Below are 56804 nucleotides of genomic sequence, written 5' to 3'. Positions count from 1 at the left end.
AGGCCGGCCGCTCATGCTCCGTTGCGGGCTGCCCAGCTTCGGAGCCGCAGTCCGTTCAGCCTGATGAAGCCTTCGGCGTCGTGGTGGTCGTAGGCGATAGCGCTTTCCTCGAAGGTGACGAGGTCGGCGGAATAGAGCGAGCGAGAAGAGTTGCGGGAGATGACCGAAGCGATGATGGAATGTTACCTGACGACGGGAGAGTGCGACGCCGTGCTGCGGATCGTCACCGCCGATCTCCATAGCTATTGGCGTTTCCAGGCCGACCACCTGACGCGCATTCCGAGCATGCTCAGCGTCAAGACCGACGTGCCGATGGAGACGCTGAAGCGGAGCTATGAGCTGCCGGTTCGGTAGGCGTCTTGTTCATGCGGTGGCCAGCCCCGTCCTTCGAGGCCCCTGCGGGGCGCCTCAGGATGAGGCTGGAGAAAAAGGCCCTGGAAATAGGGAACTTCTGGATGCCACTGGCGAAAAGGCGCGCAGTTTATGGACGTACAACGATCAGCCCTCATCCTGAGGTGCGGAGGCCACGGGCCGGAGCCTCGAAGGACGAGGGCGGGTGGCTGGACGCGCCCATCCACGAGGAACTGACGGTTAGATCAGCTTTTGCCCCGCGTCCGGATGGATCGTCTGGTCATGAAGTCATTCTCCATTAGTTAGATATAGGGGCCAGCGACATCGGCGGCGGTCGCGATGCGGCCCGCCGGCAGGTGGCCGGCCATGTGACCTTGCGGCGGGATGGGTGCTGGGTTCTTCGAACAGGCGCTTAAATCCTCGTCGCGGTATTTCCTGTTCTATCCGCCACGGGCGATCAAGCAGCGCAAGATTAGGGCATTTCGGAATTGGATTTTGGCCGAGATTGGCCATTTCCGCCCAGGTATGACGACCTGTCTACGGGGAAACACGCAAATCTACTTAAATTGACCCAAGTCATTAACAGGTTGTAGTACGCCCTCCATTATTCAGAGTGCGTTGTGTTTTGCGCGAGTTGTCGATGAGCAAGACTGCCGAGAGAACGCTGCGAGTTAGGCCGCCGCAAAGGCGCCCTCAGCATTCCATTACATTGATACTAGCTATTGCGGGATTTGTGGCTTCTTGTTCAAATACAGATGAAAGCGCAATCGTAGATAAGTTCGTGGCCAGCGAGCTTCATTTCATCGGTACTTTCTGCGAAGGTCCTTATTTTGCTGTGCGCGATAGCAATTAAATTTTCTTTGATGGCACAGAGTACAAGACGCTTTTTAGAAACGTTATCATAACGGCTGCTGGACCGGATCGGCTCTCCATGTCCGCCAATATCGGCTCAGCCAACTTGATAGTAACGTACCTGCTCAAACACGATGGTACCGTCGCGATCATTGAAAGCGTAAGAAGAGAGCCGGAACTAACTCCAGAGCAATGGGCCACTGTGAGCGGCATTGAGTTCAGAGAAGCTATTGAAAGAATGAAGAAAATTGACCCGTTGGTCCTGTGCTCGGCAACAACATGAAGAAGATGAGATGAAACGAAAGGCCGCTGGCCGGCCGGCGTTTTAACCACATCCGCCGCGTCAACGCGTATCGCAAAAGGTTCTTTCGCAACGCTGCGGAAGCCAGAGCGCGGGCGCCGATTTGGTCGCGGAGCTTTGGGGTAACCCTGGCAACTATCACAACGCGCGGGACGCTAATATCCGGAGCTGACATTGGAATTCCTGACGGCGAAAGAGGTCTTTCCCGTCCGCAGCCGCGGCTTCTTCAAGCGTGCATACGCGGCACGCGCCTGGGGGATCTCAATCGGCGCACGTTCATCCAAGACAGATTCCTCATCGACTGGGCGGCTTGGCTGCAAAGCACCCACTTCAGGGATTGCCTGCGACGTTCAGAACATGATTTCGAATAGCGGCCGCACTTTCCTTCGGTGAGGCGAAAGTGACATCCAGGACGAGGGTATTTTGATGTTGAGGATCGAGAACGCCGGCTCGTCGGCTGCGCTCTCTCGATGCTTCCACATCTATCGATTTTAAGTGGACGCGGCGTGCGGGTGTGGAAATCCGGCGTGCCAACTCATCCTCGTCGCAGAGCAATCGGATGGGAACCAGCAAGGCCTGGCGCTGTTGGGCCGCGGCAGCAATTTGCTGAAAAGTGCGCATGCTTCGCGGATCGCCTTCAATCCCGGCATGTGTGAAGATGAAATTGGCCGAGGGCGCGCTATAGGCCACGATCGCATCCAAGACCACTTGCCGAACTCTGCCGGTATATTCCCATATTCCCTCCGGGAGGGCAGACGTCCCGTCGTCATCCAGCAGGCGCAATATCGGATTGTTGAACCAGTGATTGTCGATAATCTTTGCGGGGATAAGCGGACTTAATTCTTTGGCGATCGCGAGCTTCCCGACGCCTGGAAAACCGATCAGCAGAATGAAAATATTCATACGGAGCATCCTCCTCGCTCTTGTCCGACATAGTTTGTGCTGCGCAATAGGATTTCTCGCAATCCTTGCAGCTTACGCTCATTCAACCTGGATATGGATATGGTCGTCGTGGCGAGCGGCGCGGCAGCCTTGGAAGCGGACATGGTTGTCGGTAATGCCAAGCGCGTTCTTGAGATGCGGCTCGATGAAGATCTTCTGCAGGCCGAAACGCGCCATGCCTTCGCTCGTCAACCAGGCGACCGCGGCCGAGGTGCGCTGCTCGTCGATTCGATAGGCCGGAAACAGTGGCTGCAGCGCGTCGAAATTCCAGCGGGTGGTCAGCCAGTCGTTGCGCCCTTTGCACGGCAGTTCGTCGCCCGGAGCCGGCTCTTCGAAGGCGAAATAACCGATCGGGGAGCGGGTGACGCCATTCAGGAAAGCGCCGTCCGCATCCTTGTAATAATAAGCGAAGTCGAGCTTTTTTCCGTCGGCATGCGACAGATGCGGCAGCAGCGGAAAGCCATTCACGAAGGGGAAATTCGCATCCAGCGCGACGGTAACGGTACCGGGAAATTCCTCGTTCATGTGGGCAGCAAGCGCTTTTGCCAGATCGCGCAGGTCAGGCGTGACGTAGTTGCGGTTCAGCAGGCAATAGATTGGGGAGCGGACCACCAGCCTGTCTGTGGCGCTTGATATGCAGGAGAGGGGTACCCGCCCAAGCATCGGGGCTGTGAGGCCCGCGGCAAATGTTGCGCCGGCATAACAAAGCAGGAAGATGGCGAGCTTGGCCAGAAAGCGCCGGATGCCCCAGACGCGCGACGCGACCAGCGCGATGAGATAGGCGACACCGCCGATCTGCGTGAGCAGCGTCAGAAGGAGAACGATCAGGACGTGGAGAGCAAAACGGAACACGGGGAGAGGCCTTGCGGGACGTTGTAATGCCATAGGCGAGGGGATGTTGATCCGCAAGATGGTTGCAAGCCGCCGATCGACCCGACCTCTGCTTTTGAGGGCTCCGAATTGACAGGGGCAATTATCTGACTTAAGTCAGATAATATGACTTGCGATCCTGTCTCCCGTGTCCGTCGCTTCAACCGTGCCGTCACCTCGGAAGTCGGCGCTCTCGACAGTTCGTTCCTCGGGCGTGGGCGTCCGCTCGGGGCCGCCCGCGTGCTCAATTCGATCGGCCGGGGACAATCGGAGGTTGCGGTGATCCGCGATTATCTCGGTCTCGATTCGGGCTTGATGAGCCGTCTGCTGCGCAGTCTGGAAGAGGAAGATCTCATCGAGACGGTGCCGAATGCTGAGGACGCACGTCGCCGCATCGCCAGATTGACCGAAACCGGCCGGTCCGAGTTCCAGGCTTATGAAGCGCTTTCCAATGCGCAGGCGGAGGCATTTCTGGCACGCCATCGCCGCCCGGAAGAACTCCTGCGCGCCATGGACATCGTTGCTTCCTCGCTGAGGCGCGACCAGATCGTGATCGAGGAGACGGACCCTCGGCACGAGGATGCCAACTATTGCCTGGGCGAATATTACGGCGAACTCGCACGCCGTTTTGAGAAGGGCTTCGATGTATCGCTGTCCCGCGATCCCGACGCCAAGGATATGATCCGTCCACGCGGTGCGTTCCTGGTGGCCTTGTCCGATGGGCTGCCGATCGGCTGCGTCGGGTTGAAGGGTAGTGGTGGCGAGGTCGCGGAGATCAAGAGGCTGTGGGTCGCCCCATCCGCGCGTGGTCTCGGGCTCGCAACACGCCTCATGCTCGCGGCCGAGACCATCGCCCGCGAACTGTCCGTGAAGCTCCTGCGCCTGGACACGAACAGTGCGCTTTCCGAGGCGCAGCAGCTTTATCGGGGAAGCGGCTGGCATGAGATCGATCGGTTCAATGACGACCCATATCCCGATACCTTCTTTGAAAAGCGCCTTTAAGTCCTCTCAAAGCTACCGCCGTCGGGTCCTACTGATGGTCCAACTGCTTCGACAGCTCGGCAAAAAGCCTGTCGTGATCCGTGTTCATCTGGACGAGATCGACGGCAATGGTGATGGCGCGACGCCCTTCGATGCTGTCGATGTCGAGCTTCCTCTCGCAGCACCATTGCCGAACGGCATCGGTGACGATCGTGATTTCATCATCGTTGAGTGAGATGAGCGACAGGAGCATTGTCGTGCCCTCCGTGAAGCGGCAAGAGCACCTATGGTCTCTCAAGCGGTCGTGCCGATGCCGATGGGCCGATGGCGCTCACTCTACGCTCATTCCCCAGCAACACCACCGCTATTCTCCTGACACGGTTTGGTGCCGGCCCGGTGTTCCCGGGAATGGCCTAGCCCGATCGGAAGTGCCGACCGCGATCATCGCCATTGCCGCCGCAGGCATCCTGCAGCACGCGCTGGGGTGAAGGGATACCGATCCCGATCGGCGGCTGGTTTATTTTGTCAGCACGATATGCGTAGCGTGTTCGCTCGCCACATGCTCGGCGACGCGGAAGCCGAGAGCGGGCAGATCGATGCCGGTGAACATCGCTTCTCCTTTGCCGAGCACGACGGGCGAGACGGCGAAATGCAATTCGTCGATCAGGTCGGCCTGCAGATATTGGCGGACGGTGCTGACCCCGCCGCCGATCTTCACATCCTTGCCGCCGGCCGCGGCCTTGGCCTTTTCAAGCCCATCCTCGATGCCGCCGGTGATGAAGTGAAAGGTCGTGCCGCCCTCCATGACAAGGGGTTCGCGCGGATAGTGCGTCAGGATGAAGGTCGGCGCGTGATAGGGTGGGTTTGGCCCCCACCAGCCCTTCCAGGTTTCATCAGGCCAGTCTCCGCGAATAGGCCCGAACATGTTGCGGCCGAGAATGAAGGCGCCGAAATTGGCCATGCCACGGGCGGCATAGTCCTCGTCAATTCCTTGCGAGCCATCGTCCTTTCCCTGCATCGCGCGAAACGTGCGGGTATGGAAAAACCATTGAAACATCTCAGTTCCGCGCTTGCCAAGCGGATCCTGCATGCTTTGCTCCGGCCCGGCGCCGAAACCATCCACGGAAAGGGAAAATGCTGCGACGCGCACCTTAGACATGTTTTCCTCCGTCTGATTGCAAATTGAAACTGGTTGTTTTGTTGCATGGGTGATCCTATTATGCAACCAGTTTTTTGGGAGATGCTTGGTGGATATCGAACTGCGCTCAGGCTGCCCGATCAACCTGACGATGGAAGTGCTGGGTGACCGGTGGACCCTGATCATCATCCGGGACATCATGTTTGGCAACCGCCGCCATTTCCGCGATCTTCTGACCCATTCGGAGGAGGGGATCGCCTCGAATATCCTGGCAGCCAGGCTGAAGCGCCTGCTCTCGCTCGGGTTCATCAGCAAGCGGGATGATCCGAGCCATAGCCAGAAAGCGATCTACAGCCTCGAGGAGCCGGCGATCCAGCTTGTTCCGGTCTTTGCCATGATCGGCGCCTGGGGGCGGCGCCATCTGCCGGTCCGCGAGGAGTTGAGCATCCGCGCGCAGCTTCTCGAAGAAGGCGGGCCGCCGCTCTGGGACGCATTCATGGAGGATCTCCGGCAAATCCATATCGTCGATCCGATCGGCGGAGCCAACGGCACGTGCACTTCGGCGGTGCTGGCCAAGCTGACGGCGGCGTTCCTCGAGGTTCGCGCGAAATCGTCGGCGCCGGCATCCTGATGTCGAGGGAAGTCAGCCATCAGCCGCCGGCGCCCTGGTATTTGCCAGTGGCGTAGCGCCAGTACGCCATCGCGATCAGCACCCAGATCGGGCCGGCCGCCAGAGCCGCTGGGCCGGCCCAGTCCCCAAGGATCGGTACGGGTTTGCCGAGCAGGGCGGCGACGGGAACCGAACTGGTCAGCGCCAGCGGAACGGCGGTGATGAGGGTGATCTGGATGCTGCCGGGAAAAATGTTGAGCGGGTAGCGCATCAGCTCCCAGAATCCGAAGAAGATCGAGAACAGATGGTTGGAGCGCACCCAGATCAGCGCGGTGGCGCCGATCATGGTGATGAGGGCTGCGGTGAGTAGCGTGGCGCTGAAAAGTGTGGCGACGAGGAACAGGGCTGAAGAGATCGACCAAGCGAAATCGACGGAGAAAACCGCCCAGCCGAGCAGCGGCACGGCAAGGATGATGTGGCCGGCATAGCCGATATTGAGGCCGGAAAAAATCAGATAGACCCAGGGGCTGAACGGCTTGACCAGCAGCGCATCGTAAGTGCCGAGCCGCACCAGTTCCTCAAGATCGCGCAGCTGCGTGAAGCTCATCGCAGCACCGAGGGAGTAAGCCAGCAGCTGGAAGCTGTAGAGCAGCGCGAGTTCCGGCCAGCTCCAGCCTCCTAACGTATCGAAGCGGGCAAGCAGGATGCCGATGGTAGCGAAGACGCTGCCATAGGAGAGAATCTGTGCAAGGCGATCGAGCCAGAAGGCGCCGCGATATTCCATCTGCGAGCGGATATACATGCGCACCAGCAGCGGGATAACGCGGAGGTGATGAAGCAGCATTGTCAGCCTCCCTGCACGGTGATGCGGGTCGAGGCTGAGCGCCATAGCCACAGGACACCGAAGAGGAACAATCCGGCCCAGCCGAGACCGAGGCCGAGATGAAACCAGGTGTCGGCAGCCGAAAGCCGGCCGAGATAGACGGCATTGGGATAATAGACCACCCAGGCAAAGGGCAGGTGGCGGGCGATCGTCGCCAGCGGCTCGGGGAAGAACCAGAAGGGCACCAGCAGGCCGGAGAACAGCTGCAGCAGGGCGCCGAGGATCCAGTCGAGCGAGAAGCTCGTCATCAGCCAGAAGGCGATGAGGCCACAGAACATCGACATCAGGGACAGCAGGATGAAGGAAAGCATCCAGAAGGCAATGAACTTGGCGCCGTCGAACAGGCTTGCCGGCGGCAGCATGCCGTAGAACATGGCTGTGACGGCGACGGTCGGGATAACCTGCGTCATCAGGCGGTAGCCGAAACTGCCGCATTCATTGGCGAAGAGGTAGAGCGGATAGAAGATGGGCTTCAGCAACCAGACGGCGACGTCCCCCGTCTTCAGCGACCGGCCGATCTCGCTGATGATCCTCTCGGGGCGGGTGGCACCCATCACCGCACCGCCGAGCAAGGCATAGGTCACCATCTGCTGCAGCGAGACACCGTCGACCACCGCTGCACCGACGCCGGCATAGGCTGCCTGCCAGATCGCGACGCGGGCGAAGACTTGCACGAGTTTGCCGAAGATGTTGGCCCAGACCTCGTTGCGGTAGGCGAGTTGGGCATGGAAAGCGCTGCGCGCGAAGGCGGAATAAGCGCTCATGATGCTCGCGCCCTGGCGTTGCGGCCCTGGTAGAAGGTGCGGATGACCTCTTCGATGTCGGGTTCGTGCAGCGCCACATCCTTGAGGCCGCGCTCGCTTCCCACCTCCGACAGGATTTTGACCAGCGATATGTCTTCGCGTTCGATCAGATAATTCTTGCGCAGACCCTCGTCGCTGATGAGCGTAGCCGTTTTCAGCGGCAGCGGCCCGGGATCGCTGGCAAATTCGAGTGTCAGCCGTCGGGCCGAGCCCAATGCCGCGCGCAGGCTTCTCAATTCGCCGTCGAAGATCAGCCTCGAGTGATCGACCATGATCAGCCGCGGGCAGATGGTTTCGATGTCCTGCAGGTCATGGGTGGTGAGGATGATGGTGACGCCGCGCTCGCGGTTGATCTCTGCAAGAAAGCGCCGCACCGCATCCTTGGCGACCACGTCCAGCCCGATGGTCGGTTCGTCCAGAAAAAGGATCTTGGGATCGTGCAGCAGCGACATCACGATCTCGGCGCGCATGCGCTGGCCGAGGCTGAGCTGGCGCACCGCACGGTCGAGAAAGGGCGTGAGGTCGAGCAACTCGCTGAAGCGCCGGAGATTGTCGGCATAGCGCGCAGGCGGGATATCATAGATGCGCTGGTGCAGGGTAAAACTGTCGACCAGCGGTAGGTCCCACCACAGCTGACTGCGCTGGCCGAAGACAACGCCGATCTCGCGCGCATTGTCCATTCGCTTGAGATGCGGTGTGCGGCCGAGCACCGTCAGCGTGCCGGCGCTCGGTACCAAAATGCCGGTCATCATCTTGATCATGGTGGATTTGCCGGCGCCGTTGGGGCCGAGATACCCCACAGCTTCGCCAGCCGCGACGTCGAAATCGATGTCGGAAACGGCCAGAACCTCGGTATATTCGCTCGTCACCAGCGTCTTTAGCGCGCCCAGAAAACCCGGAAATCTCTTGTGCTGCCGGAAGCGCTTGCTGACGCCCCGTGCCTCGATCAAAGCCGTCATCTGTATTTCCCGCCGATTCGGCAGCTGTCAGGATTGGAACCCAAGCTAACGCCGGGCTCGGCCAGTGCAAGCAAAAGTCGCTTTTGCCTGTCCCTCAATCGCGCAATTCGAAGCGCTCCAGCGCCGCCTGCCGATGCGAAAAGACGCGCGGCACCACAGCCTTTTGCGTTGACAGCCACGGCCAATCGATCGCTGTTAGGCTCATGAAGATTCTCGCAATATCCGGCAGCGCTCGGCGCGATTCCACCAATACGGCCATGCTGCGGGCTGTTAGCGCCGTTGCACCACGTGATATCGACATTGCGATCTTCGATGGCGTGGGATACCTGCCGGTGTTCTCGCCGGATCTCGAGGGGGAAGCTCTGCCGGCGGCGGTGCGGGATTTCATCGCAGCGATCGCTCGGAGTGACGGGGTGATCATCGCCAGCCCGGAATATGTGCGATCCATCCCCGGCGGTCTCAAGAATGCGATCGATTGGCTGGTGTCGGGAGAGCAGATCGTACACAAGCCCGTTGCATTGCTGCACGCATCGCATCGGGGAGATGACATGCTGGCAGGTCTACGCACGATCCTTGCGACCATCACCGACCGGTTCGCAGGCGATGTATTCCTCCGGCTCCCGCTGATTAAGCTGGAACCGGCCGAGGTGTTTCGGGCTGTCGAGACGGCGGAGAACCGTTTGAGGGTGCAGGCCTATCTTCAGGCATTCTCGGCCTATTGCAAGGCAGTCGGCCAAACCGCCTGAGGCCGCCCGGTCATCGGATCTCCATCAGCAGGCCGCTCTCGAACGCTGTTTTTTCCTGGAGCGTGTGCAGTATCACGAGCGGGGCTGCGAGCAGCGCGGCGAGGATGAAGGCGGAGAGTAAGAAGGCGATGGCCGGTGTTTCCACTGTCGCCACCCTTGGCACTGGTTTGGTGCTGCCCGTCGGCGTGCCGCGGCTGCCGGCCGGCCTCGGTGGGCTGGCCGTCGAGGCTGAGGCCGTCGACCGCGATGGTGTGCAGCTGGCGGCGGTCGTCTGGTCGCGCGGGGCAAACTCGCTGCAGAACACTCCCCGCGTTTCTGAAGTCGGCGACGCCTATGGCCTGGCGTCCCCGCATGCTGATCAAAGGCAAGGAACCGAAGGGACTGGATATCTCGCTGCCGTCCGGACAGCGGATGAAATCCTGGCTTGGCGGAAAACCGAAATACGCCGCCTGCGACGCCTTTGGCCGGTCACCGGGACTGATGGGAGCTGTGGCCGCCAAATACGGCGCGCCGCCGCAATGGACCGAAAAGAGGCCGAAACCGGCCGCGACTTATTGAAAGAGGCGCAATTAGCCCGCCCAAGGCGTTACCCGTGCGGCATCAAAAAAGCCCCGCATTTCATGCGAGGCTCGCTGTTGACGGGCGGATCGGTTTAGCGGCACTGGCGGCGCGGGCCGTAGTTCGGCTGGAAGGTGTTGTCGGAGGCGCGGTAGGACCGATAGCGGCTATAGCAATAGTCGGCATGCGAGCTGTAGCCGCGCGAAGAATAAGCGCGCGGCTGCGAGGCGATGATGCCGCCGATGAGCGCGCCGGCAGCGAGGCCGCCGATGATGGCGCCGCTATTGTCGTGGTGGCGATAATGACGGTTATAGCCACGGTCCCATCCATAGCGGTCGTCGCGGTAGGAGTTGCGATCACGATAGTAGCTGCGATCGCGATAGTGGTGGCGGTTTCGGTACCACCTGCGATCATTACCGAACTGCCCAGGGCAATTGGTGAAGTTATTGCAGCCGACGGTCACGATACGGGCATCGGCACTTTGAGGCGCCGGTTGCGCCGATTGCGCCGGGCTCGGCACGAAGGCCGGGCCTGCCGAAGCCGGCATTCCGGAGAAAGCCGTCGCTATCGACAGGACAATGATGGCAAATCTGTTCATTTCTCTCACCTTGGGTAACGGATGTATCGCGGGGTTAACGCAGGGAAAGGCTATAGGTTTCATTTTTGGATGGGCGATGTATGTGCGTATCTGCTAACGCACCGCGGTGATATGGAGCTTGGCCACCGGCGGTCGATGCGGTGGGGCGCGTCCTGCCGGAGACCGAAAAGAATGCTGGGTTCGAGCATATAGCGGGTGGCGCGCTCTCAGCTTCGCTTCCCGCCGACCAGCAATCGAAGCTGGTTCTCGTCATGCACGCCTTGCCGGTAAAGCTCGATGACAAGGGCGCCGAGACGGGCGGCTTCCTCGCCTGCTCGGTCAATCTGGAGCTCGCTACACAGCCCTTCATGGACACGCCTGCACACATCGAGGTCTTCGGATGCGAGCGGTTCGTCACGCGTGCTGAACAGCTTGTCTGACATCGCAATCTGCCCTTTTTGATGCCGTGAATCGCTATCGGTGAAAAAAAGATAATTTCGCGACCTCTGCTCTGCAAGATGGGCGAACGTCCGATGTTCAAAAACAATTTCGGGCGCGCGCGCGCGCCCGGAAGGATACGGAAGAGGGCGGCGCGGATGGGGCTAGACGGATGGGCGCGTCGGCGTGACAGGCAGTGCAAGCGCGAAGATCTACCGGGTTGCGGGATCCTTGCCGCTTTGCTGCGACAGACGCAGTTCTTTCAGCCTTTTGGTTTTCTCGCGGCGAGCCCGCTGCTCCGCTTCGATGGTTTCCTTGGCGGCTCGCTCGGTGTTTTCGAAGCGATCCTGCCGATAAGCCTTTGATGAGGGTTCACGTTCTCTTGTCATGGCCGCTAAACGCAAATCGGCGAAAACGGTTTCATGAGAAAATGCGTAACCGGCTACCAACCGATGGGTCTACCCCGACAGTGCCCGTTTGTTGCAGTCGGCGGATGATGATTGCGCCACGCCGGTGATGCCGGCTGCCGGGCGCCTGATGGCGCCCGGCGGATTGATCTGTCAGCCCTTGATGAAGGCGAGGATGTCGGGATTGATGATGTCGGCATGAGTGGTGCACATGCCGTGCGGAAATTTCTCGTAGACCTTCAGCGTGGCGTTCTGCAGCAGCTTCGACGAGAGCAAAGCGGAGTCGGCGATCGGCACGATCTGATCATCATCGCCGTGCATGACGAAGGTCGGCACGGTGATGATCTTCAAGTCTTCGGTAAAATCGGTTTCCGAAAAGGCCTTGATGCCGTCGTAATGCGCCTTGGCGCCGCCGATCATGCCCTGACGCCACCAATTGTTGATGACCGGTTCCGATACTTTCGCACCCGGCCGGTTGAAGCTGTAGAACGGGCCGGCCGGCAGGTCACGGTAGAACTGCGAGCGATTGGCGGCGAGCTGCCTGCGCAGGTCATCGAAGACCTCGATCGGCAAGCCGCCGGGGTTGGCATCGGTTTTCACCATGATGGGCGGCACGGCGCCGATGATGATGAGCTTGGCGACGCGGCCCTGCGGCTGGCCATGGCGGGCGACGTAATGGGTCGCTTCGCCGCCACCGGTGGAGTGGCCGATATGGACGGTGTTCCTGAGATCGAGATGCTCGACGACAGCTGCCGCGTCGGCAGCGTAATGATCCATGTCGTGACCATCACCCACCTGGGTGGAGCGGCCATGGCCGCGCCGGTCATGGGCGACGACCCGGAAACCCTTCTCGAGGAAGAACAGCATCTGGGTGTCCCAGTCGTCGGAGCAGAGCGGCCAGCCGTGATGGAACATGATCGGCTGGGCGGTCTTCGGCCCCCAATCCTTGTAGAAGATCTCGACACCGTCCTTGGTGGTGACTTTGCTCATGTCATGGCTCCTTGGTTGGGTTGGGTTTGGTTGGATCGGAGTGGATTGATGCGGTCGGAAGTTTGCGCCGGAGGTAATACCGGCGGAATGTGCTTGTTATTGAATGCCTTTTTCTATTCTGTTGATATGACAGAAGTTGTACGGCCCGGTGGGATAGTCGCGGCAACAGGCTTGATGGTGTCGGGAAGACGGCTGATTTTACGGGCTGATGTCTGCAATGAGCCAGTTTTTTGCCGTTCTTTCAAGATATCAGTCCGGGTAGTTCGATATAGCTGTCCGGCTAGGTATGTTCGCGTTCTCCCGCAATTTCACGCAGCCGCCCATGCTCACTTGAACGGCGGTCGACGCCCAACCATCTAATCTTCAACAGCACTATGATGGCGAACCGTCGCAACCGAGACCGTTTTGGCCGCGGACGACCGTTACTCTCGCCTGAGGATCAAATCATGGGTTACATGGACAAGGAGATAGCGCCTCAGAACGACGGGGCGCTGATCGATGCCTATTCGCAATCGATCGCATCAGCGGTCGACACGGTCGGGCCGGCCGTCAGCCGGATCGAGAGGGTCGGTGGCCGGCAGGGGCACGGCTCGGGCTTTGCCATCTCGCCTGACGGATTGATCATCACCAACAGCCATGTCGTTGACGACGCCAAAGTCGTTCGCATCACCACGCCCGATGGCTTCATCACCGAGGGCCGCGTGCTCGGCCGCGATGTCGATACCGATATCGCCCTCATTCGCGCCAATACAAGCACCGGCGCCTGGGCAAAGCTAGGCGATTCCCAACGCCTGCGCCGAGGCCATATCGCCATCGCAATCGGAAACCCGCTCGGTTTCGAATGGACGGTCACCGCCGGTATCGTCTCGGCGCTCGGCCGGTCGATGCGGGCAGCCAGCGGCCGGCTGATGGAGGACGTCATCCAGACCGATGCGGCGCTTAATCCCGGCAATTCAGGCGGGCCGCTGGTTTCTTCCGGCGGGGAGGTGATCGGTGTCAACACCGCCGTCATCCAGGGGGCGCAGAGCATCGCCTTCGCTGTGGCATCGAATACCGCCAATTTCGTCGTTTCGGAAATTCTCCGCCACGGTCAGGTGAGGCGCGCCTTCATCGGTATTTCAGGCGATACGATCGTGCTGCCGCGCCGGGTGGCACTGACGGCGGGCACGCTGCAGACCACCTCCGTCCGCATCCGCCGCGTCGAGCCGGAAGGGCCGGCGGCAAAGGGAGGGCTGCAGGAGGGCGATTACATCCTCGCTATCGACGGCAGTCCGGTCGGCGGCGTCGACGATATCGTCAGGTTGATGGACGGCAGCAGGATCGACCGGGATACGGAGATACTGGTGTTCTCGGTGGCCGGTCGGATCGAGAAGAAGACCTTGCTGCCGATGGCGCGAACGCCGTGACAAAGACGTAACGTTCCGTCAGGCGCTGACCGCCTCCTGCTCCACTCCCGAAAAATCCACGGCAGCAAAAGCTGCCGCCAGCACCTCCGGCCCGGCGCCGCTTTTGGCCGCATCGGTCGACAGGATCTGGCGGTAGCGCCTGGCGCCGGGCAGGCCGGTGAAGAGGCCGACCATGTGGCGGGCTACGTGCTGCAGCCGGCCGCCACTGGCGATATGGCGCTCGGCATAAGCCATCATCCGGTCGCGCAGGCCTTCCCAGTCCGCTTCTCCTGCGGGAGCGCCGAAGAAGCGCTGGTCGACTTCGGCAAGGATCGCCGCATTCTGATAGGCGGCGCGGCCCAGCATGACGCCGTCGACATGTTCGAGGTGGGCGGCGGCTTCCTCAAGCGTGCGAATGCCGCCATTGATGCCGATGAAGATGTCTGGCCAGCGCTGCTTCATCCGATAGACAATGTCGTAGTCGAGCGGTGGGATCTCGCGGTTCTCCTTCGGGCTCAGACCCTTCAGCCAGGCCTTGCGGGCATGGATCCAGATCGCGTCGGCGCCGGCATCGAGAACGCGGGTGATCAGCGCCGGCAGAGCCTGTTCCGGCTCCTGCTCGTCGACGCCGATCCGGCATTTCACCGTCACCGGCACGGCCGCAACCCTCTTCATCGCCACGACGCATTCGGCCACCGTCTCCGGCGTCAACATCAGGCAGGCGCCGAAGGTGCCCGACTGCACGCGGTCGGAAGGGCAGCCGACATTGAGGTTGATCTCATCGTAGCCGTAGGGTTCGGCGATCTTCACCGCCTCGGCAAGCTTGGCCGGATCAGATCCGCCGAGCTGCAGCGCCAGCGGATGCTCCGCTGCGTCATGGCCGAGCAACCGGTCGCGCGGACCGTGGATGATCGCATCGGCCACCACCATCTCGGTATAGAGCAGCGCCTGCCGGCTGATCTGGCGATGGAAATAGCGGCAATGCCGATCCGTCCAGTCGATCATCGGGGCAATGGCGAAAACTGGAGCCCGGAAATAGGGCGTTTTCCTTTGATCCTCGTGCATTTCTGACATCGTCTTTTGTCTTGTTGTCTCTCGTTTTCGCCCATTCACGACCGTTTCCGAACTGCTAGTGCTACAATGTAGCAATCGGTAGAGATCGTGTAGCACCCAAATGGGCACTATATTAGAGCGAACGCGCGCAAATGGGTCGAAAGCTTATACCGCACAGATTCGGCTAGAGCAAAAAGAGCGAGCTCGTGCATTCTGAGGCTCAGACCTTCGGCCGACAACTGGCCGCGAAAGCCTGGCTTAAAAAGCGGGAGACAGAACTTGCCGAGCCGGGTGCGTTGGAGCAGCTGAAAGCTGCCGATCCGTTCCTCGCCGATGTGATCGACGAATATATCACGACGTCGCTCAAGGCGATGGGCAAGACCAAGGCCAATGCCAATGCCTGAAGCTGATCAAGAAGCATCCGTTCGCGGCGAAACGCTGCAGCGCGTTCGTCAGCCCTGACATCAGTGGTTTCGCGAAGGACCTGAAGAACGGGTGGTTGCCGAAAGGCGAGGATGATGTCTTCGAGCAGGCTCTTAAAAAGGCGAAGTAGAAGGTCCGCCAGCCGCAGACGGTCGGCAATTACATGTCGCATCTCGGATCGGTATTCACCGTCGCCCGGCCGATGTGGGAATACCAGCTCGACGAAAAGGCCTTTGAGGATGCCTTCACCGTTACCAGCCGCCTCGGCATCATCAGCCGAAGCAACGAGCGCGACCGGCGCCCGACCATCGCCGAGCTGGAAAAGCTGCTGCAGTTTTTTTCCGAGCGGAATATGCGGACGCCGCAATCTTCGCCGATGGACAAGATCATCTTGTTCGCGATTTTTTCAACTAGGCGCCAGGAGGAGATCACCGTCATTCGCTGGGATGACTACGAGCCGCAGCAACATGAAACATCCCGGCGCAAAGATCGGAAACGATGTGTGGTGCACCTTGCTACCTGAAGCCAGGTCGATCATCGAGGGCATGCCGCGGGATGAGGAGAGGATCTTCCCCTATAATCCGGACACCATCTCGAAGAATTTCACCGATGCCTACAAGCTGCTCGGCATCGAGGACCTGCACTTTCATGATCTGAGGCATGAGAGAATTTCGCGGCTCTTCGAAATGGGCTGGGACATTCTCCGCGCCGCGACAGTTTAAGCGCACCGATCGTGGACCAGTCTCAAGCGGTACACCCACATCCGTCAGATCGGCGATAAGTATGCCTATTGGCAGTGGTGCCAACCGAAAATTGAACTAAGGATCGGCAGCCTACTTCCGATCATGTTTTCACTCATGCATTCTGCCGCAGAATGACATGATTGATTCTGTCGAATTGTAGAAGGGCCACTCTTGCTAAATCTAGAAACAATCGCGGTGAAGGCCGTTACCGAAATTGTAACGAAGTCATTCAACGCAGTGGCGGCGGGAGCGACTAGCGCGATAAAAATCGCATGGCAGAAAGTGTTCCAAGATTTCGCGTCTTACATGAAGGAGACTTTTGACCGAAACCGCTTTGTAAGGATCTTGTCTCAAAAGGATCGGGATGAATACATTTACAACGTTTATGTGTCCTCCAGTTTCAAGTGCGGTAATAAAACCATAAGCGATGAGAAGCTTATTCGCGAAATAAATGATGGCAAGAACGTTGTTGTGGTGGGTAACGGCGGAGCAGGAAAAACCTTCTTCATGCGTCACCTTTGGCTCACGCTGTTCTCAGAAAATCAGGGCGGCCGAATACCCATCTTCATAGAGCTAAGGAAACTGAACGATCTTGATAAAGCCGATTTAAGAGATTTTGTGAGGCTAACGATCTCACGACGAAAACTCGACGCGGGTGTATTTGATTCGCTGTGCATTACTGGGCGCTTCGTTTTTATTCTGGATGGTTTTGACGAAGTTATAGGCACTCATAAAGATGATTTGCAGCGACAGATACTTGAGATGACGTGCGAATTTCCGGACTGCCGCTTTGTCGTTTCCAGTCGGTACGAAGACCATTTTGCCGGCTGGCAGGATTTTTTCGTCTATGAGTCGTGCCCTTTCAGTTTCAAGCAAGTAAAACAGTTAATCAAAAAGGTGCCGTTTGACCCCGCGTCGAAGAAATTATTTGTTAAAGAGCTGACTGAACGTTTTTTTAAAGAACACGTCGACTTTTTGTCAAATCCTCTGCTCGCAATAATGATGATGATGACGTTTCGGGAGAATCTGGAAATCCCAAAACGGATGAATATATTCTATGATCAAGCTTTCAACACGCTTTACCATTGGCATGATTCAACGAAAGCTTATCGACGGCATAAATTACTTGATATTCAAGACTTCCAAAGATCATTTAGTTATTTCTGTCTTATTACATACTATGATGAGAAGTATGAATTCACAAAAACAGAAATGATGACATTTATTGAAAAGAGTTCTAGGCTCGCTGGCCTCGAGGCGAGCGCTAGCAATATCTTGACGGATTACCAAGAAGCGGTGAATCTTATCAAGCAAGAGGGGCTGGTTTATAGCTTCATCCATCGATCATTTCAGGAGTACTTCGCCGCCAATGCTCTTGTTCGATTGATTTCGCGCGAGAAATTTCAGGAAATCGTTCCTCGGATAGCTGGACGGCGTAGCGATAACGTTATGATCATGGCATTTGAGATGGATAGATCAAAGGTTGTATTATCCTACATCAAGCCTTCGCTTGATAGGCTCTCCGCGCGAGGGCTTCTCGACGCCGACATCGAGCCTCTCAAGGCGCTTAGCAATGTTTCTACGCAATACCGACTGCATGGGCATAAACCAAGCAGCGCTGAAAAGCTTTCGTTTAGCATGTCAATAAGTTACGATGAGGAGGTACGGAACTTCATCGCGTTGTCCCATCAAATTCAACGTGGCCGCGAAGCCAGTAATTTCGCGCCAGACTTCGACATATTATTTACGCCAACTCTCTTCGACGACATCCAGCCCAATGGAGAGGCATGGGAGTTGGACGGCGATGTGCCGGTCACGGTTGTCGTAAGGAATGACAGTTTCCAAGTTTTAGCTGGTAGCTCGCCCTCTCCGTTAGTTGACGCCTATGTCAAGTTTCTCGTAGAAGATCAACAGGATAAAATCACTATACAATTAACGCTTATCGGCCAAACTTTTGCGCGAGTATTACGTGGCTTGCACGCATATTGGCTGGCGGAAATTGAGAAAACCGCCGCGCAAACGCGAACGCTAGATGAAATTCTTGGACTTTGACGCTCCAAATTTGCTGGCGATGCATCTGGCGAAATTCCTTCAGGGCGGCTTCGCGCCGATCATCCAAATAATCCGCAAGATGGCCCCAGTGATTATCAAAGGTGTGGCAAGGTGTGGGAGCTATCATTGAATATCGGAAAAGTGTGGCAGACATTGCTGTAACTAATTGGTCTTGATTATTTTCGCCATTCCAGGCGAGGCCTCCACCGGGTGCCGCAAATGGGGCGCCGAACCGCCGCGGGGCGGGATCATCTCGTCAACGCGCATATAACATCTGGCGGTGCGATCGACAAATGACGGTGACTGCAAACGGAAACGGCGCCCCTTGCGGAGCGCCGTTCATGCCGCCGAAGCGGAAGTCTGACTTACGAAGCCGAGATGTTGACAGCCTTCGGGCCCTTGCCCATGCGGTCCGGCTCGGTGTCGAAGGTAACCTGCTGGCCTTCGCGCAGCGACTGGATGCCAGAAGCCTGCAGCGCAGAGATATGGACGAAAACGTCCTTTGCGCCGCCGTCCGGCGTGATGAAACCAAAACCCTTGTCCTGGTTGAAGAATTTTACGGTGCCCTTGGTGGCCATTGGGATCGTCCTTTTCCCTTAGTCTGTGTAGTATCCGCGCCCCCGAGAGGAAGCGGACGGCTTTAGCTTTCGCCCCGATCGATTGGGACGAAGGGTCAGTCGGAGAAGTCACGTACGGGGAAAGAACGTCTACGTAGGCGGGTAGTCCCGCGCCGCCTTCCAAACGGAAGGGATTACCACATCTGTCCAGTCACCGGCATGCAAATGCCCGAGTAGCAAATTGGTGGCAGCTTTTCGGGCAAAAAGCAAGTGGGATTATTTTGGCATGCCCGCATCGATGGCAGGAAACGTCGAAGATTCAGATACTTGAGGAAGAGTTAGCGGTTCCTTGCATGGCTGTACCAGAGCGGGATTCCGTGCCGAAACGGGATGCGGTGTGGATTCGGTGGCTGGTGTGGATTTTGTCGTGGGCGGGGATGCGGTGCGGCACACCGATCAGCCCTCATGGTGAGGAGGCCCGTTGGGTCGTCTTGAACCACGAGAGTGGGTGGCCGGGCGGGCTTTCGTGTGGGTGGCGGGGGCAAGGCCGGGAGGTCAATTGCCCCTGGCGCATCTTTGATCCGCCCTCATCCTGATGTGCGGGAGCCGAAGGCTGTAGCCTCGAAGGAGGGGGGGGCGGCCGGCGCCATTGCCCTCGATTCTGGATGCGGTGCATCAGAGGTTCCACGCCCACTCTCGTGGTTCGGGACGGCCCTTCGGGCCTCCTCACTAATGAGGGCTGATCTTGGAGCGATCGACCACCCGCCTACTGCGCATCACCCAGCAAAGCGCTTAGGCTCCACGGATTATTTCCCTTCTGATTGGCGATATCGTCGACCTTCCAGCCGCCGTGCTGCCGCACCAGCGTGTAGAAGAGCGTCACCTCGTCGCCGTTTTCGAACTGCACTTCCACCTCGGCCTTATTATCCAGCAGGATGGGCTGGCCAATCCTGACGTCGCTCGCCGCGCCGTCCTGGCCCGCGATGACGGGATCGAAGTCGATCGCGCCGACATCGCCATCGGGCGTGTTGTCGAGATCGGCCTGGAGCAGCTCGTTCAGATGGTCGGAGAAAAAGATCGAATAAGGCGAGGGCGCCTCGGCGTCGCTATTGTCGGTGTTGTAACTGTAGAGCGCCTTGAGCAACGCCTTCGGTGTCTTGTAGGTCTCGGCCGATGCGGGCAAGGCTGCAAGCGCCGACACGGCAAGGGCCAGGATGAATGTGGGAAGACGCATGCGGGCTCTCCTCGGATGAGCAGAAATCATAACCGAAACGGACGTCCAGGTGGAGCTGCATTTTTGAAAGGAGATTGCCCGGGCACGGCCGCTGGCCTTGCCAGTCTCCGGCCGGTGTCTGCGGGCGATTACCAGGAAAGTCGGCCGCTCGTAGCGAGGCGGGGAGCCCGGCCTCTTTTTGTCGGGATCGCCGGTGACGCATCTTGCGTCCACCGGCGATCGTATCGCGATTAAATCAACGCTTCATGCGACAGGCTGGTAAACGACGGCTCGAAGACGTCCTTCACGGCGATGGTGAAATCGTGGCTGGTGGTGTTTCCAGCCGCGTCATAGGCTTCGGCGGTGAAGGTCAGGCTGTGGTCGCTTTCGAAGTCGATCGCGGCCTTCGTCTGGATCTTGTTGCCGACGAGCTTGAAGATGCCGTCCGCGTCGTCGGTCAGCCGCCATTTCACCGCGCCGCCTTCAGGATCCACGGCGGAGAGAAGGCCGACCGAGGTGCCGATCGCGACATTCTCGGATATCGAGCCGCGCGAGAAGGCAAGATTGATCGGCGCCTTGTTGACTGGGGCTTCGTTGACGTCGAGGACGTTGATCGTGATGTCCTTTTCGACCGTGACCTTGCCGTCGGAGACCGCCACCTTGATCGTGTACGATTTGGCTGTCTCGTAGTCCAAAGCCTTCGAGGTGACGATGCGATTGCCATTGAGGCGGAAGTGATCGTCGGCGCCGTCGATTAGCTTGTAGGTGAGGGTGTCACCATCGGCGTCCTTGGCGCTTAGCAGGCCGAGCGTGGTCCAGATCGGGGTATTTTCCAGCAGGGAGGTTTTCGATAACTGGATATTGGTCGGCGCGGCATTATGGTCAGCCGTGAAGGTGCCCTTGGCGAAATCGTAGACACCATCGGCAAAACGAGCGACTTCGATATCACGCAGCGTATCGGTACCCTCTTTGGCGCTCGTCAGGATATGATCAGCATTGTTCATCGCGAAGGTATAATTGGCAAAATTGCCGGAGAAGACCGCCGTGTCGATGCCAGCGCCGCCAAACAGTGCGTCATTGCCGGCGCCACCTTCGAATCGGTCGTTGCCATCGGTCCCGAAGAAATAGTCGTCGCCACCGCCGGTCTTGACGTCGATACCGAAGGCGGTGCCGTAAATGTCGACGTGGCGGTTTGCCAGTTCGTCGGAGAGGTCAGCATGGGCGCTATCTGTCAGCGTCAGTGCGAGGACATCGTTCTCGTAACCCGGCTTGTCGTATTTGACGATCTTGTCGAAGCTTTCGAACTGGGCGGCCGAAGCGAGAACCTCGGCTCCCGCCGTTTCGAGAATTTCAACATTCTTGATCGTCAGACCGGCAAGTCCGATGAATTCCATGCCGGGATCCAAGGTCGGCTCGATGACGCGGAGCGTATCCGTGCCGGCGCCGCCATCGATCGTTCCGGAAAGCGCGGAAGAGTGTGACTGCAAGTTGATGGCATCATTGCCGTCGCCGGCGTCAATGTCGAAGGCTTCAGGGGCGGTGGAAATATTATCGCCGTCAGTGATCTTGTCGTCGCCCGCTCCCCCCCTGAGGACATCATTTCCGGCGCCACCGAAGAGCTTGTCATTGCCTGCGCCGCTGTCGAGAATGTCGTTGCCTTCAGTCCCAGTCAACAGGTCGTCGCCGCCGCCGGTCTTGACGTCGATGCCAAAGGCGGCGCCGCTAATGCCGCCAATGTCGACCCCATAGTTTGCAAGTTCGTCGGAAAGATCGACATGTGCGCCGTCTGTCAATCTCAAGAAAACGGGAGAGTCCGGATCCGAGCTGATGATCGTATCGAAGCTCTCGAACTGCGCGGCCGAACCAACGGCTCCATGCCCTGCCGTATCAAGAATTTCGACGTTCTTGATCGTCAGGCCGGTGAACTGGCCGCCTAGCAACTTGTCAAGGCCAGTGCCGCCATCGATTGTTCCAGAGAGCGCCTGAGCATATGTCTCCACGCTGATGGTATCGTTGCCGTCGCCCGCATCGATGTCGAAGACTTCCGGAGAAACGCCGACAGAGTCACCGTCAAAGATCGTGTCGTTGCCTGTTCCGCCCCTGATGATATCATTTCCGGCTCCGCCATAGATCGTGTCGTTGCCTTCGCCGCCGGTCAGCAGGTCATTTCCGTCGTTGCCATTGATGAGGTCGTCGCCGCCGCGGGCGTCGAAAATATCATTTCCGTCGGTCCCTAAGAAGTGATCCTGGCTGCTGCCGGTCGTGACATCGATACCGGAGACCCTGCCATAGATATATACTTGGCCACTTGTGAGTTCGTCAGAGAGATCTACATGGGCACCGTCCGTTATGCTCAAGTCGATGTCAAAACTGCCATTTTGTGCGACGATCTTGTCGAAGCTTTCGAGCTGCGCGGTCGATGCGACAATGCCAAATGGCCCTGCCTCGAGGATTTCGAAGTTCTTGATCGTCAGGCCTGTCAGAGCACTGGCTTGCAGCCTGTCGGTGCCGGCGCCGCCGTCGACTGTTCCGGATATTTTGAGGCTGACATCGTTTGACAGGTTCACGATGTCGTTGCCAGTGCCCGCATCGATGTTGAAGACTTCAGCGGCGCTTGAGAAATAGTCACCATCGTAAATCGTATCGTCGCCTGCGCCTCCGCGGATGACATCATTGCCGACGTCGCCGGTGAGTACGTCATTGCCTTCGCCGCCATTGAGCGTGTCATTGCCAGTGCCGCCGTTGATCGAATCGTTTCCGCCTCCACCATTCAGCGTGTCTGCGCCGGCACCACCCCAAATAGTGTCGTTACCTCCGCCGGTTGTGATCGCATTGGCACTGCCTGAGCCCGTCACATTTGCCGAAACCGAGCCCAGCTCGTCGGCCAGGTCTGCCGTACCGGAGCCCGAAACTTGCAGTGTGACCGTAGCGAGAGGATTAGCGGCGGAGTAGCGGATAACATCGTAAGCTTCGAATTCAGCGCCGGTCTTGGTAATTGGTGCGCCGTTGGTGTCCAGAATGTTCAAGGCCATATTCAAACTTTCAAAAAAGAGGTTGGCGACGCATCCCTGAATCTGGGAGCGATCATGTTGAGGTTAGATCAGCGCTTAGTGCAGCAGGCTCGAAAACGATGGCTCGAAGACGTCCTTCACGGCGAGCGTGAAGTCGTGGCTGGTGGTGTTTCCAGCCGCGTCATAGGCTTCGGCGGTGAAGGTCAGGCTGTGGTTGCTTTCGAAGTCGATCGCCGCCTTCGTCTGGATCTTGTTGCCGACGAGCTTGAAGATGCCGTCCGCATCATCGGTCAGCCGCCACTTCACCGTGCCGCCTTCCGGATCGACTGCTGAGAGGAGACCGACCGATGTGCCGATCGCGACGTTCTCGGAGACCGAGCTGCGCGAGAACGAGAGCTTGATCGGAGCCTGGTTGATCGGCGTTTCGTTGACGTCGAGGACGCTGATCGTGATGTCCTTTTCGACCGTGACCTTACCGTCGGACACCGCCACCTTGATCGTGTACGATTTGGCTGTCTCGTAGTCCAAAGCCTTCGAGGTGACGATGCGATTGCCATTGAGGCGGAAGTGATCGTCGGCGCCGTCGATGAGCTTGTAGGTGAGGGTGTCACCATCGGCGTCCTTGGCGCTGAGCAGGCCGAGCGTTGTCCAGATCGGTGTATCCTCGGAGAGGGAGGTTTTCGAGAGCTGGATATTGGTCGGTGCCGTATTGTTGAGTTTGAATGTTTCCGTGGCGAAATCGTAGACGCCATCGGAAAAACGCGCGAATTCGATGCCTGTCAGCGTATCGGTTCCTTCCTCGGCGCTGGTCAGGATGTGATCGCCATTGTTCAAAGCCAGGGAATAATTGACGAAATTGCCTGAGAAGATCGCGGTGTCGATGCCTGCGCCGCCGATCAATTTGTCGTCGCCGGCACGGCCATTGAAAAGGTCGTTGCCTCCACTGCCGTCGAAAATATCGTTGCCGTTGGTGCCGACAAACTCGTCGGCGCCGCCGCCGGTCTTGACGTCGATGCCGGAGGTGTAACCGGTAATGAACGCCCCGAGATCTCCCAGCTCATCGGAAAGATCGAGATGGTTGCCATCCGTCACAGCTAATGACGCGCGCGAACTGTCGAACGGATCGGTCAACCAGATGATCTTATCAAAGCTTTCGAACTGCGCGCTCGAACCCTCAACCAGGCCAATCGTTTGAAGGGTTTCGATGTTCTTGATCGTCAGGCCTGTCAGCGTGGAGGCTTGCAAGGTATCAATCCCGGCACCGCCGTCGATTGCTCCGGAAGCCAGTGAATCATATCTTTGAATAGTTATGGCATCGTCGCCGTCGCCCGCATCGATGTCGTAGACCTCAGGGGTAACGTCGAACAGTTCACCATCCGAGATAAAATCGTTGCCGGCGCCGCCTCTGATGACGTCATTCCCGGTGTTGCCCGAGAGCTGGTCATCGCCGTCGCCTCCATTCAGAATGTCATTGCCATCTCCGCCCGTGAGCAAATCACTGCCATCACCGCCATTCAGAGTGTCGTTGCCATCTCCACCATGGATCCAATCGTTTCCGTCGCCGCCGTTCAACGTATCGGCGCCGTAACCGCCTGCGATTTTATCGCTGCCCGCGCCGGTGGTGATGATCGAATCGCCTCCGCCGAAGTCGGTCACATCTGCGACGGCCGAGCCCAGTTCGTCAGAAAGGTCTACCGTCCCGGAATCTGAAAGGAACAGAATGACGGGGGCGAGAGGATCGGCTGGTGAGTTGCGGATGACATCGTAGGCTTCGAACTCAGCGCCGGTCATGGTCGTTATGAAGCCATACGTATCGAGGATATTCAAAGGCACATTCGGTTGGGTATCATTGCTTGTGAAGATTTCCGTGCCGAAATCGTAGAGGCCATCGGCAAAGCGGGCGAATTCGACGCCTGTCAGCGTATCCGTCCCTTCCGCAACACTTGTGAGGAAGTGATCGCCATTGTTCAACGCAAAGGAATAATCGGCGAAATTGCCTGCGAACAGCGCCGTGTCGATGCCCGCGCCGCCATTAATGGTGTCGTTGCCGGCGCCGCCGGTCAATTTGTCATCGCCGGCATTGCCATTGAGAATGTCGTTGCCATCGCTGCCGTCGAAAATGTCGTTGCCGTCGGTGCCGGTGAACTCGTCGTCACCGCCGCCGGTCTTGACGTCAATGCCGAAGGCATCGCCGTCGACGAACGCTCCCAGATCTCCCAACTCGTCGGCGAGATCGAGGTGGGCGCTGTCCGTCAGTGTCACTGCGGCGCGAAAGTCGCCAAACGGATCGGTCGACCAGACGATTTTATCGAAGCTTTCCAATTGTGCGCTCGATCCGGCGACCGACCATCCTGCCGTCTCAAGGACTTCGATGTTTTTGATCGTCAAGCCCCGGAGCGAAGCGGCTTGCAGCGTATCGATCCCATCGCCGCCATCAATCGTTCCGGAATTCAGCGGAGCCAATGTTCCTACGCTTATGGAATCGTTGCCGTCGCCCGCATTGATGTCAATGACTTCCGCGCTTAGGCCGAAAAGTTCACCATCGTCAATCGTATCGTTGCCAGCGCCGCCTCTGATCACGTCGTTCCCGACGTCGCCAGAGATGTGGTCATTGCCGTCACCGCCATTCAGCGTGTCATTGCCAACGCCACCATTGAGGCTGTCGTATCCTGCGCCGCCGTTCAGCGTGTCTGCGCCGTCGCCGCCTGCAATATTGTCGTTGCCTGCGCCTGTCGTAATCACATCGTTGCCGCTTGTGCCGATCACATTGGCGGAGCCAGAGCCCAGTTCGTCGGAAAGGTCTACAGTGCCTGAATCCGAGATGACCAGGTTGACCGGGACGAGAGGATTGATTTCGGAGTCGCGGATGACGTCGTAGGCTTCGAACTCAGCGCCGGTTTTGGTAATCGTCGCGCCATTCGTGTCCAGAATATTCAGCGGGGTGCCCGGCTCGGTGCTGTTGACCGTGAAGGTTTCCGTCCCGAAGTCGTAGACGCCATCGGCAAAGCGCGCGAATTCAACGTCTGTCAGTCTATCCGTGCCTTCCAGCACGCTCGTCACGACGCGACTGCCATTGTCGACCGCGAAGGAGTAATCAGCGAAATTGCCTGCAAATGCAGCCGTGTCGATGCCCGCGCCGCCATCAATGGTGTCGTCGCCGGCGCCGCCGGTCAGTTTATCATCGCCGTCATTGCCATTGATGAGGTCGCTACCGCCGCTGCCGTCGAAAATGTCGTTGACGTCGCTGCCGGTAAACTCATCGTCGCCGTCGCCGGTTTTGACGTCAATACCGGAGAAGCCGCGGACAAGAGTGCCAAGATCTCCCAGTTCGTCGGAAAGATCGAGATGGGCGCTGTCCATCACCACCAGCGAGGGGTCATAACTGAAGACGGGGTCAGTTGACCTTACGATCCTATCAAAGCTCTCGAACTCTGCGCTCGAACCGCTAATCTGAAATGCTGCCGTTTCAAGGTTTTCTACATTGTTGAGCGTCAGGCCGTGGAGCGACCAGGCGCGCAACGCATCGATGCCATCACCGCCGTCAATCGTTCCCGACGTAAACGCAGCGAAGCTGTCTATGGTTATGACGTCGTCGCCGCTGCCGGCGTCGATGTTCAGGATTTCCGGCAGCAGGCCGTCCGGTCCAAAGTTAAAACCGCCATCGGTGATTCGATCGTTGCCGTCGCCGCCTATCAATGTGTCGTTGCCGGCATTGCCGTAGATTATGTCGTCGCCGGCGCCACCGCTCAGTGTGTCCGCGCCGTCGCCGCCTGTGAGGATGTCGTTGCCGGCACCGGTCGTGATCGTGTTGTCGCCGCTCGAGCCGGTCACATCCGCCGATACCGAGCCCAGCTCGTCAGCTAGGTCCGCGGTGGAGGAGTCGGAGACGGTGAGGGAGACAGGTCCGGAAGGATTGGCTTCAGAGTAGCGGATAACGTCGTAGGCTTCGAACTCGGCGCCGGTGTTGGCAATTGTGGCGCCGTTTGTATCCAGAATATTCAAGGCCATATTTTAATCTTCCCCAAAAGATGCGTTTTACTCTGAAAAATGAGAAACCCCCGAAAGAACTGTTTATCGGCTCGGCCGACGACAACCCCACGGGGATCTATGCCAACCATTAATGAAGTTTTCAATGAAAAATTGTGATTTTTTCTTGGTCTTTTAACGAAAAAGTAAGGCTGAAATACTGGGGAAGGACTTTGAATTTGCAAACCAAAAGGCGTATTTTAGTCTTTTAATTTATACCCTTCCTATTCGGACATAAGCTCGCGGTATAAGCGTGAAAAACTGTATTCGTTTGGCGCGCTTTGGCATTGCGCGTCGGCGCCTGACCGTCGGCGTCGCTATTCCGCCTGATGACGAGCTTGGCGCCTGCCGTTTGAGGGCGGCCTGTTGAGACCTCTCATGCGAGCTTGATGAGGCCCGCTTCGGTGGGCTGGAAGCCGCAGGCGCGGTAGAAGCCGGTCAGGTGCGGTTCGAAATCGACATGCAGCCACTCGGCGCCGCGCTCGCGCGCAACCCCCGTCGCCTCCCTGACCAACCGCGTCGCAATCCCCTCCCGGCGCATGTCGGGATGCACTGAGGTGTCGAGAATGAAGGCATGAATGCCGCCATCCCAGGCGACGTTGACGAAGCCGACGAGTGTGTCGTCGTGATAGGCGCCGATGTGGGCGAGGCTGCGGGGCAGGATACGGGAGAAATCCGGTGCGTCGGGCGTGCTCCAGGCGGCTGACCAGAGGGCGTTGAGTTCGGCGGGCGAGGGGAAGGGGTCGATGCGGAGTTCGGGCATGGGTGGTTTCCGATTCGTTTGTCGCGCCGCTTGCCGGACGTGTTTTTTCCGCCAATTCCGCTTGCTTCGCAATAGACCGATTGCTGGGGCAGGCCTCCTCTCAGCCTCGAGGTCAGGGCGCCCACTTCCGATCCTTCATTTCTGTGTCCTCATGGCCGCGAAGGGGCATTCCTGAACGGCCGCAACTGACGCTTCGTTGACGACGTCCCCGCCGAGAACATAATCGGAACATCTAATATTCCATCGACAGGAAGCACAATGTGCGGACGCATCTTCGTAAAAACTTCGCTTGAGGAATTGATCGGCAATTTCGCCTTTGCGGTGAAGGGCGGGGATATCGACGGGCTGGGAAATCGCTTTCCCCGATGGAATGGAGCGCCGTCGCAAGATTATCCTATTATTATCAGGGATATCGTGCGCGAACCCGATACGTTAGGCCCCATATTCGTGACCGCGCGCTGGGGTCTGATGCCTTCCTGGGCGAAGCCCGGCGGCAGGCCGCCGCCGGTCAACGTCCGCTGCGAGGGGATCAGCTCCAACGGCATGTTCCGCTCTGCCTACCGGTCGCGTCGCTGCCTCGTTCCGATCAATGGCTTCTTCGAATGGAAGGACATTCACGGGACCGGCAAGAACAAGCAGCCCTATGCCATCGCCATGACGGACGGCTCGCCTTTTGCGCTCGCCGGCATCTGGGAGACGTGGACGGATGAGAGGGGCGTGTCCATCCGCAACTTTGCCGTCGTGACCTGTGAGCCGAACGAGATGATGGCGGAGATTCATGACCGCATGCCCGTCATCCTGCATCGCGAGGATTACGAGAGATGGCTGTCGCCTGAGCCGGACCCGAACCATCTCTTGAAACCCTTCCCGGCGGAGCTGATGACGATGTGGAAGATCGGCCGAGATGTCGGCTCTCCGAAGAACGACAGGCCGGAGATCATCGAAGAAGTCGAGGACGATCCGGAACCGACGCTGATCTAAAACAATCCCGGCAAAAGCGTGGGGCGTTTTTGCGCCCGGAATTGCTCTGATTTTACCGGCTCGGGCGGAGCCATTCACGAAACCATGCGGCAGAGACAGCAGAATGCCGATTCCTTTTGGATTGGCTTATAGCTCGTCTTTCGCCGAAGCGGGTGATTGCGATCGGCCGTGACGCGCAGGCGGCGTTAATTTCTCTCGGAATAAATTCAGTTTCGGTCAGGCACCCAAGCTACGGTGGGCAGACAGAATTCATAGCTAGTATGCAGAGCTATTATCACTTGCCGGACTCTCCAATTTCGAACCGGCAGTTGTCTTTATTGTAAACCCACCTCTGTCCCGACGCCTTCATCGGCCGCGCATGCGCTCGTTTCCAGCAGGGAAACCGTCTTGCCGGCGGCTTCCGGGCTCAAAACGCCGGATCAACTCCGGCGTTTATATGCATCAAAAGAACCGCGTTCGCTACCGCCCCGGCCGCCCAGTCTTCCCCTTCGTCCGCCCCTTGCGCTTCTGCTCGCCAGGATCCTCATAGCTCCCGACACCCGTCTTGCCGCGCACCACCGGCCGCACGTCGTCCTCGCGTTCCGGCTGCCCTTCAAGCAGCGGCGAAAATCGCCTTGTGCCCTTTGAGACCGCCGGCTTTTCCGGCACATGGCCGACCACCGGTTTCTCCGTGCGGCCGACCGTCATTTCGTCGAGGTCGTTCTTGCGGAAGAGGCTCTTGCCGGCGGGGGTGGTGGGGTCGCGGCCCATTTCGTCGAGCGCGGGTTTGCGGAAGAGGGGGGTGGTCGTGTCGGTGCCTGGGCCCATGTCGTCGAGGCTGGGTCTGGAGAAGTAGGAGGGTGTAGCCCCCTCATCCGCCCTGCGGGCACCTTCTCCCCGCTGGGGAGAAGGAGACTTGCCGCGGGCTTTGCCTTCCATCGCCTTCGATTCCTCTCGGGCCATCGGGTCGTCCATGACCGCCAGTTCCGCCGCCTTGAGGCGTTTGATTTCGTCGCGGAGGCGGGCGGCTTTTTCGAAGTCGAGGTCGGCGGCGGCGTCGCGCATGCTTTTTTCGAGCGCGTTGAGATGGGTCTGCAGGTTGTTGCCGACGAGGTTGCCGCCATCCGCGAAGCCCTTGCCGGAGACGCCCGAGATATCGGCGCGGACGTGGTCGCGTTCGTAGACGCTGTCGAGGATGTCGGAGATCCTGGCCTTCACCGATTCCGGGGTGATGCCGTGCTCCTGGTTATAGATCATCTGCTTTTCGCGGCGGCGGCTGGTTTCCTCCATCGCCCGCTTCATCGAGCCGGTGACCTGGTCGGCATAGAGGATGACCTTGCCGTCGACGTTGCGCGCGGCACGGCCGATCGTCTGGATCAGCGAGGTCTCGGAGCGCAGAAAACCTTCCTTGTCGGCGTCGAGGATGGCGACGAAGCCGCATTCGGGAATGTCGAGGCCCTCGCGCAAGAGGTTGATACCGACAAGCACGTCGAAGGCGCCGAGGCGCAGATCGCGGAGGATCTCGATACGTTCAAGCGTGTCGATGTCGGAGTGCATGTAGCGGACGCGCACGCCTTGCTCATGCAGATATTCGGTCAGGTCCTCGGCCATGCGCTTGGTCAGCACGGTGCAGAGGGTGCGGTAGCCCTTGGCGGATGTTTCGCGGATTTCGCCAAGCACGTCGTCGACCTGGCTGCGGGCCGAGCGGACCTCGACCGGAGGATCGATCAGCCCGGTTGGGCGGATGACTTGTTCGGCGAAGACGCCGCCGGACTGTTCCATCTCCCAGCCGCCGGGGGTGGCCGAGACGGCGATGGTGTCGGGGCGCATGGCGTCCCATTCCTCGAAGCGCAACGGCCGGTTGTCCATGCAGGAGGGCAGGCGGAAGCCGTATTCGGCCAGCGTCGCCTTACGCCGGAAGTCGCCCCGGTACATGCCGCCGATCTGTGGCACGGTGACATGGCTCTCGTCGATGAAGACCAGGGCGTTATCTGGGATATATTCGAACAGCGTCGGCGGCGGATCGCCGGGATCGCGGCCGGTGAGATAACGCGAATAGTTCTCGATGCCCTGGCACGAGCCGGTGGCTTCGAGCATTTCGATATCGTAGCGGGTGCGCTGCTCCAGGCGCTGCGCCTCCAACAGGCGGCCGGCCTTTTCCAGTTCGGCCAAGCGAAGCCTGAGCTCCTCCTTGATCGACTTGATGGCGCCGTTCAGCGTCGGGCGTGGGGTGACATAGTGCGAATTGGCGTAGATCTTCACCGATTTCAGGTCGCCGACCTTTTGGCCGGTCAGCGGGTCGAACTCGGTGATGGCGTCGATCTCGTCGCCGAACATCGAGATGCGCCAGGCGGCATCCTCCAAGTGGGCGGGGAAGAGTTCGATCGTATCGCCGCGCACCCGGAAGGAACCGCGGGTGAAATCCATGTCGCGGCGCTTGTACTGCTGGGCGACGAGGTCGGCCAGCAGCTGGCGCTGGTCCAGCCGGTCGCCGACCGACATCTGAAAGGTCATCGCCGTATAGGTCTCGACCGAGCCGATACCGTAGATGCAGGAGACCGAAGCGACGATGATGCAGTCGTCGCGCTCGAGCAGCGAGCGCGTCGCCGAGTGGCGCATGCGGTCGATCTGCTCGTTGATCGAGCTTTCCTTCTCGATATAGGTGTCGGAGCGCGGCACATAGGCTTCCGGCTGGTAATAATCATAGTAGGAAACGAAATATTCCACCGCATTGTCGGGGAAGAAATTCTTGAACTCGGAATAGAGCTGGGCGGCCAGCGTCTTGTTCGGTGCCAGGATGACGGCGGGGCGCTGCGTCGCCTCGATCACCTTGGCCATGGTGAAGGTCTTGCCGGAGCCGGTGACGCCGAGCAGCACTTGGCTGCGGTCGCCATTGTCCAGCCCCTCGACGAGGTCGCGGATGGCAGTCGGCTGGTCGCCGGCCGGCTCATAATCCGACTGCATGCGGATCGTGATGCCGCCTTCGGATTTCTCCGGCCGGGCAGGGCGGTGCGGCGTCCAGATCTTGCCGTTCTTGTGGAGCGGATTGCCGCTCTCGATCAGCGCCGACAGCGCCTCGACGGTGGCGGTGACGGCGGTGCCGGCCTGCAGCGACGAAGCCTCCTCCAGCGTCGTATCCATGCCGGAAACGGGATTGAGGCCGGCGGCCGCGCGCGTCTTCGGGTCGGTCGAGCCGCCCATCGACGTTCCTCTTGCTGATTTCGAGGCGGCGATTTCCACCTTCTTACGGTGTTTACCCGCCTTCGAGGCGATCTGGCGCTGGGTCTCGACGCCCGAGGCTTCGGCATCGACCTCCAGCTGCTTCACCCAATCGGCCACGGAGCCGGAGAGGGGAGCGCCCTCGAAGGACGACTGCGGGGCTTCCTCGAAGCCATTCGGGGCGGGAGATTTCTTCGGAGATTTGGCCATGGCGGGAATATGGAGAGAGTCAGCGCGAAAGGGAAGAGGGAAAGAGTACAAAAGGGAAACGAACTGTTTGTTCGAAAGATCGAATAGTTGGGCGCGCTTAGCTTACGGTATCACTGCATCTTCACGGCAATAGCAGTCGTTGCGCCCTTAAGGCTTGCTTTCCGCCGTGCAATTCGTGTTCTCATTGTAGAAATTGAAATCAATGCCAAATTTTCCGGCAGCCTCGCTTAGCTTCACGTTGACGGTTTCCCCCGAGGGTGAAGCGAATCTGGCGTCGATATTCGATATCCATGTCGGCCCAACCGGGAATGTTAAAATGGTCGTTGCCGGCTCGCCATACTTTATTCGAAAGTCTTGTACGATTAGTGCGAAGTCATGAAGTCCGCCATCGCGATGCTGTTGGATAGAGCCGACTTTGTCGTTGCATATGAAAAGACTGAGATTCGACCCTTCCACGACCCAATTGCCAGGGAGGTTGGGAGAAAGCTCCTTTAATCTCCAACCTTTTTCGCTCGCATTCCGCCAAGCATCGGCAAACGAGCTACCCAATTTGAAATCGTGCAAACCGTCCAGCATTTGTGCGCAAGTTGCGTCGCTCGAGAGTGCCGTCAGGGCAAAAGCAAAGCCGCAAATCAAAGGCAGTCTATTGGGCATGAAGGCCGTTCACTGTAATAAGTTGAGCGCCGGCAGCGACGCCGCGTCGGGTGATTATTTCGCGTTGAGATTGCTCAATTCGCCACCTGCTCCATCATATTCGATGAATGTGGTTGGGCAGGACATCCGGGCGGCCTGGAATCTGCGGCGGGCCTCTTCCGTGGCTCCGGCAAACAGATACCATTCGCCATTGTAGAAGATCGACTCGCAGATCTGGTTGCTGTCGGCCGCCTTCGCAGTCAGTTCGTCCGGTTTCAACTCGCCGAGGAAAAGACGGTAGATGGGGTGGGGCCAAGTCGTCTGGTCGATCTCGCCGGCTGCAGCCCTGAGCTCATCGAGCGCTTTCGGATCGCCGCCCCGGCTTTGAGCAATGAAACGCCAGAGACGAAAATAGGGGGCGGTGCGCGGATCCTCACTTGCCAAGACGGCAAACCCCGTCGCGGCCTGCTCGTACCTTCCCCCGAAATAGTTGGTCATCGGGTCGTTGACATAGAATTGGCGCGCAATGGTGATGGGCCAAAGGGACCCGGCCGCGATGAGGACGAATACAGCGCTGAAGGCGATCGCGGCCGCGCCGAAACGCGGCGTCGGGCGTTCCCGCCGCCAAAGGGTCAACAGCAGGAGCGAGAGCGCCGCGCCGGTTACCGCGCCGCCGAAATGGCCGGCATAGTCGATGGTCTGCCCCTCCTTCGCCGCAGACAGGAACGGCAGCAGCGAGGGAACCAGAATCTGGATGGCGCCCACCTGCAGGGAAGATGCGACCGGCGTCGACCGGAAACGGATGCTGCCGGCGATCAGGGCCGCGAAAAGCCCGACAATGCCGCCGGAAGCGCCGACGCCAACCGTATTGACGTCATTGATCCAGACTGACGCAATGGAGCCGCCAAGGGCGCTGGCAAAGAAGATCGCCGCAAACCAGCGCCAGCCGATCAGCCGCTCGAACAGCATTCCCGCCACCAACAAGCAGAAGCAATTGGAGGCGAGATGGACGATGCCCCCATGCATGAAGGGTGCGGTGAACAGCCGCCACCACTCGGCGCCCTCGACGATGCTCGGGCGAAACGTGCCGCCGAGCATCAGCAATGTGCGAATACTGGGAGAGCCGGCCCTGGATGCTTCGACGCCGAAGGCGAGTTCGCCGGCATAGACGGCGACGAGAACGGCAAGAAGAGCATAGGTGAAGACGGGATAACGGGCGCCATCGAAAGCGGGTTCCGGCACTTCGTCTTCTTCCTCCTCGGCGATCGAACCGGCTTCCTGCAAGGCTTGCCATTTGGCCTCGAACGCTTCGGATGCCACTTCCGCGAATTCATAGAATATGAAGTTTGAACGGCCCCGCAACATATGCAGAGGGATGCCGACCTTGAGGCGCGAACCAACGAACCACTCCGGCAGCCTGGCGGCCAGCCCCCGTCTGATCAACGCCTTGGCAGCGCCGGGATCAAGGTGGAGCACTATGGAATCTGCACCTTTGCTCTGGAATCTTTCGAAGCTCCGGATGTCCGACCAGCGTATGACCTGGTCGGGGAAATTCGGCAGTCGGACGCCGGCCGTCGATATGACCAATCCTGGCCCCCTAGAAAAAAGCTTCGGCACGAGCAGTAGTGCCAGGGGGCCAAAGAACACTGCGCCCAGCAGCGAGAAGAACCAGATGGCATGAGGGTCCTTGTCCTTCGGCGGATGGAAGCCCAACAGGATGGCCCCGGCCGCGATGGCGATCAAAATCAGGATGATGAGCAGCAATTTGCCCTTGTTGTAGGCGTATTCCGTTCTGCGCAATTCTTCCGGCTTCATTCAAAACTCTCACTGAAAAGGCATTCATGGCACCGCGCTGATCCAAGATCGCAAGCGAGTGATTTCCGTATCAAGAAGATTTCCTCGAGAAGACTATCTACTTGCAATAGAATTTTGCAAGCCGGGCTTTGAAGAACTCGAACTGGAACTCGGATGCGAATGACGGTCGGCAGGTGGGCGCGCTATCCTCTGACGGTCCTCAGTTTCATACGTTGCCGATCGCTTAGAATGCGGCGGACAGGCGCGTCCTCATCCTTGCACGCAGGAAGCCGGCGTGGGGATCAAGGATGGATAACGAGCCCCAAGTTGCAGTGGAGCGACGCAGCCATATCTACACGTCACGCGGTAATATGAGCGGTGTCAGCATTGTTTGATTTCATGTATTGCAAATATTGTTCCCGCTGTGTTTGTAGGAATGCGCGGCGTTTATGACGCTCCGATTCTTTGGAGATTCACCTGAATGAGAATAAAACTTCTTGCCTGCGCTGCCCTGCTAATGCTGGCCGGCTGCAACGCTCCTGTGTCGCAATCCGTTGCAGATTCCCAGCGGCCTCCCTCGAGTGACGTCCGGCAGAACTTCGTCAATATTATATTCAAGAAAGTTTATAGACACGAAGCGGGAGAGGTGGTTTGGGCTCGGATTTCGAGTGTGGTGCTGCTTGATCCTGAGAAGAAGATCTATGCTTACTGTGTACGGGTGGTGCCCAAGCACAGCTGGGGAGACTGGGCCTATCTCGGCGTCTCCTTCACGGATGGCCAAATCCTCGGCGCGACGCCGAATGATAATCGCTGCAAAGACAAGCGGCTGCGTTACTACCCGTTTCCTGAAATGAACGGCATGAAGACTTGACGCAGGCGCGAAGGCTCGGGCCGCGTCGCCGCTCCAGGCTTTGGTGAGCGGCGGCGCGATTTGCCTCCAGCGTTGTGACGGCGCGGCCTCTCAACCTTCCTCATGCGGCGGTGCGCGGCCCGCAGGGCGGAGCCTCGAAGTACCGGCTGTGTTTGCTGTTTGCAGCCACAGCCTTTTGGAAAAGGCCGATCTATCGACCTCGATACGGGAGATTCAACTGAATGAAGATCAAATTCCTTGCTTGCGCTGCCGCGCTGGCACTGGCCGGCTGCCAAACTCCGGCGCCGCAATCCGTTGCGGATTCCCAGCGTCCGCCCTCCAATGCGGTTCGACGCGAATACGTCGATGCGCTGCGGGGAACCATCAAGCCGGGGAACTTCGTGAAGACCGAGATTTCCAGCGTGGTTCTGCTTGATCCGGAAAAGCAGATCTATGCGTATTGCACGCGCACGACGGAACGTGCTTACCCAAACTGGTCCTATATCGGCCTTGGCTTGCAACACAACATGATACTGTACTTGAAAAAGGACGACTATCGCTGCCACGATAGGCGGCTGCGTTACTATGATTTTCCTGAATTGCGAAACATGAAGTACTGAGGCACAGGCGGGCTTTTGCCAACCTCGCCGGTCCCTTTCTGATGCCGTCGGAAGCGGACTGCGCACCGCGCAGTCCGCGTAACGATGAACGGTGCCTCGGATCCGCTCAACCCGCAAGGACCATTCTCACACTTTGCTCACGCGAACACGGCTTCCCTGGAATCATCCACTGTCGACGCCCTGCAGTACCATACGAGGACGACAATCGATCCGATGGGAAATAGCAGTGCGAGAAGCTGCCACCATCCGCTTCGGTTGACGTCGTGAAGGCGTTGGGCAGCCACGGCGATCCACGGAAGAAACGTGGCCAGCGACCAGATCCGGTTCAGGGTTTGGCTCCGATCCACGACAAGCAAAGCGATGGAGACGAGAGAGACGAAGAGTGCCGAATACCAAAATTCCGATCGGCTCGCTCTACCGTTGAAGTTCACATAGTTCTTGAAATAGCTTCCGATCGCCTGGCCGAAACCCATGGCCTGCGGCCGGCCACCGAAGCGGTTCGGCCCAACCAGCGGTTTTCTTAAGACGAAGAACAATGGCACGCCGAACAGGATCAAGACGATCAACCAGTGAAACAGAGAAAAACTGCCCATGAGAAACCCCAGCTGTTAAAACGGCTTAGAGATAAGCGATGTTTGTTTCCGGAGGATTAACCGGCTGGTAATCGAATATGTTTCGCAATCACAGCGTGAGAAACTGCGGCTGCCATGGTGGCGGCGGGATGATGCTTTGAGCAGGCCGCAATCGCCGTCGCTCAGTGCTTGACCAGCACACGTGCCTGCACCGGCTGCTCGATGCCCTTCAGGGCCAGCATGCGGGTTTCGGCGCCTGCCGCAAGGTCGGGAGCTTTCGCCGCCGTATCCGCCGAGACCAGGATCTCGCCGGCGGCGGCCTGGGATTCCAGCCTGGCGGCCTGGTTGACGACGCCGCCGATTGCGGTGAAATCGCTGCGGAAGCTGGAGAATTCGCCGATCTGCACCTCGCCGGAATGGATGCCGACGCCAACGCCCAGGGGGCGGTCGGGCAAGGCGTCACGCGCTAAGCCGTTCAGCGCCGCGGTGCAGTTTCGCTGGATGTCCTGCGCGGCGAGGATCGCGGCGGCGGCGTGATCCTTGCTGACGATCGGGAAGTTGAAGATCGCCATCAGGCCGTCGCCCATCTGCTTGTTGACGATGCCGTCATGCGCCCAGATTGCCTGGGCGCAGCGATCCTGGAACAGACTGACGATCTCGCTCAGCTGCACCGCCTCGATGCGCTCCGACAGATCCGTGAAGCCTCTGATATCGGCAAACAGGATGGTGGCGTCGACGGTGATCTGGCGCTGCTTTTTGACATATTGGAAGGAGCGTTCGCAGATCGTACAGATATCGGGGTTCATCTTGCTGCGGGTGATGCCCAAGGCGCGGAACGGCAAAGCGAGCGGGCCGCCGATCGGGATCGGCATATGCATCTGGTCCCAGCAGCCGCGGCAGATCCTGGCGCTGCCGTGCCTGGCCGGCTCACTGGAAGAGGCTGTCGTCATTTCGAACAATCCGTCGGCTGATAGCCAAAGAACAAGCTTCCGATACTTGCCTGCTTTTGGCAACTCTCCAAGGCGGCACATGAATAGCGCCACACTTGTTACTCCCACTGGCCGAGTTCGGCTGCCAGACTATCTCCCGCAACAGTGAACAGTGACAAGCAGCGGACGTAAGCGCGCTTTGCCTGGCGAGGCGCGGGCATTCACCGCAATCAGGAGATTTCAAAATGACCACAACAGCCCAGAACGGCGGCCAGCCGGCCATGCATATGCCTGCGGTCGTGTCGGAGGCAGCCTGGGAGGCGGCCTGGAAGCAGATGCTCGTCAAGGAAAAGGCCCAGAGCCGCGCCCGGGATGCGCTTGCCGCCGAGCGCCGGCGGATGCCGTGGATGGCGGTCGAAAAGGATTACGCATTCGAAGGGCCGCAGGGCAGGGTCAGCTTGCGCGACCTGTTTGAAGGGCGACACCAGCTCGTCCTCTATCGCGCCTTCTATGAGCCAGGCGTCTTCGGTTGGCCCGAGCATGCCTGCCGCGGCTGCTCGATGGTGGCCGATCAAGTGGCCCACGTCGCCCATCTCAACGCCCGCGATACGACGCTGGTCTTTGCCTCACGCGCGCCGCAGGCCGACATCGCCCGGCTGAAAGCGCGGATGGGCTGGACGATACCATGGGTGACGATCACCGACAGTTTCGACAAGGATTTCGGTGTCGACGAGTGGCACGGCACCAATGTGTTCTACCGCGACGGCGAGCGCATCTTCCGCACCTATTTCATCAACAACCGCGGCGATGAGCAGATGGGCGGCACCTGGAACTACCTCGACGTCACGCCGCTCGGCCGCCAGGAAGTCTGGGAGGATTCGCCCGAGGGCTATCCTCAGACCCCGACCTACAAGTGGTGGAACTGGAACGACGCCTATGTGGCAGACGCCGAGCCCGACAAGAAGTGGGTCGAGGTCTCAGACGCCGGCGAGGCTGCGTTCCGGGCCGAGAGCGCAAACGAAAAATCGTGATGAGAGCATGATTCCGAAAAGCGTGAGCGGAATATTCCGCACCAATGCCGGTAACGGCTATGCCTGCGCCTGGCGAGCAGGCATAGCCGTCTAACTCGGCACAGATCCGCTCTCCTCCAGCGTTCAGCAGCGCCATTATTAATACACCTGACAAAAGTGGGCCTGCTGCCGTAACGAGCCCGGTGCGGCGTGGACTCTTGAGCCTTCGTCCTCGTGAAAGAAATTCAATGCAGAGTGGAAACATTTGGTGGCGGCGGCGTTGTACCCGTTGCCGGTAATGTGCCCGAGCACCCGGCTTTGATGAGGAGGCTTAGCCATGAAGGTCATGATCGTTGAAGATGAGAATATTATTGCTTTGGAACTCGAACGCATTGTGCAAGAGGCCGGGCACCAGACTGTCGGGCCGGTTTCGACGGTGGAACAAGCTCTCGCCTATGCTCCGAAAAGCGATGTGGCGCTCGTCGATCTCAACCTCTCCGACGGGCTGAGCGGCGCGCAGCTTGCGCGCCGGCTGATCGACCGCTTCGGCGTGGACGTCATCTTCGTGACCGGCAGTCCTGAGAGTGTCGGCAACGGTATCGCTGGAGCACTCGACGTGATCTCCAAGCCTTTCTCCGACGAACGGATTGTCAGCGCGCTCTCACGGGCGGAGGCGGCCCGACGCAAAGATTTCGACCGCAGCAGGGCAGCGATCTGATAAGAAGGAGTTGACGTCGTGCACGTCGCTGGACCCTTTCGGGAGATCATCCGGATGAAGCACACACTCGTTGCCATTCTCTTCACCCTCACGGCCTGCGCCAGCGCGGAAGACCCGCAGCCTCTTTCGGGTAGCCTCACCTATGGCGGAAAGGTCATTCATTCCCCCTATCGTCCGGGAACGGTGGTCAAACATACCTTTCTCGGTCAATTCGGTTACCGTGTATTCGAAAGCTATGTGGTTCAGCCGGACGGGACGCTGAAGCTAACGTCCCAGAGCACAGGCCCGGATTTCCTCTGGCGGTGAGGAGGCTGCTGGCAGAACGTGTGGCGCCCGCGAACTGTGCGTCTGCCGCCAAGTGGCCGGCGGCCTCTACCGACCTACGACGGAAATCCTGTTCGGCGCTTCGTCGGCCATAAACGTGCTTTACCCCAATCGTCGGTAGTCGCCCGAAGCGGAAGTCTGACGGCCGATATTTCTCCAAGACTAAGAAACTGCTTCAGTATTTGTATTGAGCGGCGGTTGGCGGCTGCGTCAAAAATACAGTATTTATACTCATTTGCGTTTTCGATCCGACTGGAGCACGATACTGCGGTGCTATCGGGGGTGGGGAAGCATGGGGCAGCTCACGACAGGCGAACGACAGTTCGCATGCGTCATACTTGTCGTATTGATGATCCTTGGCATCACAATGTCGGTTGCCGGGCGCTTCGATCCGATGGGCGTCCACGGGACGATGGTTTTCCTGTATTCCGGGGCGCTGTTCTGGTGGATAGTTACCACATTCTTCGGCAAGGAGCCGGATGCGTCGCGGTTCGCTTGTTATTACGACCATCCCATCAAGGTCGGCGTTGCCCTGACAATGTTATGGGCGGTGTTCGGGATGTTCATCGGTGTTTGGGCGGCGGCGCAGCTCGCCTGGCCTAGCCTTAACTTCGATATGGCATGGTCAAGCTTTGGCCGTATACGCCCGGCCCACACGACGGGGGTCATCTTCGGCTTCGGCGGAAACGCGATCATCGCGACGTCGTTCCATGTGGTGCAGCGGACATCGCGCGCCAGACTGGCTGATCAGTTGTCGCCTTGGTTCGTCATTTTCGGCTACAACCTCTTCTGTCTGATCGCGGTCAGCGGTTATTTCATGGGCGTCACGCAATCGAAGGAGTACGCGGAAGCGGAATGGTACGCCGACATTTGGCTGGTCGTCGTGTGGGTCGTCTATTTCGTGCTTTTCGTGCGCACCCTCGCGCGGCGCAAGGAACCGCACATCTACGTCGCTAACTGGTACTATCTCGCTTTCATCATCGTGGTGGCCATCCTTCACATCGTCAACAACCTGGCGGTGCCTGTCTCCTTCGGCCATGCGAAAAGCTATACGGTATGGTCGGGCGTCCAGGATGCCATGGTGCAATGGTGGTACGGCCATAACGCAGTGGCGTTCTTCCTCACGGCAGGCTTCCTGGGGATGCTCTATTATTACCTGCCAATCCGCGCCCAGCGACCAATCTTTTCCTATCGATTGTCCATCATCAGCTTCTGGGGGATCACCTTCTTCTACATGTGGGCGGGTTCCCACCATCTCCATTACACAGCGCTGCCGCTCTGGGTGCAGAACCTCGGAATGACCTTCTCGGTGATGCTGCTCGTTCCGTCATGGGCATCGGCTGGAAACGCGTTGCTCACATTGAATGGGGCGTGGCACCGGGTACGGGACGACGCCACACTCCGCTTCATCATGATGGCGGCGTTCTTCTACGGGCTGTCGACGTTCGAAGGCTCTTTCATGGCGATCAGACCTGTCAACTCGCTGTCACACTATACCGACTGGACCGTAGGACATGTCCACGCGGGCGCGCTCGGCTGGGTGGCGATGATCACCTTCGGATCGCTATACACGCTCGTGCCATCAATCTGGAAACGCGAACGGATGTATTCGTCGATGCTCGTCGAAGTGCATTTCTGGTTGGCGCTGATCGGTACCCTAATCTACGTCTTCGCCATGTGGAACTCCGGCATTATCCAGGGGCTTATGTGGCGCACCTATTCGCCGGACAACACACTCGTCTACTCATTCGTCGACAGTCTGCTGGCGATGTACCCGTATTACATCGCACGCACCTTCGGGGGGCTGCTGTTTCTGATCGGGGCGATCGTGGCGAGCTTCAATATCTGGATGACGGTTCGGATGGTTCCGGCCCCTGACCACGCATCTTCCGATGTACCGCTCGTCACCGAAGCCTACGGTGCTGCAACTTCTCCGGCGGAGTAAGAGATGGGCGAGGGGCAACACAGAAAACTGGAACGGACGGCTGTCGGGTTCATGCTTGCGATCGTCTTGGCAGGCAGCGTCGGGGGGATCGTCGAGATCGCTCCGCTGTTCACGATCCACGAGACTGTCGAAGACGCGCCTGACATGAGGGTCTATACTCCCCTCGAAATGGCGGGCCGTGACATTTACGTCCGAGAAGGCTGCTACGCCTGCCACAGCCAGATGATCAGGACGTTGCGCGACGAGGTGGAGCGATATGGTCCTTACTCACTTGCGGTCGAATCTAAGTATGATCATCCGATGTTGTGGGGATCAAAACGAACGGGTCCCGATCTGGCCCGCATCGGTGGTAAATACTCCGATCTCTGGCATGTCGCACATCTGATCAACCCCCGAGACGTCGTTCCCGAGTCCAACATGCCATCTTATCGCTGGCTGGCGACAACACAGCTCAAGCTATCCGATCTGGGCGGCAACCTTGCTGCTTTGAGAACAGTCGGGGTTCCGTACACAGACGAGATGATCGCCAATGCCGCCGCGGACGCTTACGGTCAATCCAATCCGGACAGCGACCAGTCTTCGGGAGTGACCGAACGGTACGGGGATGCGACACAGGTATCGGCTTTCGACGGCGTCAAGACGACCGTCACGGAGATGGACGCCCTCGTTGCCTATCTCCAGGTCGTCGGCCGTCTGACAAATGCGGCCTACGAAAACACCGCGGCGCCCGAGCAAATGCCGGATCCCAACAACTGAACGCTGAGGGGATTGAAATGGACTTTACCCATGAGACCATGCTGGAACTGTCCAAGGTGTGGGGCCTGCTATACCTGATCCTGTTCTCGATCGGAGTGGTGGTTTACACTTTCTGGCCCTCCAATCGCGCCCGCTTCAACCGGGCAGAAACGGAGATATTCGACAAGGACGACAAGCCATGGCGATAGAGGAAATCGACCAGATAACCGGCCGCAGGACGACGGGTCACATCTGGAATGGCATCAAGGAGCTGGATACGCCGATTCCACGCGGTGTGCTCCTCTTCCTTATCGTGACTCATCTCTTTGCCCTTCTATGGTGGATACTGCTCCCGGCCTGGCCGCTTGGAACGACCTATACAAAGGGCCTGATCGGGGGTGACCAGAAGCAGACGGTGGAACGCAAGATCGTGGCAGCCGCGACCTCGCGGGTTCCCTTGACCACTAAGATCGAAAAAGCCTCTTTTGACGAGATCCGCGCAGATGGACAACTGATGTCCAAGGTGAACTCCAGTGGCCACCAGTTGTTCGGAGACAATTGCGCGGCCTGCCACGGCCGGGACGGAAAGGGTGGACAGAACTATCCTGACTTGACGGACAACGACTGGCTCTGGGGCGGCGAGCCCGAGCAGATCGTCGAGACCCTGACGGTCGGTGTCAATTCGAGGCACTCGAACAGCCGGGTCTCGCAGATGCCTGCGTTTGGAGCGGACGAGATGCTCGACCGCAAACAGGTGACCGATGTCGCCGCCTATGTTTATTCCCTGAGCAACTCAGCTACGTCTGAAGAGATCACCGGCGATATCCAGGCTGGCCGCGAACTGTTCAAGAACACCTGCGCTTCCTGCCACGGTGACAACGCCAAGGGTAAATCCGACCTTGGAGCGCCCAACCTTACCGATGCAAGCTGGGTTTACGGTGGAACACTCAGCCGTATAGTCGAAACGGTGCATGGCGGAAGACAGGGTCACATGCCGACCTGGGACGAGCGGCTGACACCTGCCGAAATCAAAATACTCGCGCTCTATGTGAGCGGGATGGGGGAAAGGCAGCCATGACGGTCGGGAACGTGGCTTCGACGAGAACCGTCAAATGGGTTTTCATCGGGCTAGTGGTCGTGACGTTCGTCGGTGCCAATGCCCATCTTGTCTACGTTGCGATCGCAAGCCAGCCCGCCTGCGTCGAGCATATCAAGGAAAAGGGCAAGCAGCCCGCAGAATTCAGGGCCGCTGCGGCCGCTTGCTGAACGCAGGAGGAAGATCAGATGGCGAAGGACGATAGATCAGCCCGATATCTGAGCGAGTTATCCGGGATCGAGGAGACGATGAACGCGAAGTGGCAGCGGCATCTGCCGGTCGGCGCTCCGTTCGATTGGCTACGCCAGGGCTGGCGCGACCTCGTCCGGCAGCCCTTCACCAGTTTGGCCTACGGTCTCGTTGTCTTCCTCATCGCGTTCGGCACCGTCCTGATCCTGTTCCGATCGGGGCTCGACTATCTTCTGTTTCCGGCACTGGCGGGAGTGCTGATCGTCGCCCCACTTTTCGCTGCTGGGCTTTATATCAAAAGCCGGACGCTGGCGGCCGGCGGGCGCGTGACACTTCGCGCCATGCTCGGCGTTCGTCCACTCGCCGGGAAACAGGTATTCTTCACGGGAATGGTACTCTGCATGCTCATGCTCCTCTGGATGAGGGCTGCCGTGATCATCTATGCGCTATTCTTCGGTGTTAATCCGTTCCCGGGTCTCAACGGCATTACCAGGTTGCTGCTGACGACGCCCGAAGGATGGGGCATGCTGGTCGTGGGCTTTTCCGTCGGTGCACTGTTTGCCGGGTTTGCCTTCGCAATCAGCGTCTTTTCAATACCGATGCTACTCGACGAGCGGGTCGACGCGTTCACTGCAATGGGCGTAAGCGCTGCGATGGTTTGGAACAACATGCAGCCCCTCATGGTCTGGGGTGCGATCGTCCTGGCGCTGTTTGCGGCCAGCGTTCTGACGGGCTTTGTCGGTTTGATCGTGGTGTTTCCGTTGCTTGGGCATGCCACCTGGCATGCCTACAAGGCAGTCCGGTAGCAGACGATGACCAGCTGCGCTCCGTCAGACCCGACGCAAGGCCACGATCCCGGCCCCCGAAGACCAGGGGTTGACGAGATGACACTGGCAAGCCGCGATCTGGGCGCCGGTCTCCGGCAGGTAGCGTTGTCGGTTCCCGACATGCGATGCGGTTCATGCATGGCACGGTTGGAGACGACACTCGCCAGAATGCCTGAGGTTCGCTCGGTTCGAGCAAACCTGACGACGAAACGGCTAACCATCACCTGGCAGACGGAAAACAACAGCCAGCCAGACTTTGCGACTTTGATCGGAACGATCGGCTACACGGCCGTCCTGCCGACCGAAGGTTGCGACCAGTCCGACGGTGAGATGTCGGGGCTATTGCGCGCGCTGGCGGTCGCGGGCTTCTGCTCGATGAACATCATGCTCTTGTCCGTCGCGGTCTGGTCGGGCGCGGACCCGTCAATACGCCAGGCGCTCCACATGATCTCTGCGGCACTCGCTTTGCCTGCTGTGATCTTTTCTGGCGCCACATTCTACCGCTCTGCATGGCGGGCCCTCGCGCATGGCAGGGTAAACATGGATGTGCCGATCAGCATTGGCGTCCTGCTCTCGTTCATGCTTAGCGCTTACGATACGTTTGCGGAGGGACGGCAGGCCTACTTCGAGGCCAGCACATCGCTGCTGTTCGTCCTGCTCATCGGACGCACGCTTGATAAAATCATGCGGAAGCGGGCGCGTTCGGCCGCCGCCTCGTTGGCTGACATGATGCCGAAGGGCGCGCATGTGATAAGCCCGGAGGGCCGGATCGATTATGTTTCGCTGAGCGACATTGCCCCCGGCGTCCACCTTCTGATTGCAACCGGCGACAGAATTCCGGCTGACGGGACGATCCTTACCGGCATCTCTGAACTTGATCGTTCGCTTGTGACTGGAGAGAGCCGCTGGGAGGCCATCGCGCCTGGCGGACGGGTCCGCGCCGGAGATTTGAACGTCGGTCATCCGCTCACGGTGGAAGCCACGGCCGCACCGGGCGATTCCACGCTTTCTGAACTGCACAGGATGCTCGAGGCCGTCGAGGACGGCAGGTCGGGATACAGAATGCTCACCGACCGGGCAGCGCGACTCTACGCGCCCGTCGTTCACGGACTGTCGCTGTTTGCGCTGTTCGGCTGGTTCCTGGTCACACACGACATCCACCATTCCCTGACGATAGCCATCACCGTGCTGATTATCTCATGCCCGTGCGCGCTTGGCTTAGCGGTACCTATGGTGCAGGTCGTTGCCGCAAGACGCTTGTTCAGGCACGGCGTCGTTGCACGGGACGGGTCTGCATTGGAGCGACTTGCGGAGATTGACACCGTCGTCTTCGACAAGACCGGAACGCTGACACGGTACGACCCGATGCTGGTCGCTGCGACCTCAAACGGGCCGATGGGGTTCTCACTGGCGGCGTCACTGGCACGCTATTCGAGCCATCCGCTGTCAAAGGCAATCGTCAGCCATGCTTCGCGGGGCAACGCGGAGACCCTGCCGCTCGAGGATGTCAGGGAAATACCCGGCAACGGCCTTGAAGCGTCCTTTCGCGGTGAACGTTATCGTCTTGGACGAGCAGCTTGGGCGACAGACCCGGAGAATCGGCCGGCGGCTTCAACCGTGGTCCTGACTCGAGGGGGAGCGGTCCTCGCCTCATTCGTCTTCGGTGAACGAGTCGGTGCGGGGTCGGCAAATGCGGTGCGTTTCCTGATGGAGCAGGGGATCGCAGTGCAGATGCTGACTGGCGATGTTGCGGATGCGGCCCTTGCCGTGGCACGTGAGGTCGGGATCGATGAGGTGAAAGCAGCCGCCCTTCCGAAAGACAAGGCCGAGACTATCGATGCGTTGCGCAGTCGCGGGCGCAAGGTGATGATGATTGGTGACGGGATCAACGATGCTGTTGCCTTGAAGAGGGCTCATGTTTCCATGGCCCCGGCATCGGGAAGCGATATCGGGCGGAGCGCCGCCGATTTCATCCTGCTGAATGTCGATATGAACGGCCTGGAAGTTGCGCTCGATACGGCGCGAAGAGCTGCCAAGCTGATCCGCCAGAACTTTGTGCTGGCGATCGTTTACAATGTGGTCAGTATACCGCTTGCCCTATCAGGCTATGCAAGCCCTCTCATCGCAGCTGTAGCGATGTCAACGTCGTCTATCCTCGTCGTCGCCAATGCGCTGAGGCTTGATATGAGCGATAGCCTGCCATCGTGGCGGCTTGCCCGGAAGAACAGGCTGGCCGGAGCAGTCCAATGAGTTCATTGTCATTTCTCATTCCCATAGCCGTCATGATGGGGATTGCCGGACTGGGTGGATTCCTCTGGTCTTTGCGGAATGGCCAGTACGAAGATTTGGAGGGAGCGGCGGAACGCATACTCTTTGAAAACGACGACAAGCCGCTCGGCGGCTGACACGCGCACCCAAGGAAATTCAATGGAAGATACAGAGCACCAGTCTCAACTACCCAAAGGTAACGCCGGACATTCCTCTCGAAGCGGCACGCTCGATCCGTCAGAGTCCGTGACGGGTGTAGCAATGATCTTCGGCATTATCGGAGTGGTGGTCGGTATTGTCGCGACAGTCGTGGTCGCCGACGCGGCCGGTGTTCTGCAATGGATTGTCTGTTGCGTCATCGGCGCATTGGCGGGAGGTTCCGCGGGGATCGTCATCGGCGGATTGTTTGGGGCAATCTTTGGCGTCCTCAGGGGAGTGACCGTTCCAACGCTACGCCATCCTCAAAGGTAGTCGCCAGAGACCCGACTGCCGATGATACTGTCTTTGCTTCCCGATCGTTACAGCCCTTGCAAGGGAGGCTTCGCCCTGTCCATCCGCAATTGAATGTTGCGCTGCGATAAAAATCTCGTCTATACCACGGGCATTCACCACGGACCCGGTGAGACCCCGGGTGGCTCTTCTGGCCGCCGATCCGCCAGACAACGCAAAACCTGCATGCCGTCACGCGACCGCTCGACAGAGTGGGGCAGGCCATGCTTTGCGAGACTCTATCCATGCTGCTTTCCGCCATCCGTCGTGATTGGTCCGCCAATCCCACGCGCGAAATGCTTGCCGGAGCGGTGGCGACTTTCGCCCTGATCCCCGAGGTCATCGCCTTTTCATTCGTGGCGGGGGTCGATCCCGCGGTCGGCCTGTTCGCCTCCTTCATCATCGGCATCGTCATTGCGTTTACCGGCGGACGCCCGGCGATGATTTCGGCAGCGGCCGGATCGGTCGCGCTGGTCGCGGCACCGCTGGTGCACGCCCACGGCTTGCCCTATCTTTTCGCGGCCGGATTGCTGGCGGGGCTGATGCAGATCGTGTTCGGCCTGCTTCGCCTCGGCGTGCTGATGCGCTTCGTGTCGAAATCCGTGCGCACCGGCTTTGTCAATGCGCTGGCCATCCTGATCTTTGCTGCGCAGATGCCCCACATCATCGGCGCCGGCTGGACGGAATATGCCGTTCTGGGCGCCGGGCTTGCGATCATCTATCTGACGCCGCGGATCACCACTACGATCCCGTCGCCGCTGATCTGCGTCCTGATCCTGACTGTCGCCTCGATCGGGTTCGGGCTCCCTGTTCTCACCGTCGCCGATCTCGGCAAACTGCCGGATTCGCTTCCGGTGCTCGGCTGGCCGGCGGTGCCGCTGACGCTGGAAACCCTCCGGATCATCGCCGGACCCGCACTTGCCATCGCCATGGTCGGGCTGCTGGAATCGATGATGACGGCGAGCGTCGTTGACGATCTCACGGATACGCCGAGTTCGAAGAACCGCGAATGCACCGGTCTTGGCCTTGCCAATGCAGCTGCGAGCCTGTTCGGCGGCATTGCGGGCTGCGGCATGATCGGCCAGACGGTGAGCAACGTGAAATATGGCGGGCGCGGCCGGCTGTCGACGCTGTTTGCCGGCGCGTTTCTGCTGATCCTTATGGTGCTGCTGAAGCCGTGGGTCTCCGAGGTTCCGGTCGCCGCGCTGGTGGCGATCATGGTCATGGTATCGATCGATACCTTCGACTGGTCGTCACTCAGAGCGGTCGTCGTTCATCCCCGGATGTCGAGCGCCGTCATGGTGGCGACCGTCGTCGTCACCGTCTTCACTGCCAACCTGGCGCTCGGGGTGACTGTCGGGGTGCTGCTCAGCGGCGTGTTCTTCACCTTCAAGGTCGCCCGCCTGTTGCGCATCGAGGTGGCGCCCGATCAAGCCGCCGGGCAACGCATCTACCGTGTGTCCGGCCAGGTGTTCTTTGCCTCCGCCGACGTCTTCGTCGAGGCTTTCGACGTTCAGGACGCGATCGGCAAGACCGTGCTGATCGACGTCTCCGAGGCGCATTTCTGGGACATTACCGCCGTTGCCGCGCTTGATAAGGTCGTGCAGCGCTTCCGGGCGCATGGGATTCCGGCGGAGGTTGCCGGCCTCAACCAGGCCAGTTCGACGCTGATCGAAAGCCTCGATGGCAAGGTGGTGCTGGAAGGGGTGTGACGGGGCTACCGCTATATGATGGCGAAGTCGTCGCTGCCGCCGGCTCCCGCGTTCAAGCGTCTGGCGGCGAGTTCGATAAAGGTCTTGACCAGAGGCGGCAGGTGCCGGCTGCTCGGATAGACGACGTGCAGGCCACCGACCGGGGTCGTGTAACCGTCGAGAACGCGGCACAACCGCCCATCGCTGATGAAGGTATTGGCGACCCATGGGGCAGTCGGGCGATGCCATAACCGGCGATCGCTGCGGCCATGACCGCCTGCATTTCATTGGCGGCGAAGCGCCCCGAGACCGCGACGGTTTCCTGTCCGTGCGGGCCTTCAAGCAGCCATTGCGCATGGGTGGATTGGCCGGCGACAACGCAGTCGTGGCGGACGAGATCTGCCGGGCGATCGGGCGCGCCGCAGCGGGCGAGATAGTCGGGGCTCGCGCAGAGCAAGCGATGGGTAGAGCCGAGCTTGCGGGCGATCAGCGTCGAATCCTCCAGAATGCCGGTGCGGAAGGCGAGGTCTATGCCGTTTTCGACGAGATTCAGCCTGTCGTCCGTGAGCCGCAACTCGACCCTCGACTTCGGGTAGGTGGCCAGAAGATCGAAGATCGCATCCTGCAGGAAGTGGCCACCGAAGCCGACCGGCGCCGATATGCGGATCGTACCGGCGGGCTCCGTCCTTGCTTCCGCAAGACGCAGGTTGGCGCCTTCGATCGCGCGGAGCGCCTGGCTGCTTTCCTCGTAATAGAGGCGGCCGGCATCCGTCGGGCTGAGGCTGCGGGTCGTGCGATGCAGCAGGCGCACGCCGAGTTCGCGCTCGAGGGCGGCAATGCGTCGGCTGACTGTTGTCTTCGGCATGCCGAGCAGGCGCGCCGCGGCGGTGAAGCTGCCGGCCTCGATGACGCGAGCGAAAATCATGATATCGTTGAGATCGAGCATTGTATCCTGAGATGGTACGATGTTTCTCAACTATAAGCTATTATGGTTCAATGCAACAGGCCCTAACTTTGCTCCATCAGTCACAAACAAGGAGCAGACAGATGAGCAACATTAGAACCGTTCTGGTCACCGGCGCCACCGGTCAGCAAGGCGGCGCGGTCGTGCGTGCGCTTATCGCGCGGGGACACCGCGTCAAGGCGATCTCACGCAAGCCGGACGGCGACGGCGCAAAGCGGTTGGCCGCGGCAGGGGTCGAGGTCGTCGCCGGCGACCTGAATGACGGCACATCCGTGGCGAAGGCTGCAAGTGGCGTCGACACGATGTTCCTGATGGGCAACAGCTACGAGGCCGGGACGGAAGCGGAAACGCGCCAGGGCATCACCGTCGCCAATGCGGCGAAAACCGCCGGCGTCGGTCACCTGATCTATTCCTCCGTCGGCGATGCCGACAAGAAGACTGGCATTCCGCATTTCGACAGCAAGTATCTCGTCGAGAAGCATGTCGCGGGCCTCGGCATCCCCTATACGGTCAGTGCGCCCGTCGCCTTCATGGAAAACACGGTGGCACCTTGGGCGATCGATGGGCTCCGACAGGGCGTCTATGCGGCAGCGCTGCCGCCCGCACGCGTGCTGCAACAGATCACCATCAAGGATATCGGGGCTTTCGTCGCGGCTTTGGCCGAGCGGCGCGAACAGGTGTTCGGCAAGCGTTTCGATATTGCCGGCGACGAATTGTCCGGCGAGCAGCAGGCGAATATCCTGTCCGAGGCGCTCGATCGGCCGATACGCTACCAGGAGCTGCCGATCGCCGCGATGCGGCAGCAGAGCGAGGACGCGGCGCTGATGTTCGAATGGTTCGACCGCACCGGCTACGACGTCGACATCGCTGCCCTGCTCCGGGATTTTCCCGATGTCGGCTGGCACAGTTATGCCGACTGGGCAAAGGGGTTCGACTGGAGCGTTCTCGGCAAGGCATCCGCCTGATACACTCTCCGTCGCCCCGGCCTGAACCGGGGACGACGGAGAGACCGACCCACCTTGCGTAAGGCGACGGATCGCTCGGCTCTACGGCGATAGACCATCGTTCTTGAAGAGGGAGGCTTCGATGCCGTCGAGTTTCAATGTCGAAAGTGCGGATGGTTATGAGCGGCTGATGGGGCGCTGGAGCAGGAGGCTGGCGCCGCTGCTGATCGATTTCGCCGGATTGGCGGATGGGGATCGTGTGCTCGATGTCGGCTGCGGCACCGGCAGCCTGGCTTTTACGCTGGCGGAAAGACCAGGCTTGAAGGAGATCGCCGCCATCGATTATTCGCCGGTATTCGTCGAGGCCGCGACGCGGCGCAATACCGATCCGCGGATCGCGATCCGACAGGCAGATGCCTGCGCGCTGCCGTTCGAGGATAACCGTTTCGACCGGGCGATGTCGCTGCTCGTGCTGCATTTCGTGCCGGAGGCGGGAAAGGCGGTGTCCGAAATGCGCCGTGTCGTTCGTCCGGGCGGCACGGTCGCCGCCGCCGTCTGGGACCACTATGGCGGGATGTCCGGCATGCGGATGATGTGGGATACGGTTGTCATGCTCGACGAAAATGCGTTGCCGCTGCGCCGCCGATATTGTTTTCAGCCGATGATGCGACCGGGAGAAATGAAGGAAAGTTTCCTCAGTCAGGGCCTTGCCGACGTCGAGGAGACGTCGCTGCTGATCCGGATGGAATATCGTTCCTTCGACGATTACTGGGAACCAATTGCCGCCGGTGAGGGGCCGCTCGGCAAGTATGTCGCTGGGCTGGACCCGGCGAAGAGAACGGCGGTGGATGGTGCGGTCAGGGCGGCATATCAGGCCGGCGAGCCCGACGGGCCGCGGTCCTTCGCGTCGGTGGCGTGGGCGTGCCGGGGCAGGGTGCCGGACGGCGGTTAGGTGTCGGTTGTGACAGCTGCCGAGATAGCGAGCATGCGCGGGCGACCCAGAGAGCTTAGCCTCAGGTGCCCCGCAGGGCCTCGAACGACGAGGCGGGCGCGCCGGCACCGAATGAATGCAAGAAGTAATGTTGGCGTGTGCTTCGAGGCTCCGCCCTCTCGGGCTGCGCGCCTCAGCATGAGGGGCGTAGGGGATGCCGCGGCCCCAGAGCCGATGTGGCGATGCCCCCCGATCACGCCAATCGTGATGGAGACCGGCGGCAAGGCGGCAAGGCACAAGCAGGCCGATCCGTCGCGCCGGCGTGAGACGATTGGTCCGAGCCTGGGGGCTTGCCGACGAATGGTGGCGTGCTAGGTAACGCCTGCCGGTATCTGGCCGGATCACCTATACCCGCTCCAAAGCTCCGAGTTATTCCATGTCGTTTTCTCCCGCCGCCCTCTGGCCCGTCGTCATGCTGTTTGCGTCCAACATCTTCATGACCTTTGCCTGGTACGGGCATCTCAAGCACAAGGGCAGTGCCATCTTCCTTGCCATCCTGGTCAGCTGGGGCATTGCCTTCTTCGAATATTGCCTGGCGGTGCCGGCCAACCGTATCGGCTCGGCGGTCTATACGACGGCCCAGTTGAAGACGATGCAGGAGGTGATCACGCTGCTGGTCTTTGCCGGCTTCTCGATCTTTTGGCTCGGCGAGAACCTGACGTGGAATCATGCGATCGGCTTCGCGCTCATTGCGATCGGAGCATCCTTCATCTTCCGGGCGTAAACTTTAGTTTTTTCAACAAATTACAAATCGTCCATGTCCGGAAATCGCCACATTTCCTACAGATTGGCGTCGCAATCGGCTGGCAACCTTTCACCTCAAGCATGCTGTTCTTTTCGAGTTGTTGAAATGCGCTGTTTTTTGTTTGCGCAATTCCGGACGCAAAACCGGAATTGCTTCAGCAGTGATCAGGAGTTGACCGGCCATGAGCCTCTCTTTCCCGACGATGGCGGCGATCCGGTTCGGCTATGGTTTCCGGCCGGGTGAGGCTCCGCCGCAAAGCAAGGACGACTTGATCGGCCAGCTCAGCAAGGGGGCAGCGGCAACGCCGGACTTTCCGCTCGGCGGTCCCGAGACCCGCCACCGCGCGATCCTCAGCCTGCAGGAGCAACTGAAGCAGATCCGCCAGGACGCCAAGTCGGTGACCGACGATACGACGCGGCGCGAGATGCGGAAGGGCGTGCAGCGGCAAGCGCAGCAGCAGTTCCAGCACGATGTAAATCTGCGGTTGATGCAGGCGGTGCTGTCGCCGTACGGCTTCTACGAGCGGCTGGCGACCTTCTGGACCAATCATTTCTCCACTAGCGCCAATAAAAGCCTGCCGATGCGCCTCATCGTACCGCTCTACGAGGCGGAGGCGATCCGGCCGTTCATGTCGGGCCGGTTCGGCGATCTGCTGCGTAGCGCCACAGCCCATCCGGCCATGCTGATCTATCTCGACCAGGCGGATTCGCTCGGGCCGGATTCAGCCGGCGGCATCAAGCGCAACAAGGGACTGAATGAAAATCTGGGCCGCGAACTGCTGGAACTGCACACGCTCGGCGCCGGCAGCGGCTACAGCCAGGCGGATGTGACGGCGGCGGCCATGGTGCTGACGGGGCTGACTATCGACCGCAAGGAGATGGACATTGCCTTCCGGCCGAATATCTCGGAGCCCGGCACGCATGAGGTGCTCGGCGTCAGCTATGGCGGGCGCAAGCGCTCGCGCGACGACTATCTCGACATGCTCGACGATCTCGCCGTCCACCCGAAGACGGCGGCGCATATCAGCCGCAAGCTTGCAGTGCACTTTATCTCCGACCAGCCCGACGAGGGAATGGTGTCCGACATGGCCATGGCCTGGAAGAAGACGGATGGTGATCTCACCGCCGTCTACACCGCCATGCTCGATCATCCTGCCGCCTGGCGTGACGAAGGGGCCAAGGCGCGCCAGCCTTTCGATTATGTCATCGCAGGTCTGAGGGCGCTGAATGCGGGGCCGGTCAACGGCGTCGTCGGCAGTTTCCTGGCGGCAAACCAGCAAGGCACCGATGAAGGCGACATGGCGGCGAATACGCCTGGAATGGCAGGATCGCCTGTAGCGACGGGTCCTGTCGGCGAGGCGCGGGACACGCGGCTCAAGGCCTTCCGGACGGCGCGGGCGTTGGGGCAGGGGGCGCTGAAGCGCATGGGCCAGCCGACCTGGCTGCCGCCAAGCCCGGCCGGCTTCGAGGAAGGCTTCTCCACCTGGATTACCGGCAGCCAGCTTGCCGAGCGGCTGGCCTGGGCAAGGCGGGCGGCGACGCAATTTGGGCGCGACGAGGATCCGCGCGAATTTCTGAAATCGACGCTTGCCGATGCGGCGCGCGACGAGACGATCCGCGTCGTGTCGCAGGCGCCGAACAAGATCAGCGGCCTGACGCTGGTGCTGGCATCCCCCGAATTCAACCGCCGATAGGAGGCTCTGATGAACCGGATTTCACTGTCCCGCCGCGGCTTTCTGGCGTCCGCCTGTTGTCTGGCCGCCGCGCCCGCCTTCACGCCGGTCACCTTCGCGGCGATGCCGGGAGACAATCGTTTCGTCACCATCGTGTTGCGCGGCGCGATGGACGGGCTGGACCTGGTACAGCCCTATGGCGATGCGGGTTTTGCCGCGCTCAGACCGACATTGGCGCTGACGCCCGACACCGGGCTTCTTGATCTCGATGGGCATTTCGGCCTCAATCCCGCCGCTGCCGACCTTTTGCCGCTGTGGAAGAGCCGGGAGCTTGCCTTCGTGCACGCGGTGTCGACGCCCTATCGCGACCAGCGCAGCCATTTCGACGGGCAGGACATGCTGGAATCCGGCGGCGAGCACGTCGCCGAGGAAAAGACCGGCTGGCTGAACCGAGCGCTTGCGGTCATTCCGCGTTCGGATGCGCGCAAGGCGATCGACGTCAACACCTCGACGGAGCTGATCCTTTCCGGGCCGAACGATGTCGACGTCTGGGCGTCGGATTCCAATCTGGCACCGGCGCGCGACGAGATGCAATTCCTGACGCGGCTTTATGCCGGCGATCCGCCGTTTGCCGCAGCACTTGCCGAGGCAACGCGGGCCAACACCGTCTCGATGATGGTCGAGCCGGATGGCCAGCGCGGCGAAAAGACCGCCGATGTGGCAGCGCTTGCGGCCAACATGCTGAAGGGCGACTACCGCATCGCCAGCTTTTCGATCACTGGCTGGGACACGCATATCGGCCAGGCCGGCCAGTTCAAGCGGCCGGTGCAGGATCTGGCGCAGGCGATCGCCACGCTGAAGACGACGCTTGGGGCCGAGATCTGGGCAAAGACGGTGGTGCTCGCCATGACCGAATTCGGCCGCACCGCCCGCCAGAACGGCTCCGCCGGCACCGACCACGGCACCGGCGGCTGCGCCCTGCTTGCCGGCGGCGCCATCAACGGCGGACGCATCCTCGGCAAGTGGCCTGGCATCGGCGACGGCCAGTTGCTCGACGACCGCGACCTGATGCCGACTGCCGATGTGCGCGAACTCGCCGCGGCAATGTTGTACCGGCAGTTCGATGTGAGCGCGGATGATCTGACGGGGAAGATCTTTCCGGGGTTGGGGTTTGACAAGGGGTCGCAGTTTTTGCGTGGGTGAGAAGCGGCGATTTTCTTCCTCTCCTGAGTGACAGGCACTGTGAGGAGAAACGGGGCGGCACTGCACACCGATTAGCCCTCATGGTGAGGAGGCCCGAAGGGCCGTCTCGAACCACGGGGGCGGGTGGCTGTGCGCCACATCAGCCTCGGCATTTGGCGAAGCGGGTGGCCAGCCCCGTCCTTCGAGGCCCCTGCGGGCACCTCAGCAACCGTGTTGTTGCGGCTCGCTCCAGGGTGTGTGTCTTTTGAGGATAGTGTTGATCATGATGATGAGTTTTCGCATGGCGGCGACGAGGGCGACCTTGGGCGGTTTACCGGCGTCGCGCAGCCTTGTGTAGAAGGCCTTGATGGCCGGGCTGCAGCGGATGGCCGAGAGCGTTGCCATGTAGAGGGCGCATCGGACGGTGGCGCGGCCGCCGGCGATGTGGCGCTGGCCACGCCAGGCGCCGCTGTCGTGGGCCATCGGTGCGACGCCGACGGGGGCGGCGAGTTTCTTGTCGTCGATGCCGCCGAGTTCGGGCAGTTCGGCGATGAGCACGGCGGCGCCGACCTCGCCGATGCCGGGCACGGTCAGGAGCAGATCGCGGCGTGCGGCCATGTCGGGCTCGGCCTCGATGGCGAGCGCGATGGCCGCATCGACGCGGGCGAGCTGGGCCTTGAGGGCGGCGAGTGTCTCGCCGATCAGCACGGCGACGGCTTGCGGGGCATGTTCGAGGCGGTTCTTCTCGGCGACCGCCATGTCGATGAGCTGGCGGCGACGGGTGACGAGGGCAGCAAGCGCGATGCGGCCGTCGTCGATATGGGGGATCTGTGCCGGCCGCATCGCTCTGGCGAAGTGGAGAATGACGCGGGCATCGACCTGATCGGTCTTGGCCAGCCGGCCGCTGGCCCTGGCGAAATCGCGGATCTGGCGGGGATTGACGACGGCGATAGGAATATCGGCGGCCATCAGCGCCCTGACGGTCGCCATCTCGTAACCGCCGGTGGCCTCGACGACAACAAGCTCTGCGCCGGCCACCGCCGCCGCGAGTGCGGCTCGGCCTGCTGCATCGTTGTCGAAGCGGACAACGGTGCGTTTGCCTTCGACGGCCACGTCGAGATGGGCCTTCGAGACATCGATACCGACCATGAAAGTTCTGGGGGCATGCATGGGGTGCTCCTCCTTGCAACGCGGGCTCAAGGCCCAACCAACCGTTCGAGCGAAGACATGGCGACGGAGATGCTCGCTGAGGCGCGAGTTCAAAACCCTAGGATGACACGCATCCCCGCCGCACAGCCGCATTATACAGCAACGGCAACGTACAAGGATGAGGCTGGAGAGAGGTCGCGGGCCTCAGACGCAGGTTTGGGAAGCAAGCCGCTGCCCGGCCCTTCGCTTGGCTCAGGGCGTTCGGGCCTGCGATCGATTCACTGGATCGATCGCTCCCGCTTCGCGGGACCGGGCCTCACCCCAGCACATCATAAAGCCGGAAGATGAAGCTGACCTGATAGACGAGGTTGGCGATGACGAAGGCGGCATGGAAGCGACGGTTAGGGGTCCAGGCGGCAACGGCGCACAGCAGGATGTAGACGATG

General features: G+C 59.8%; 54 protein-coding genes, 4 pseudogenes and 1 other annotated feature (1 of these 59 only partly in view). Of the genes and pseudogenes, 32 read left to right on the top strand and 26 right to left on the bottom strand.

What is annotated here, in order from left to right; genetic code table 11:
- Positions 1-11: 11 nt before the first annotated feature.
- A pseudogene (locus GR197_RS18810) lies at positions 12-170 on the bottom strand (argininosuccinate synthase); the annotation flags it as partial.
- Position 171: 1 nt separating this feature from the next.
- Between GR197_RS18810 and GR197_RS18805 the strand changes: the two are divergent.
- Both GR197_RS18805 and GR197_RS32375 read left to right on the top strand, forming a co-directional pair.
- Positions 172-354, top strand: a pseudogene (locus tag GR197_RS18805) (Lrp/AsnC ligand binding domain-containing protein); the annotation flags it as partial.
- Between the two features lie 928 nt (positions 355-1282).
- On the top strand, positions 1283-1486 hold the full coding sequence (locus GR197_RS32375) for a hypothetical protein (RefSeq protein WP_246724616.1): 204 nt from the start codon (positions 1283-1285) through the stop codon (positions 1484-1486).
- A 348-nt stretch (positions 1487-1834) separates the two neighbouring features.
- On the opposite strand, the gene GR197_RS18795 is transcribed toward GR197_RS32375, so the two are convergent.
- Both GR197_RS18795 and GR197_RS18790 read right to left on the bottom strand, forming a co-directional pair.
- Positions 1835-2407 carry a chloramphenicol phosphotransferase gene (locus GR197_RS18795; RefSeq protein ID WP_164012161.1) on the bottom strand — a complete coding sequence of 191 codons (573 nt, stop codon included), beginning with the start codon at positions 2405-2407 and terminating at the stop codon, positions 1835-1837.
- Positions 2408-2485: 78 nt separating this feature from the next.
- On the bottom strand, positions 2486-3298 hold the full coding sequence (locus GR197_RS18790) for a hypothetical protein (RefSeq protein WP_164012159.1): 813 nt from the start codon (positions 3296-3298) through the stop codon (positions 2486-2488).
- A gap of 144 nt (positions 3299-3442) precedes the next feature.
- Between GR197_RS18790 and GR197_RS18785 the strand changes: the two genes are divergently transcribed.
- Positions 3443-4318: a bifunctional helix-turn-helix transcriptional regulator/GNAT family N-acetyltransferase gene (locus GR197_RS18785; RefSeq protein ID WP_164012157.1), complete on the top strand. Its 876-nt coding sequence runs from the start codon at positions 3443-3445 to the stop codon at positions 4316-4318.
- Between the two features lie 28 nt (positions 4319-4346).
- On the opposite strand, the gene GR197_RS18780 is transcribed toward GR197_RS18785, so the two are convergent.
- Together GR197_RS18780 and GR197_RS18775 are read right to left on the bottom strand one after the other, a co-directional pair.
- Positions 4347-4550 (bottom strand): hypothetical protein, encoded by a 204-nt coding sequence (locus tag GR197_RS18780; protein WP_164012155.1) that lies wholly within the window; start codon positions 4548-4550, stop codon positions 4347-4349.
- A gap of 264 nt (positions 4551-4814) precedes the next feature.
- Positions 4815-5456 carry a dihydrofolate reductase family protein gene (locus GR197_RS18775; protein WP_164012153.1) on the bottom strand — a complete coding sequence of 214 codons (642 nt, stop codon included), beginning with the start codon at positions 5454-5456 and terminating at the stop codon, positions 4815-4817.
- A gap of 88 nt (positions 5457-5544) precedes the next feature.
- Here GR197_RS18775 and GR197_RS18770 point away from each other — a divergent pair, with 88 nt between their 5' ends.
- Positions 5545-6066 (top strand): winged helix-turn-helix transcriptional regulator, encoded by a 522-nt coding sequence (locus tag GR197_RS18770; protein WP_164012151.1) that lies wholly within the window; start codon positions 5545-5547, stop codon positions 6064-6066.
- Positions 6067-6085: 19 nt separating this feature from the next.
- Here GR197_RS18770 and GR197_RS18765 read toward each other — a convergent pair whose 3' ends face one another.
- From GR197_RS18765 to GR197_RS18755, 3 genes are read right to left on the bottom strand one after another with little or no spacing between them, the layout of a single operon-like run.
- Positions 6086-6889, bottom strand: a complete 804-nt coding sequence (locus GR197_RS18765) for an ABC transporter permease (protein WP_164012149.1) — start codon at positions 6887-6889, stop codon at positions 6086-6088.
- A 2-nt stretch (positions 6890-6891) separates the two neighbouring features.
- Positions 6892-7692, bottom strand: coding sequence for an ABC transporter permease (locus GR197_RS18760; RefSeq protein ID WP_164012147.1), 801 nt, complete (start codon positions 7690-7692; stop codon positions 6892-6894).
- Positions 7689-8690, bottom strand: coding sequence for an ABC transporter ATP-binding protein (locus GR197_RS18755; RefSeq protein ID WP_164012145.1), 1002 nt, complete (start codon positions 8688-8690; stop codon positions 7689-7691). The genes GR197_RS18760 and GR197_RS18755 overlap by 4 nt, the downstream gene beginning before the upstream one ends.
- Before the next feature lie 203 nt (positions 8691-8893).
- Between GR197_RS18755 and GR197_RS18750 the strand changes: the two genes are divergently transcribed.
- On the top strand, positions 8894-9436 hold the full coding sequence (locus GR197_RS18750; RefSeq protein WP_164012143.1) for an NADPH-dependent FMN reductase: 543 nt from the start codon (positions 8894-8896) through the stop codon (positions 9434-9436).
- A 116-nt stretch (positions 9437-9552) separates the two neighbouring features.
- Positions 9553-9994, top strand: a pseudogene (locus GR197_RS18745) (DUF3313 family protein); the annotation flags it as partial.
- Between the two features lie 94 nt (positions 9995-10088).
- Here the strand turns inward: GR197_RS18745 and GR197_RS18740 are convergent.
- The 4 genes from GR197_RS18740 to GR197_RS18725 all read right to left on the bottom strand — a co-directional run bounded on the left by GR197_RS18740 (position 10089) and on the right by GR197_RS18725 (position 12406).
- Positions 10089-10592, bottom strand: a complete 504-nt coding sequence (locus GR197_RS18740; protein WP_164012141.1) for a BA14K family protein — start codon at positions 10590-10592, stop codon at positions 10089-10091.
- Positions 10593-10798: 206 nt separating this feature from the next.
- Positions 10799-11014 carry a hypothetical protein gene (locus GR197_RS32370; protein WP_164012139.1) on the bottom strand — a complete coding sequence of 72 codons (216 nt, stop codon included), beginning with the start codon at positions 11012-11014 and terminating at the stop codon, positions 10799-10801.
- Positions 11015-11221: 207 nt separating this feature from the next.
- Positions 11222-11458 (bottom strand): hypothetical protein, encoded by a 237-nt coding sequence (locus GR197_RS18730; RefSeq protein WP_164012137.1) that lies wholly within the window; start codon positions 11456-11458, stop codon positions 11222-11224.
- Positions 11459-11569: 111 nt separating this feature from the next.
- Positions 11570-12406, bottom strand: coding sequence for an alpha/beta fold hydrolase (locus tag GR197_RS18725; protein WP_164012136.1), 837 nt, complete (start codon positions 12404-12406; stop codon positions 11570-11572).
- A gap of 446 nt (positions 12407-12852) precedes the next feature.
- On the opposite strand from GR197_RS18725, the gene GR197_RS18720 reads away from it, so the two are divergent.
- Entirely contained in the window at positions 12853-13812 is a 960-nt protein-coding gene (locus GR197_RS18720; protein ID WP_164012134.1) for a S1C family serine protease, read from the top strand.
- 18 nt (positions 13813-13830) lie between these two features.
- Here the strand turns inward: GR197_RS18720 and dusA are convergent, their stop codons facing one another.
- The gene (gene dusA, locus GR197_RS18715; RefSeq protein WP_164012132.1) at positions 13831-14856 is read right to left on the bottom strand and encodes a tRNA dihydrouridine(20/20a) synthase DusA; all 1026 of its coding nucleotides are present in this window, start codon (positions 14854-14856) and stop codon (positions 13831-13833) included.
- A gap of 194 nt (positions 14857-15050) precedes the next feature.
- Between dusA and GR197_RS32770 the strand changes: the two genes are divergently transcribed.
- The 4 genes from GR197_RS32770 (at position 15051) to GR197_RS18705 (ending at position 18062) form a co-directional block, all read left to right on the top strand.
- Positions 15051-15248 (top strand): hypothetical protein, encoded by a 198-nt coding sequence (locus GR197_RS32770; RefSeq protein WP_348643286.1) that lies wholly within the window; start codon positions 15051-15053, stop codon positions 15246-15248.
- Between the two features lie 182 nt (positions 15249-15430).
- A complete protein-coding gene (locus GR197_RS32765) occupies positions 15431-15790 on the top strand; it encodes a hypothetical protein (RefSeq protein WP_348643285.1) in 360 nt (119 codons plus the stop codon).
- The gene (locus GR197_RS32760) at positions 15780-15989 is read left to right on the top strand and encodes a tyrosine-type recombinase/integrase (RefSeq protein ID WP_348643284.1); all 210 of its coding nucleotides are present in this window, start codon (positions 15780-15782) and stop codon (positions 15987-15989) included. The genes GR197_RS32765 and GR197_RS32760 overlap by 11 nt, the downstream gene beginning before the upstream one ends.
- A 216-nt stretch (positions 15990-16205) precedes the next feature.
- Positions 16206-18062: an NACHT domain-containing protein gene (locus GR197_RS18705; protein WP_164012130.1), complete on the top strand. Its 1857-nt coding sequence runs from the start codon at positions 16206-16208 to the stop codon at positions 18060-18062.
- Positions 18063-18427: 365 nt separating this feature from the next.
- Here GR197_RS18705 and GR197_RS18700 read toward each other — a convergent pair whose 3' ends face one another.
- From GR197_RS18700 to GR197_RS18675, 5 genes are all read right to left on the bottom strand, one after another.
- The gene (locus GR197_RS18700) at positions 18428-18640 is read right to left on the bottom strand and encodes a cold-shock protein (protein WP_003540801.1); all 213 of its coding nucleotides are present in this window, start codon (positions 18638-18640) and stop codon (positions 18428-18430) included.
- A gap of 745 nt (positions 18641-19385) precedes the next feature.
- Positions 19386-19853, bottom strand: coding sequence for a DUF3828 domain-containing protein (locus GR197_RS18695; RefSeq protein WP_164012128.1), 468 nt, complete (start codon positions 19851-19853; stop codon positions 19386-19388).
- Between the two features lie 230 nt (positions 19854-20083).
- Positions 20084-22864 (bottom strand): cadherin domain-containing protein, encoded by a 2781-nt coding sequence (locus tag GR197_RS18690; RefSeq protein ID WP_164012125.1) that lies wholly within the window; start codon positions 22862-22864, stop codon positions 20084-20086.
- Positions 22865-22939: 75 nt separating this feature from the next.
- On the bottom strand, positions 22940-26851 hold the full coding sequence (locus GR197_RS18685; protein WP_204330282.1) for a cadherin domain-containing protein: 3912 nt from the start codon (positions 26849-26851) through the stop codon (positions 22940-22942).
- Positions 26852-27245: 394 nt separating this feature from the next.
- Entirely contained in the window at positions 27246-27632 is a 387-nt protein-coding gene (locus GR197_RS18675) for a GNAT family N-acetyltransferase (RefSeq protein ID WP_164012123.1), read from the bottom strand.
- Between the two features lie 258 nt (positions 27633-27890).
- Between GR197_RS18675 and GR197_RS18670 the strand changes: the two genes are divergently transcribed.
- The gene (locus GR197_RS18670; RefSeq protein WP_164012121.1) at positions 27891-28613 is read left to right on the top strand and encodes an SOS response-associated peptidase; all 723 of its coding nucleotides are present in this window, start codon (positions 27891-27893) and stop codon (positions 28611-28613) included.
- 459 nt (positions 28614-29072) lie between these two features.
- Here GR197_RS18670 and uvrB read toward each other — a convergent pair whose 3' ends face one another.
- The 3 genes from uvrB to GR197_RS18655 form a co-directional block, all read right to left on the bottom strand.
- On the bottom strand, positions 29073-32021 hold the full coding sequence (uvrB, locus tag GR197_RS18665) for an excinuclease ABC subunit UvrB (RefSeq protein WP_164012119.1): 2949 nt from the start codon (positions 32019-32021) through the stop codon (positions 29073-29075).
- 147 nt (positions 32022-32168) lie between these two features.
- Entirely contained in the window at positions 32169-32675 is a 507-nt protein-coding gene (locus tag GR197_RS18660) for a hypothetical protein (protein ID WP_164012118.1), read from the bottom strand.
- A 54-nt stretch (positions 32676-32729) separates the two neighbouring features.
- Positions 32730-34469, bottom strand: a complete 1740-nt coding sequence (locus tag GR197_RS18655; protein WP_164012116.1) for a rhomboid family intramembrane serine protease — start codon at positions 34467-34469, stop codon at positions 32730-32732.
- 460 nt (positions 34470-34929) lie between these two features.
- On the opposite strand from GR197_RS18655, the gene GR197_RS18650 reads away from it, so the two are divergent.
- Together GR197_RS18650 and GR197_RS18645 are read left to right on the top strand one after the other, a co-directional pair.
- Positions 34930-35319, top strand: a complete 390-nt coding sequence (locus GR197_RS18650; protein ID WP_164012105.1) for a hypothetical protein — start codon at positions 34930-34932, stop codon at positions 35317-35319.
- A gap of 221 nt (positions 35320-35540) precedes the next feature.
- Positions 35541-35918 (top strand): hypothetical protein, encoded by a 378-nt coding sequence (locus GR197_RS18645; RefSeq protein WP_164012103.1) that lies wholly within the window; start codon positions 35541-35543, stop codon positions 35916-35918.
- Between the two features lie 137 nt (positions 35919-36055).
- On the opposite strand, the gene GR197_RS18640 is transcribed toward GR197_RS18645, so the two are convergent.
- Both GR197_RS18640 and GR197_RS18635 read right to left on the bottom strand, forming a co-directional pair.
- Positions 36056-36511, bottom strand: a complete 456-nt coding sequence (locus GR197_RS18640) for a DUF805 domain-containing protein (protein WP_164012101.1) — start codon at positions 36509-36511, stop codon at positions 36056-36058.
- A gap of 161 nt (positions 36512-36672) precedes the next feature.
- Complete coding sequence (locus GR197_RS18635) at positions 36673-37440, bottom strand: adenylate/guanylate cyclase domain-containing protein (protein ID WP_164012099.1); 768 nt, start codon at positions 37438-37440, stop codon at positions 36673-36675.
- A 224-nt stretch (positions 37441-37664) separates the two neighbouring features.
- On the opposite strand from GR197_RS18635, the gene GR197_RS18630 reads away from it, so the two are divergent.
- The 13 genes from GR197_RS18630 (at position 37665) to GR197_RS18570 (ending at position 48732) form a co-directional block, all read left to right on the top strand.
- On the top strand, positions 37665-38450 hold the full coding sequence (locus tag GR197_RS18630; RefSeq protein ID WP_164012097.1) for a DUF899 domain-containing protein: 786 nt from the start codon (positions 37665-37667) through the stop codon (positions 38448-38450).
- A gap of 316 nt (positions 38451-38766) precedes the next feature.
- On the top strand, positions 38767-39147 hold the full coding sequence (locus tag GR197_RS18625; RefSeq protein ID WP_164012095.1) for a response regulator: 381 nt from the start codon (positions 38767-38769) through the stop codon (positions 39145-39147).
- A 54-nt stretch (positions 39148-39201) separates the two neighbouring features.
- Positions 39202-39453, top strand: a complete 252-nt coding sequence (locus tag GR197_RS18620; protein ID WP_164012093.1) for a hypothetical protein — start codon at positions 39202-39204, stop codon at positions 39451-39453.
- 310 nt (positions 39454-39763) lie between these two features.
- A complete protein-coding gene (ccoN, locus tag GR197_RS18615; RefSeq protein ID WP_164012091.1) occupies positions 39764-41416 on the top strand; it encodes a cytochrome-c oxidase, cbb3-type subunit I in 1653 nt (550 codons plus the stop codon).
- Positions 41417-41419: 3 nt separating this feature from the next.
- Positions 41420-42172, top strand: a complete 753-nt coding sequence (gene ccoO, locus GR197_RS18610; protein ID WP_164012089.1) for a cytochrome-c oxidase, cbb3-type subunit II — start codon at positions 41420-41422, stop codon at positions 42170-42172.
- Between the two features lie 17 nt (positions 42173-42189).
- Positions 42190-42360: a cbb3-type cytochrome c oxidase subunit 3 gene (locus GR197_RS18605; protein ID WP_164012087.1), complete on the top strand. Its 171-nt coding sequence runs from the start codon at positions 42190-42192 to the stop codon at positions 42358-42360.
- Complete coding sequence (gene ccoP, locus GR197_RS18600; protein ID WP_164012085.1) at positions 42351-43229, top strand: cytochrome-c oxidase, cbb3-type subunit III; 879 nt, start codon at positions 42351-42353, stop codon at positions 43227-43229. The genes GR197_RS18605 and ccoP overlap by 10 nt, the downstream gene beginning before the upstream one ends.
- Entirely contained in the window at positions 43226-43417 is a 192-nt protein-coding gene (locus tag GR197_RS18595; RefSeq protein ID WP_164012083.1) for a hypothetical protein, read from the top strand. The genes ccoP and GR197_RS18595 overlap by 4 nt, the downstream gene beginning before the upstream one ends.
- 18 nt (positions 43418-43435) lie before the next feature.
- Positions 43436-44242, top strand: coding sequence for a DUF2189 domain-containing protein (locus GR197_RS18590; protein WP_164012081.1), 807 nt, complete (start codon positions 43436-43438; stop codon positions 44240-44242).
- 6 nt (positions 44243-44248) lie between these two features.
- Positions 44249-46513 carry a heavy metal translocating P-type ATPase gene (locus GR197_RS18585; RefSeq protein WP_164012079.1) on the top strand — a complete coding sequence of 755 codons (2265 nt, stop codon included), beginning with the start codon at positions 44249-44251 and terminating at the stop codon, positions 46511-46513.
- On the top strand, positions 46510-46668 hold the full coding sequence (gene ccoS / locus GR197_RS18580; protein ID WP_164012076.1) for a cbb3-type cytochrome oxidase assembly protein CcoS: 159 nt from the start codon (positions 46510-46512) through the stop codon (positions 46666-46668). The genes GR197_RS18585 and ccoS overlap by 4 nt, the downstream gene beginning before the upstream one ends.
- 22 nt (positions 46669-46690) lie before the next feature.
- Entirely contained in the window at positions 46691-47002 is a 312-nt protein-coding gene (locus GR197_RS18575) for a hypothetical protein (RefSeq protein WP_164012075.1), read from the top strand.
- A 138-nt stretch (positions 47003-47140) separates the two neighbouring features.
- Positions 47141-47196 (top strand) — a sequence feature (sul1 is cis-regulatory element that is thought to sense ions involved in sulfur or methionine metabolism; They are found in Alphaproteobacteria).
- A gap of 69 nt (positions 47197-47265) precedes the next feature.
- Positions 47266-48732 (top strand): SulP family inorganic anion transporter, encoded by a 1467-nt coding sequence (locus GR197_RS18570; protein WP_164012074.1) that lies wholly within the window; start codon positions 47266-47268, stop codon positions 48730-48732.
- An 11-nt stretch (positions 48733-48743) separates the two neighbouring features.
- Here GR197_RS18570 and GR197_RS18565 read toward each other — a convergent pair.
- Positions 48744-49657: pseudogene (locus GR197_RS18565) on the bottom strand (LysR substrate-binding domain-containing protein).
- A 101-nt stretch (positions 49658-49758) separates the two neighbouring features.
- On the opposite strand from GR197_RS18565, the gene GR197_RS18560 reads away from it, so the two are divergent.
- The 5 genes from GR197_RS18560 to GR197_RS18540 all read left to right on the top strand — a co-directional run bounded on the left by GR197_RS18560 (position 49759) and on the right by GR197_RS18540 (position 55230).
- On the top strand, positions 49759-50640 hold the full coding sequence (locus GR197_RS18560) for an NmrA/HSCARG family protein (RefSeq protein ID WP_164012073.1): 882 nt from the start codon (positions 49759-49761) through the stop codon (positions 50638-50640).
- A 121-nt stretch (positions 50641-50761) separates the two neighbouring features.
- The gene (locus GR197_RS18555) at positions 50762-51571 is read left to right on the top strand and encodes a class I SAM-dependent methyltransferase (protein ID WP_164012072.1); all 810 of its coding nucleotides are present in this window, start codon (positions 50762-50764) and stop codon (positions 51569-51571) included.
- A gap of 415 nt (positions 51572-51986) precedes the next feature.
- Positions 51987-52334 (top strand): DMT family protein, encoded by a 348-nt coding sequence (locus GR197_RS18550; RefSeq protein ID WP_164012071.1) that lies wholly within the window; start codon positions 51987-51989, stop codon positions 52332-52334.
- A gap of 202 nt (positions 52335-52536) precedes the next feature.
- Positions 52537-54048 (top strand): DUF1800 domain-containing protein, encoded by a 1512-nt coding sequence (locus GR197_RS18545; protein WP_164012070.1) that lies wholly within the window; start codon positions 52537-52539, stop codon positions 54046-54048.
- Positions 54049-54057: 9 nt separating this feature from the next.
- Positions 54058-55230, top strand: coding sequence for a DUF1501 domain-containing protein (locus GR197_RS18540; RefSeq protein ID WP_164012069.1), 1173 nt, complete (start codon positions 54058-54060; stop codon positions 55228-55230).
- 201 nt (positions 55231-55431) lie between these two features.
- Here the strand turns inward: GR197_RS18540 and GR197_RS18535 are convergent, their stop codons facing one another.
- Positions 55432-56379 carry an IS110 family transposase gene (locus GR197_RS18535; protein ID WP_164012068.1) on the bottom strand — a complete coding sequence of 316 codons (948 nt, stop codon included), beginning with the start codon at positions 56377-56379 and terminating at the stop codon, positions 55432-55434.
- Between the two features lie 295 nt (positions 56380-56674).
- A protein-coding gene (locus tag GR197_RS18530; protein WP_164012067.1) for a hypothetical protein crosses the window boundary here: on the bottom strand, positions 56675-56804 show its end. Its footprint extends 458 nt past the window's final position; the window shows 130 of its 588 coding nt (coding positions 459-588); the start codon falls outside the window, past its right edge; its stop codon occupies positions 56675-56677.

This window comes from Rhizobium phaseoli, from assembly GCF_010668805.1.
GTDB lineage: Bacteria > Pseudomonadota > Alphaproteobacteria > Rhizobiales > Rhizobiaceae > Rhizobium > Rhizobium phaseoli_A.
This window is presented reverse-complemented; position numbering and strand designations above follow the sequence as displayed.

Coding starts and splice junctions, on each gene's coding strand:
- GR197_RS32375 (WP_246724616.1), top strand. CDS start 1,283: ATGTCCGCCAATATCGGCTCAGCCAACTTGATAGTAACGTACCTGCTC.
- GR197_RS18795 (WP_164012161.1), bottom strand. CDS start 2,407: ATGAATATTTTCATTCTGCTGATCGGTTTTCCAGGCGTCGGGAAGCTC.
- GR197_RS18785 (WP_164012157.1), top strand. CDS start 3,443: ATGACTTGCGATCCTGTCTCCCGTGTCCGTCGCTTCAACCGTGCCGTC.
- GR197_RS18780 (WP_164012155.1), bottom strand. CDS start 4,550: ATGCTCCTGTCGCTCATCTCACTCAACGATGATGAAATCACGATCGTC.
- GR197_RS18775 (WP_164012153.1), bottom strand. CDS start 5,456: ATGTCTAAGGTGCGCGTCGCAGCATTTTCCCTTTCCGTGGATGGTTTC.
- GR197_RS18765 (WP_164012149.1), bottom strand. CDS start 6,889: ATGCTGCTTCATCACCTCCGCGTTATCCCGCTGCTGGTGCGCATGTAT.
- GR197_RS18760 (WP_164012147.1), bottom strand. CDS start 7,692: ATGAGCGCTTATTCCGCCTTCGCGCGCAGCGCTTTCCATGCCCAACTC.
- GR197_RS18755 (WP_164012145.1), bottom strand. CDS start 8,690: ATGACGGCTTTGATCGAGGCACGGGGCGTCAGCAAGCGCTTCCGGCAG.
- GR197_RS18750 (WP_164012143.1), top strand. CDS start 8,894: ATGAAGATTCTCGCAATATCCGGCAGCGCTCGGCGCGATTCCACCAAT.
- GR197_RS18740 (WP_164012141.1), bottom strand. CDS start 10,592: ATGAACAGATTTGCCATCATTGTCCTGTCGATAGCGACGGCTTTCTCC.
- GR197_RS32370 (WP_164012139.1), bottom strand. CDS start 11,014: ATGTCAGACAAGCTGTTCAGCACGCGTGACGAACCGCTCGCATCCGAA.
- GR197_RS18725 (WP_164012136.1), bottom strand. CDS start 12,406: ATGAGCAAAGTCACCACCAAGGACGGTGTCGAGATCTTCTACAAGGAT.
- GR197_RS18720 (WP_164012134.1), top strand. CDS start 12,853: ATGGGTTACATGGACAAGGAGATAGCGCCTCAGAACGACGGGGCGCTG.
- dusA (WP_164012132.1), bottom strand. CDS start 14,856: ATGCACGAGGATCAAAGGAAAACGCCCTATTTCCGGGCTCCAGTTTTC.
- GR197_RS32765 (WP_348643285.1), top strand. CDS start 15,431: ATGTCGCATCTCGGATCGGTATTCACCGTCGCCCGGCCGATGTGGGAA.
- GR197_RS18700 (WP_003540801.1), bottom strand. CDS start 18,640: ATGGCCACCAAGGGCACCGTAAAATTCTTCAACCAGGACAAGGGTTTT.
- GR197_RS18695 (WP_164012128.1), bottom strand. CDS start 19,853: ATGCGTCTTCCCACATTCATCCTGGCCCTTGCCGTGTCGGCGCTTGCA.
- GR197_RS18690 (WP_164012125.1), bottom strand. CDS start 22,864: ATGGCCTTGAACATTCTGGACACCAACGGCGCACCAATTACCAAGACC.
- GR197_RS18685 (WP_204330282.1), bottom strand. CDS start 26,851: ATGGCCTTGAATATTCTGGATACAAACGGCGCCACAATTGCCAACACC.
- GR197_RS18675 (WP_164012123.1), bottom strand. CDS start 27,632: ATGCCCGAACTCCGCATCGACCCCTTCCCCTCGCCCGCCGAACTCAAC.
- GR197_RS18670 (WP_164012121.1), top strand. CDS start 27,891: ATGTGCGGACGCATCTTCGTAAAAACTTCGCTTGAGGAATTGATCGGC.
- uvrB (WP_164012119.1), bottom strand. CDS start 32,021: ATGGCCAAATCTCCGAAGAAATCTCCCGCCCCGAATGGCTTCGAGGAA.
- GR197_RS18660 (WP_164012118.1), bottom strand. CDS start 32,675: ATGCCCAATAGACTGCCTTTGATTTGCGGCTTTGCTTTTGCCCTGACG.
- GR197_RS18655 (WP_164012116.1), bottom strand. CDS start 34,469: ATGAAGCCGGAAGAATTGCGCAGAACGGAATACGCCTACAACAAGGGC.
- GR197_RS18650 (WP_164012105.1), top strand. CDS start 34,930: ATGAGAATAAAACTTCTTGCCTGCGCTGCCCTGCTAATGCTGGCCGGC.
- GR197_RS18645 (WP_164012103.1), top strand. CDS start 35,541: ATGAAGATCAAATTCCTTGCTTGCGCTGCCGCGCTGGCACTGGCCGGC.
- GR197_RS18640 (WP_164012101.1), bottom strand. CDS start 36,511: ATGGGCAGTTTTTCTCTGTTTCACTGGTTGATCGTCTTGATCCTGTTC.
- GR197_RS18635 (WP_164012099.1), bottom strand. CDS start 37,440: ATGACGACAGCCTCTTCCAGTGAGCCGGCCAGGCACGGCAGCGCCAGG.
- GR197_RS18630 (WP_164012097.1), top strand. CDS start 37,665: ATGACCACAACAGCCCAGAACGGCGGCCAGCCGGCCATGCATATGCCT.
- GR197_RS18625 (WP_164012095.1), top strand. CDS start 38,767: ATGAAGGTCATGATCGTTGAAGATGAGAATATTATTGCTTTGGAACTC.
- GR197_RS18620 (WP_164012093.1), top strand. CDS start 39,202: ATGAAGCACACACTCGTTGCCATTCTCTTCACCCTCACGGCCTGCGCC.
- ccoN (WP_164012091.1), top strand. CDS start 39,764: ATGGGGCAGCTCACGACAGGCGAACGACAGTTCGCATGCGTCATACTT.
- ccoO (WP_164012089.1), top strand. CDS start 41,420: ATGGGCGAGGGGCAACACAGAAAACTGGAACGGACGGCTGTCGGGTTC.
- GR197_RS18605 (WP_164012087.1), top strand. CDS start 42,190: ATGGACTTTACCCATGAGACCATGCTGGAACTGTCCAAGGTGTGGGGC.
- ccoP (WP_164012085.1), top strand. CDS start 42,351: ATGGCGATAGAGGAAATCGACCAGATAACCGGCCGCAGGACGACGGGT.
- GR197_RS18595 (WP_164012083.1), top strand. CDS start 43,226: ATGACGGTCGGGAACGTGGCTTCGACGAGAACCGTCAAATGGGTTTTC.
- GR197_RS18590 (WP_164012081.1), top strand. CDS start 43,436: ATGGCGAAGGACGATAGATCAGCCCGATATCTGAGCGAGTTATCCGGG.
- GR197_RS18585 (WP_164012079.1), top strand. CDS start 44,249: ATGACCAGCTGCGCTCCGTCAGACCCGACGCAAGGCCACGATCCCGGC.
- ccoS (WP_164012076.1), top strand. CDS start 46,510: ATGAGTTCATTGTCATTTCTCATTCCCATAGCCGTCATGATGGGGATT.
- GR197_RS18575 (WP_164012075.1), top strand. CDS start 46,691: ATGGAAGATACAGAGCACCAGTCTCAACTACCCAAAGGTAACGCCGGA.
- GR197_RS18570 (WP_164012074.1), top strand. CDS start 47,266: ATGCTGCTTTCCGCCATCCGTCGTGATTGGTCCGCCAATCCCACGCGC.
- GR197_RS18560 (WP_164012073.1), top strand. CDS start 49,759: ATGAGCAACATTAGAACCGTTCTGGTCACCGGCGCCACCGGTCAGCAA.
- GR197_RS18555 (WP_164012072.1), top strand. CDS start 50,762: ATGCCGTCGAGTTTCAATGTCGAAAGTGCGGATGGTTATGAGCGGCTG.
- GR197_RS18550 (WP_164012071.1), top strand. CDS start 51,987: ATGTCGTTTTCTCCCGCCGCCCTCTGGCCCGTCGTCATGCTGTTTGCG.
- GR197_RS18545 (WP_164012070.1), top strand. CDS start 52,537: ATGAGCCTCTCTTTCCCGACGATGGCGGCGATCCGGTTCGGCTATGGT.
- GR197_RS18540 (WP_164012069.1), top strand. CDS start 54,058: ATGAACCGGATTTCACTGTCCCGCCGCGGCTTTCTGGCGTCCGCCTGT.
- GR197_RS18535 (WP_164012068.1), bottom strand. CDS start 56,379: ATGCATGCCCCCAGAACTTTCATGGTCGGTATCGATGTCTCGAAGGCC.